The following is a 57,671-nucleotide window of genomic DNA, read 5'->3' as shown; positions in this document are numbered from 1 at the left end:
AACGCATCGGGATGCCGACGGTGTCGTCGCCAGAGCTGACCGAAACCACTTCCTGATCCAGCAGCGACGCCGGCGGACCGTGCGCGCTGGAGTGCTCCTTCGCCAGCGCGGTGCCGCGCTGCGCCAGTTCCAGCACCGCCCGCGCGGGCACGTCGTCGAGATGCACGAAGCCGGATTCGGGCGGCAGGACCCCTCGCCATGCGGAATCCATCGGGAATCCGGGGTCAACGTAGCCGCTGAGGTCCATCGCGGTCAGGCCCGTCGACAGCGCGTCGGCGCCTGCGCTGAGGTCGCCCGGCTTGACCCGCCCGTGCACGACCCGGCTGGCCAGCACATCGAAACCGGTTGCCACCCAAGCCACCACGAGGCCGCCCGCCCGCTCACGAAGGCGGATGACCGCCGCCTCATCCAGCCGCATCGCCCGCTCGATGAACGTCGTCAAGTCCTCCCGATGCGGGGCATCATCGAGCCAGATACCGCGTTCCGGTGCGGTCATCGAAGATAGCGCTGCAGGTATTCGCGCTGGGCAGGCGAGAGTCGTTCCAGCCGTTGCTCTTTGATGTGCACGGCGGCCAGCTGAGTCTCGGCGATCACCGCGGGCTTGGAATCGGGATCCTTGCGAACCGACCGGACCTCGTAGCCGATCGTGAAGTCGACGGCCCGCACCCGCTTGGAGAACATCGTCACCTGCAACGGCGAATCCCGCAGCCGCAGCTGGCCCTTGTAGAGGATCTTCACCTCGTGGATCAGCAGACCGATCTCCTCGATCACCGCCTCGAACGGCTCACGCAGAAACGGGATTCTGGCCTCTTCGAGGATGGTGACCATCGTGGCGTGGTTGATGTGCTGGTACATGTCGATGTCGGACCACCGCACGTGCACCGGCGCTACAAAACCATTTGTCACCCAGTCGTTCCTGTTCCGCTCGTCCTTGTCATGCTGCGCAACTGGCGCGCCGCCACCGACAGTGTCGCCAGGTCCAGGTCACCGCTTTCATAGATCTCGGCGAGTGTGCGCTGCGCCCGGCTCACCCGCGAACTGTTGGTGGCCTCCCACTCGGCGATCTTCTCCTCGCCACTTTCCTCCGGCTCACCGACCGCCAGCACGTCGAAGCACAGCGCCCTGATCGATCCGTAGATGTCGTCGCGAATCGCCAAGCGGGCCAACGAATGCCAGCGGTCGTCGCGTTCTAGGCGGGACACCGCCGTCAGCAGTCCGTCGGTGCCGAGACGGGCCATCAACGCGAAATAGGTATCGGCGACTTCGGCCGGGTCGCGGTCGATGATGTCGGCGATGTCGATCACGTCGAGCAGGCTGTACTGGTACAGCCCGGTCGCCACCATGTACGCCAAATCATCGGGCACACCTTGGGAGCTGAACTCGCCGGCTTCCTTCTCCACGATCACCTTGTCGTCGCCGCGCAGCCACTCCGACATCCGCGGCGTCAGCACCCGGACCTTCTCGGCGAACCGGTTGATCTCGGCACCGGTCGCCAGCGGTTGCGGCCGGTAGTTGAGCAGCCACCGTGCCGCCCGGTCGATGAGCCTGCGCAGATCCAGTGTCATGCGGTCGGATACGGCCACCGAGATGTCGGCCGCGCGGATCTGTCGCCACACCTCGCCGACCCTGAAGATCGCATTGGTGGCCACGTAGCTGCGCACCGCGTCGACAGGACGGACCCCGACGTCCTCGCAAACCCGGTAGGCGAAGGTGATCCCGCTGGTGTCGACGAGATCGTTGACCAGCATGGTGGTGACGATCTCGCGCCGCAGTTGGTGTTGCCGGATTTCGGCGGCGAACTGGTCGCGCAGGTTGTGCGGGAAGTACCACGGCAACCGCGAGGCGAAGACTTCCTGGTCGGGAAGCTCACTGGCGAGTATCTCGTCCTTGAGTACGAGCTTCACGTGTGCCATCAGGGTCGCCAGTTCGGGTGACGTCAAACCGAGTCCTGCTTCGGTCCGGCGGTGGATCTCCTTCTCCGACGGCAGCGCCTCGAGTTCGCGGTTGAGCCCGTGGTCTTTGACGAAGTCCTTGATCATCCGCGCATGCACCGGGAGCAGGCTGGCGGCGTTGGCGCGACTGGTGCCCATCAGATCGTTCTGATCCTCGTTGTCGGTCAACACCAGTCGGCCGACCTCGTCGGTCATCGACACCAGCAGTTGCGTGCGGTCCTCGGGACGCACCTTGCCCGCCGTCACCAGCGAGTCGACCAGGATCTTGATGTTGACCTCGTGGTCGGAGCAGTCGACGCCCGCGGAGTTGTCCAGCGCGTCGGTGTTGCAGCGCCCGCCCGCCAGGCAGAACTCGATGCGGCCCAGTGAGGTGACGCCGAGGTTGCCGCCCTCGCCGATCACCTTGGCGCGCACCTGGTTTCCGTTGATGCGCACCGGATCGTTGGCGCGGTCGCCGACGTCGGCGTCCGATTCGGTCTCGGCCTTGATGTAGGTGCCGATCCCGCCGTTGAACAACAAATCGGCGGGTGCCTTGAGGATCGCCTTGATCAGCGCAGGCGGGGTCAACTCCTCGATGTCGTCGGCGATGCCGAGCGCGGCGCGGGCCTGCGGGCTGATCGGGATCGACTTCTGCTCACGGCTGTAGACGCCGCCGCCCTCGCTGATCAGTGACCGGTCGTAGTCGTCCCACGACGACCGCGGCAGCTCGAACATTCGCTTGCGCTCGTCCCACGACGTCGCCGCATCGGGTGACGGATCGATGAAGACGTGCCGGTGGTCGAACGCGGCCAACAGCCGGATGTGTTTGGACAGCAGCATGCCGTTGCCGAACACGTCGCCGCTCATGTCGCCGATCCCGACGACGGTGAAGTCCTCGGTCTGGGTGTCGACGCCCATCTCGCGAAAGTGTCGCTTGACGGCCTCCCACGCGCCCTTGGCGGTGATGCCCATGGCCTTGTGGTCGTAGCCCACCGAACCGCCGGAGGCGAACGCGTCGCCGAGCCAGAAGCCGTAGGACGCGGCCACCTCGTTGGCGATGTCGGAGAACGTCGCCGTGCCCTTGTCGGCGGCCACCACCAGGTAGGCGTCGTCGCCGTCGCGGCGCACCACATCGGTTGGGGTGACGACGTTGCCGGTGGCCTTGTCGACGTTGTCGGTCACATCGAGCAGGCCAGCGATGAACAGCTTGTAGCAGGCGATGCCTTCGTTGCGGAATGCGTCGCGATCCTCTGCGGGCGGCGGATTCTTGACCACGAAGCCGCCCTTGGCGCCGACCGGCACGATCACGGCGTTCTTCACCGCCTGCGCCTTGACCAGGCCGAGGATCTCGGTGCGGAAGTCCTCCTTGCGGTCCGACCAGCGCAGCCCCCCGCGCGCCACGAACCCGAACCGCAGGTGCACGCCCTCCACCCGCGGGGAGTACACGAAGATCTCGAAGCGGGGCCGCGGCAGCGGCAGCTCGTCGATGAGCACGGGGTTGAGCTTGATCGACAGCACATTCTGCGCACGCGCCGAATCCGCCTTGGTGACAAAGTAATTGGTCCGCAATGTGGCCTGGATCATCGATGCGAACGCCCGCAGCACGCGGTCGGTATCCAGGCTGACCAGCGCGTCGATATCGGCGGCCACCGCCGCGGCGGCGGCCTGCGCGTCACGACGGCGGTTGTCGTCCGACGGCGTCGGGTCGAACAGCGCCTCGAACAACTCGACCAACGACCTGGCGGTGCCCGCGTTGCCGTTGATGACGCCCTCGATGTGGGACTGGCTGTACGGAAAACCAGCCTGCCGCAGGTATTTTGCGTACATCCGCAGCAACGCGACCTGTTGCCAGGTCAGCCCGGCGCGCAGCACCAACTCGTTGAAGCGGTCGATCTCGGCGCGACCGTGCCAGATCGCGGTGACGGCGTCGGCGAACCGCTCGGCCATGCTGGCGCGGTCGGGGCCTTCGGACGGCGTCGGGATGTCGGGGTGCGGCGACACCTTGAACTGGTAGATCCACACCTGCAGCCCGTCGGGTCGGGCCACGGTGAACGGCCGCTCCTCGAGCACCACCACGCCCATGGACTGCAGCATCGGCAGCAGATGGCTCAGCGACGCCGACCGTCCGCCGAGATACCAGGTGAGCTGCGCGACGCCGTCTGCACCGCGGTCGCCCAGCACCAGCCGGACCGAATTGTCTTGCAGCATCTCGATGATCGCGATGTCGTTGATGGCATCCCACGGCGCGACGGCCTGCTTGTACACCTCCTGGAAGGCGCCCGAATAGTGTTCGGCCATGGTTTGGGTGATCGAACCGGTTTTCACCGCGCCGATCAGCCGGTCACCCCACGTCCGCGCGGCCTCGGTGAGCAGGTCCTGGATCCTGGACTCGTTCTCGAGGGAGACGTCGATGTCCTGCTTACGCCGCCCTTCGGGCAGCCGGACGGTGAAATGCACCACCGCCCAAGGCGATTCGCTGACCCGAGCGGCGTAGTCAATGCTGACCCCGCCGAGTTCGCGGACCAGGATGTCCTGCATCTCCAGCCGCACCGCCGTGGTGTACCGGTCGCGGGGCAGATACACCAGGCACGACACGAAATGCGCGAGTTGGTCGGCGCGAAGGAACAGCAACGTGCGCCGTCGCGACCCTAGGTCGACCACCGCCATCGCCATGTCGAGGAGTTCCTTGGCCGACAACGCGAACAACTCCGACCGCGGGATGGTCTGGATGATGTCCAGCAGCAACTGGCCGGGATGGCTGGGATCGCGGTGCGCTATCGCGAGCGCGTCGTTGACCCGCCGCGAGATCAGCGGTATCTCCAGCACATTGGCGTTCATGGCGGCGACGGTGAACAGCCCGACGAACCGGTGCTCGATGACGGCGCCGGGCATGTTCTCGCGTACCACCACGATGTACGGATAGGCGCCGTAGCGCAGGAAGCTCGGCATCGTGGCCTGCGCGAGCACCAGCAGATCGTCGTTGCCGGTGAGTTGCGGGAGCACGTCGGTGCGCAGTCGCAGCACCCCGAGACGGCTGGACGGATCGACGGCGGACTGCCCGTTGCTGACCTGGCAGCGCTGATAGCCCAGCAGCACGAAATGCCCGTCGGCGAGCCAACGTAGCAGCGCGGCAACGTCTTTGCGGTCGGAGCTGGGGAACCTGCCCTGGGTGTCGGAATCGAGTTCGGCGGCGAGGCTGATCAGCATCGCGGTCATCGACGTGGAATCCAGCGCCACCTGGCGGGCGTCGGCGAGCACGCCGGGCAGCAGCCGTTTGACCTCGTCGATGATCTTCGGATCGCACGAGTCGGCCAGTTGCACGTGGATCCACGTCTCGTCGATGCCGTCGCCGAACGGCGCGTCGGATGCGGGTTCGATGGCCAGCAGATCGCCGCTGGGACCCCGGCGCGCCCGGAACACCGGGTTCATGATGGCCTTGTACGCCACCCCGAGCCGGTGCAGCAGCACGGTGACGGAGTCCATCAGCATCGACGCGTTGTCGGTGACGATCTGCAGGGCCGGCCCGAATCCCGCCGGGTCGTCCTCGCCGTACACCGCGACCCGAGTGTCGCCGAACGACCGGTGCGCGCCCAGCCGCAACTGCGCATCGATCATGGCGGGCGAGATCAGCGTGCTGACGGCCGCCCGCACCGGTGCGGTGACCGTCGAGTCGGCGCCCGGCGCGTCACCGTGCGGTCCGCGATACGTCGACATGTAGGCCCGCGCCAACCTGGCGATGGTGTCCTGGCTCAGCGGCGGCGGCGCGGTGGATCCGCCGACGCCTGTGCCAGTCCCCGGGTTGACCGTCATCGCCGCTCCTGCCTACGCACGCGTACCTGCTGTCAGTGCATGTCGCCGCCGAAGCGGCTCCGTGGCACGCAATGGCGACACTAGTCGCGCGTGAGGCGGCGGTGGGTCACCCTGTGCGGACGGGCCGCATCGATTCCAAGACGTTCCACTTTGTTCTCTTCGTAGGCCGCGAAGTTGCCTTCGAACCAGAACCATTTGGCCTCGTTGTCGTCGTCGCCCTCCCACGCGAGGATGTGCGTGCAGGTGCGGTCGAGGAACCACCGGTCGTGCGAGATCACCACCGCGCATCCGGGGAAGTTCTCGAGCGCGTTCTCCAGCGAACTCAGCGTCTCCACGTCGAGGTCGTTGGTGGGCTCGTCGAGCAGGATCAGGTTGCCGCCCTCTTTGAGGGTGAGCGCCAGGTTGAGCCGGTTGCGTTCACCGCCGGACAGCACTCCGGCAGGCTTCTGCTGGTCCGGGCCCTTGAACCCGAACGCCGAGACGTAGGCCCGCGACGGGATCTCGTTCTGGCCGACCTCGATGTAGTCGAGCTTGTCGGAGACGACCTCCCAGACCGTCTTGGTCGGGTCGATGCCCGCCCGGCTCTGGTCGACGTAGGACAGCTTCACGGTGTCGCCGACCCTGACCGTACCGCTGTCGGGCTCCTCCAGGCCGACGATGGTCTTGAACAGCGTCGTCTTACCGACGCCGTTGGGACCGATCACGCCGACGATGCCGTTGCGGGGCAGCGTGAAGGACAGGTCCTTGATCAGCGTGCGGCCACCGAAGCCCTTGTCGAGGTGCTCGACCTCGACCACCACATTGCCCAGCCGCGGCCCGGTCGGGATCTGGATCTCCTCGAAATCCAACTTCCGGGTCTTCTCGGCCTCGGCCGCCATCTCCTCGTAGCGCTGCAGACGGGCCTTGCTCTTGGCCTGGCGCGCCTTGACGCCGGAGCGGACCCAGGCCAGCTCGTCCTTGAGCCGCTTCTGCAGCTTGGCGTCCTTGCGGCCCTGCACCGCGATGCGCTCGGCCTTCTTCTCCAGATACGTCGAGTAGTTGCCCTCGTAGGGGTAGGCGCGGCCGCGGTCGAGTTCGAGGATCCACTCGGCGACGTTGTCCAGGAAGTACCGGTCGTGTGTGACGGCCAGGATGGCGCCCTTGTACTCGGCCAGGTGCTGCTCGAGCCACTGCACGCTCTCGGCGTCGAGGTGGTTGGTCGGCTCGTCGAGCAGCAGCAGATCGGGCTTGGACAGCAGCAGCTTGCACAGCGCGACGCGGCGCCGCTCACCGCCGGACAGGTTGGTGACCGGTTCGTCGGGCGGCGGGCAGCGCAGTGCGTCCATGGCCTGCTCCAGCTGGGAGTCGAGGTCCCACGCGTCGGCGTGGTCCAGCTCCTCCTGCAGCCTGCCCATTTCCTCCATGAGCTCGTCGGAGTAGTCGGTGGCCATCAGTTCGGCGACCTCGTTGAAGCGGTCGAGCTTGACCTTGATGTCGCCGAGGCCCTCCTCGACGTTGCCGCGCACGGTCTTCTCCTCGTTCAGCGGCGGCTCCTGCTGCAGGATGCCGACGCTGGCGCCGGGGGCCAGCAGCGCATCGCCGTTGTTGGCGGTGTCCAGCCCGGCCATGATCCGCAAGACGCTCGACTTGCCTGCCCCGTTCGGACCGACGACGCCGATTTTCGCGCCAGGAAGGAAGTTCAGGCTGACGTCGTCAAGGATCACCTTGTCGCCGTGCGCCTTGCGGACCTTCCGCATCGAATAGATGAATTCGGCCATTGCCGTTGATTTGCCTTTCGCGAGTCTTTGGTACTGCTCGCGGACCATCGTAGGCGTGGCCGAACATGGCTATGCGGACAGAGGCATCGGCTTCTCCTCTTCGGCGTCGACCACCGCTTCCTCGGCCGACTCGTCCGCCGTCGGGCCGCCGTCGCGCAGGGAAGGCGTCTTCTCGATGATGCGCACGATCGACCGCGCCAGATCAGGCCCGACGGAGGTGGCACGCATCTCGAGGTTGGACCGGCGGTTGCCGTCACGATCGTCGTATTCGCTGGTGTAGACGTGTCCGACCACGATCACCGGGTCACCCTTGCGCAGGGCCGCGCCGACGCCGGTGACCAGCTTGCCCCAGCAGTTGACGGTGACGAACAGCGAATTGCCAGGTTCCCAGTTGCCGTCGGCGGTCCGCCTGCGCGAGTTGCTGGCCACCCGGAACTTGATCACCTCCTGGTCGCCGACTCGGCGGCCCTGCGGGTCGTTGACGATGTTGCCGACGATGGTGATGGGCGTCTCGAACATTGCTGATTCCTCTCATTTCATCGAAACCGCGACGCGCGTCGCACCACCATTGACCGCCGCGGCCCCGACACCACGGCCCGAAGCGGCCAGCGCACCGCCTCCCCTGTGGATGAAGTGCGCGCTGTGGATCGATCGGCCTTAGGTTGATCGTCATGACGGTGTGGATCACTCGCAGACCCGAGGCCGAGGTGGCGGCCGAGCTGGACCGGAGCCAGGGCGCGCTGGCCGGGCTGCGGCTCGCGGTCAAAGACAATGTCGACGCCGCCGGGCTGCCGACCACGGCCGCCTGCCCGGAGTTCGGCTACCAACCCGAGCGGGACGCACCCGTCGTCGCGGCGCTGCGGGCGGCGGGCGCGGTGGTGGTCGGTAAGACCAATCTCGATCAGTTCGCGACCGGTCTGGTCGGCACCCGGTCCCCGCACGGTGCGGTGCCCGACAGTCGCAGGCCCGAATACATCAGTGGGGGGTCGAGCTCGGGATCGGCGGTGGCGGTCGCATCCGGTCAGGCCGACATCGCCATCGGCACCGACACCGCGGGTTCGGGCCGGGTGCCCGCCGGCCTGCAGGGCATCGTCGGAATCAAGCCGACGTTGGGGGTGATCTCGACCGAAGGCGTCGTGCCGGCCTGCGAGTCGTATGACTGCGTCACGATTTTCGCGGCCGACATCGAGCTGGCCGGCCGCGCGATGGGCGTGATGGCCGCAGGCGCCGGTGACCGGCCGTGGCCCGCCGACGTCCGGTTGGCGGCGCCGCCCAATCCCGTGGTCGCGATTCCCGGTGAGCTACCCGAATTGGACCGCGAATGGCGCGCGGCGTTCGACGCCGCCGTCGCCGTGCTGACAGAGGCCGGGGCGCGCATCGTCACCGTCGATATCGCGCCGTTCCTTGAGGCTGCCAAGCTGCTGTACGACGGCGCGTTGGTCAGCGAAAGATATGCGGCTGTAGGCGAATTCATCGACACCCACCCCGACGCCGCGCTGGATCCGACCGTGCGCCGCATCGTCACCGCGGCCCGCGACATCCCGGCGCACCGGCTGATCCGGGATCGGCGCGAGGTCGAGCGATTGCGCAAGGTGGCGATGGCCGAATTGGGCGGCGTCGACGCGCTGCTCGTGCCGACCGCGCCTACGCATCCGCGCATCGACGAAGTCGCCGCCGACCCGGTCGGCGTCAACTCACGGATGGGTACCTACACCAACTTCTGCAATCTGTTCGACCTGTGCGCGGTTTCTGTGCCTGCGGGCACCGCGGGGCAGGCGCAGTTCGGCGTGACGGTGCTGGCGCGCGCGTTCGAGGATGCGGTCGCGTTGGACATCGCCGCCCTGGTGACGGGACAGCAAGCACCAGAACAGGTTTGGCCGCTGGCGGCGGCGGACGCCGTCGAGCTGGTGGTGTTCGGCGCGCACCTGCGGGGCGGGCCGCTGGTGCATCAGCTCACCGACCTCGGCGCGCGCTGGGCGGGCGAGGTGACGACCGCGCCGCGCTATCGGATGTCGGTGTTGCCGACCGAGCCTGCCAAACCGGCGATCACGCGGGTGCCCGACGGTGCGCAGGGCGCGGCGTTGCTCGGGCACCGGTGGCTGCTGTCCCCCGCCGCTCTCGGCCGCTTCCTCGCGGCGTTGCCCGCGCCGATGCAACTGGGCAAGGTCGAATTCGACGACGGCACATGGCGAACCGCGTTCGGCTGCGACGGCGCCGCCGCCACCGGCCAGGACATCAGCTCGTACGGCAGCTGGCCGGCGGCGATCGCGGCAGGCGCGGTCTAGCCCCGTCGAGTGGCCAGTTATCGCACGCCGGAAGCGAAATCGCGTGTCATAACTGGCCAGTCACCGACGCTGCCAGATCGACACGTGTCGTGTGCTCTCGTGGGTGAACGGCCTTGTGTCCCAGTCTTCCCAGCGCTCGACCAGAGACATGCCTGCGATGCGCGCCATCAGGTCCAGTTCGGCGGGCCACACATAGCGAAACGGCATCGACCGCAGCCTGGCCACGTCGCCGTCCTCGTCGACGTAGTTGGACGTCATCGACTGTGTCGCACAGTCGTAGAGGTCGTAGGCCCAGTAGTCGTCGCCGACGTCGAACGGGACGGCCCGTTGCCCCGGCGGCAGCAGCCGTAGCGCGGGGACGCCGACCTCGACGACGAAGCTGCCGCCTGGCCGCAGGTGTTCGGCGGCGTTGACGAAACACGCCACCTGCGCGTCCTGGGTGGTGAGGTTGCCGATCGTGTTGAACACCAGGTAAGTCAGCGAAAACTCGCCAGGCACACGGGTTTCGGCGAAATCCCCGATCGTCACCTCGATCCCGGCTGCACCGGGCTTGTCCCGCAACCGGGCGACCATCGCCTTCGACAAGTCGATGCCGTGCACCTCGACACCCCGCCCCGCGAGCGGAAGGGCGATGCGACCAGTCCCGATGCCGAACTCCAGCGCTTTGCCGTCGCCTGCGAGTTCGGCCAACACGTCGACGATGCGATCGATGACGGCTTGGTCGTGCATGCCCGACGTCGCGGCGTCATAGGTAGCGGCGACCTCTTCGTCGAAGAACCCGTCGTCGGTGGTCACGTCGAACGGCTGTCCCGCTTGGCCAACTCCGACAGCATCGCGTTGTACGCGGTCAACTCCGCGTCGTCGTCGCGGTCGGCGGCCCGGTCCAGGCGTTTGGCGGTGCGCTGATCGCTGCGCCGCCACTGGATCAGCAGCGCGATCATCACCAGCACCAGCGGGATTTCGCCTGCCGCCCAAGCGATTCCGCCGCCCAGCCGCTGATCGCCGATCAGGTCGGTGTGCCAGCTCAACGCCAACGACCGGTAGAACGACGCGCCGAGCACGGTCTGCATCCCCATCAGCACCACACCGAAGAACGCGTGCAACGGCAGCGACGCGAACACCATCGCGACCTTGCCGAGTTGCGGTATCTGGCGCGGCGTCGGATCGACACCGATGACCACCCAGTAGAACAGGTATCCGCTGAGCAGGAAGTGCACATTCATCAGCACATGCGCGGCGTGGTTGCTCACGGCCGCATCGAAGATCCCGCCGAAGTAGAGGGCATAGAACCCGGCGACGAACACCACAGTGGCGACGACCGGATGGGTGAGAAACCGCGACACCCGCGAATGCAGCGCCGCCAGCAGCCATTCCCGCGGCCCCGGCGGCTGCCCGCGGCCTGCGGTCGGCAGGGCCCGCAGCGCCAGCGTCACCGGCGCGCCCAGCACCAGAAGCACCGGCACCAACATCGACAGCATCATGTGCGCCACCATGTGCATCGAGAACATCGCGGGCATGTAGCGGCCCAGCCCCGACGACGTGGTGAACAGCAGCGCCGCGCAACCGCACAGCCACGCCACTATGCGTCCGGTCGGCCAGGCGTCGCCGCGATACCGCAGTCGCCGCACCCAGAACAGATACAGGGCGGCCATCACGATCGCCGCGGTGCCGAAGATGAGGTCGAAACGCCAGTCGAACAGCACCCGCGCCACCGTCGGCGGCCCGTCGAAGCCGTACCCGATGGCCAGTTCAACGGGGCTCGGCTGGTACAGCGACGCCGGCGGCGGTGTGCGGCCCAGCCCGACCGCGATGCCGAACGTCGCACCGAACACGGCCGCTTCGATCAGAGCCAGCCGCAGCAGCGGCCCGCGCGCCTGCGGATCGGACTCGAGCGCCGCGAGCCCGCTGCGGCGCTGCCGCCATCCGATGAGACCAAGCACACACAGCGCGACGACCTTGCCCACCACCAGCCAGCCGTATCGGGTGTCGAACAGGTCCGCCGGCTGCATCCGCACCAGCGCGTTGATGACACCGCTGAACGCCATCGCCACGAAGCACCACAGCGCCAGCGCCGAGAACCGCCTGGCCGCCAGATCCGCATGCTGCCCGGATCGCAGCGCGTGGGCCAACAACGCCAGCAGGCCACCGGCCCACAGCGCGCCCGCGAACAGGTGGATCATCAGGCTGTTGGTGGCCAGATCATGCGCCCCGCCCGCCGACGAGTGACCCGTCAGGCCCAGCGGCACCAGCGACACCAGGGCGCCGGCCAACAGCACCGGTGTCCACCCCCACCGCAGTACCGGGAGGCTGGCCAGCGTGACGGCAGCCGCGATGAACGCGGTCCAGCGCCACGCGGTGGCGGTGTCGACGAGGCTCGCCGCCGACCAGATGGCCATCGGATTGAGGTTTTCGCTGACGGGGTGCCCGGAGACATCCGACACCGTCAACGGCACGAGTAACGCCGCGCACACGGCCCACACCGCCGAGGACGCCGCGCCGAGCCGCACCGCCCGATCCCCCGCGGCGCCGAGCACACCGTTGGGCTGCGGCGGCACCAAAAACGCCGCGAACAGGAACGACCCGACCGCCAGCACGGCGGCGATCTCCCCGGCCGCCCGCACGAACGGCAGGCCGTAGGTGGTCGCGGGGCCAGGGTCCGGCAGCCCGGTGGCGGTCAGCGCGTCGGCCAGCGACAGCGCTCCGATGCCCGCCGCGACGGCCCCGGCCAGTACCCCGACGCCGAGCAGCACAGGCCATACCGCGCTGCTGCGCACGCTGGAGGTCACGGTGGTCACCTGACCAGCGTATGGCGTCTCGCTGGGTGGCCTACGCGGGCTCGTTGCGCAGCGCCCGCCGCGCCTTCTCGCGCACATAGAACTGTTGGCGTGCGACCCGCTCGACCATGTCCATGTCGGCCAGGATGCCGCGCAGTTCGTCACGGAACGCCGCACGCCGCTGGTCGAGGTCGGCGGCGGGCTCGAGCAAATGCTGATCGGCAGCGACCTGACGAGCGGTGGCGAACAGCAGCGCCGACACCGATTCGTTGCTGCGCACTCGGTTCTGCGCGACGTACTGGTTGCCCAAGCCAAGCGCGCGCTTGGTCAGTTCCTTCTCGGCGATTTCGGCGGGCGCGTCGCGCAGCACGTCGGCGACGATCTTGTACGCCTCGAAGAACGGCCGCAGCATGGCGCCCGCCATCAGCGGGGATTTGGCCCGCAGCAGTTCCTCGACCTGCTGCTCACCCGCCGACACCTGCTCCTCCCAGCCGTCCTGCCAGGACAGCTCCTCGGCGACGTGTTCACGGAACGCCGCGGAATCGGCGAAGTAGAAGTCGAACTTGAGCAGATCACGCAACCGCATCACCTGCGACCAGAACGCCTCCAGCCGGTCGGATTCCGCACGGCCCGCGTGCACCAACGCCAACTCCACCAACGACGTCTCCAGGAATGCGTCGATCAGTGTGTTGCGGTAGAACGCCGCTTCGTGTTCGTCCTCGGGAGCGATCCGCCATACCGGCTCGCTGCCGCCTTCGACGCAGGTGACGGGATGCCGATTGGACAGCGCGTCGAGCGCGGCCCGGACACCGTCCTCCGTGCGTAACCGCAACGCGCTGTTGGTCATCGGGGTCTGCTTACGCTCGAGGTAGTCCAGCGACGGCTGCAGCGTGTGGTGGATCTGGCTCAGTGTCAACGCAATTCCGCGGGTGGTCAGCAGGAGCGCCGACACCAGCGCCGTCGCGTTGACCGGCGTCGCCCGCAGGATCCGCCACGACACCTCGAACGCCATCTTCTGCAGCGCAAGGCGTTTGGCCGCCTCGTCGGTGGTCATCGGGCCGTAGGGTTCGCCGAGGTACTCCCGCATCGACACGGCCTCGGGGAAGCGGACGTAGATCTTGCCGAAGTTGCGTTCCCCCTGCGCCTTGATGAAGTTGTACATCCAGGACAGGCTTTCGGGCGTCTTCTCACCGCCACGGGCATACGCCGCGTATTCCGCGGTCTCGTGCAACTGGTCGAAGCTGATCGACACCGGTTGCAGCAGGATGTCGTCGCTGCGGCCGTCCAGGTAGGCGTCGGCGACATAGGCGAGCAGACCGAGCTTGGGCGGCAACATCTTTCCGGTGCGGGACCGAGTTCCCTCGATCGACCAGCTCAGGTTGAAGCGCTTCTCGACGATGTAGCCGACGAACTGCCGCAGCACGTATTTGTACAGCGGATCGTCGAGTTTGCGGCGCAGGAAGATGACGCCGGAGTGGCGCATCAACGGGCCCATGAAACCGAACGACAGGTTGATACCGGCGAAGGTGTGCACCGGCGGCAGCCGGTTCTCCTGCATGGCCACCGGCACGATCACTCCGTCGAGGTAGGAGCGGTGCGAGAACAACAGCACGGCCGGATGATGTTCCAGCCCGCGTCGCATGGCTTCGACTTCGCTGCGGTCGTAGTCGATGTTCGGGTCGAAACCGCGGCTGAAGATGGCGCGGCCGAGGGACGGAATGAGGTCGACCGAGAAGCGGCTCCAGCCGGTGGACAGCTCGTCGAGCATCTCGCCGGCCTTCTCCACCGTCGCGCCCGGGATCTTCTCGAGGCCGTCGCGGAATCGGGCCGATGCCAACAGTTCCGGTTTGATCAGCCGGGGCGACTTGTATTCGGGGCCGAGCAGGCGCAGCTCCACGCGTTCGATCGCGAGGATCGCGCGCCGAATCACGAACCGCGCGAATTCCCTGGGGTTTTCGGCGACGGTTGTCTCGTTCCACTGCTGACGCAGTTCGGACACCTTGGCCGGTTCACCGGCGACCACCCTGGCGCGCGACGGGTCCTTCTTCAGGATCCGCTTCTGCAGCACCTCGGGCGGGCGGTAGGTGTCGCGACCGGACAGGAACGCCACCACTTTCGAGCGGGTCGGCAGCCCTGCGGGCACCCAGAACACCCGCACCGGGACGACCGACCGATCCTCGTCGGCCTCGAGTTCCTCGACGAGCCGGGCCAACGTGCCCGCCGACGGTTCCCCATCGGCGGGGAGCCGCAACACGTCGACCTTGGAATCGGGATGCTCACGTCGCTGCCGGGTCAGCCAATCCTTGAGCAGCTCCTCTTCAGCGGGTGAGGACACCGACGCGAGCACCAACGAGTCGTCGGTGGCGGTGAACGGTGCGAACTGGTCAGCGGAAACTTTCACGGGCGACCTTTCGCGGCAGCGTTTTTGGTCGCCTTCTTGGCCGGTTGCTTGGCGGCGGCCTTGGTCGCCGTCTTCTTCGCCGCAGCCTTCTTCGCCGGGGCCTTCCTGGCCGGAGCTTTCTTGGCCGCCTTCTTCGCAGGCGTCTTCGTGCGCTTGTACAGATCCGGCCCCGGCAGTTCGCCGTGCGGCCAGTCCTTCAGCGTGTCCAGATACAGCTGACGGACTTCGGCGATGCGCTCGGGGAGGTTCTCGTGGGTCCAATCGTCGACCGGGATCGGCGGGTACACCACGACGTCGACGGTGCCCGGGTTGAAGGTGCTCGAGTCGCGGGCGGCGATCACCTCGGCGTTGCGAATCACGATGGGCACGATGGGAATTCCTGCCGACATCGCGATTCGGAACGGACCCTTCTTGAACTCGCCCACCTCGGTGGTGTCCAACCGGGTGCCCTCGGGTGCGATCAGGATCGACAGCCCCTTGCGGGCCAGTTCCTCGACCTTCTTCAACCCTTCGACGGCCTTCTTGGGGTCGTCGCGGTCGATGAACGCGGCGTCCATGATCTTGCCCATGGTGCCGACGATCGGGTCGTTCTCGAGTTCCTTCTTGCCCACCGACGTGAAGTTGTCGTTCACCAGGCGTCCCGCGATCAGCGGATCGGCCTGATTGCGGTGGTTGAAGATGAACACCGCGGGTCGTTGGGCGGTCAGGTTCTCCTTGCCAAGCACGTTGAGGTTGACCCCGATGATGTCGAGCAGCGTCCGGCCGAACGTCGACGTGAAGAAGTTCACGCCGGTGCGCTTGTTGCGGGTCAGCAGTCCCAGGCCGAGCGCGCCCGCCGCGATAGGCACCATCGACGCAATGCCCGCAGCCGTCCGCAGCTGCGAAACCGGGCTGCTGCCACTGCGACTCGTGAAGCGCAGCACCGGCCAGCCGCGTTTGGCTGCGACGGCGGCGAGCTTGCCCGCGGGGTTGGTCGGCCGCGGATTGCCGACCAGATACATCAGCGCGACGTCCTCGTCGCCGTCGGCGTAGAAGTAGCTCTTCGACAGGTCCACGCCGTTCTTGGCGGCGAAAGCCTGGACCGCCCTTGCCTTTCCGGGCCCCCAGATGATCGGCGTGAGCACTTCACCGGTGAGCCGGCCGTTTTCGTCGGTCTCGAACTTGTTGCTCAGCACGTTCTTGATGCCGAGGAACCGCGCCACCGGCTCCACCTGAACGGTCAGCGCCGACGAGCTGAGCACCACGGTGTGGCCCCGCGCCATGTGAGCACGGACCAGCTCACGCATCTCGGGATAGATGCGGCTGACGATCTTCTGCACGAACAGCCGCTCGGCCAATTCGTCGATGTCGTCGAGGGAACTGCCGCGCAGCATGCGGGCGCCCTTGCCGATCAGGTCCTCGAACTCGGAGCGGCCCAGCTGATGGTTGAGCCCGGCCTGCACCATGCCGATGAACTCGCCGACCGACATTTGCCGCCTGCGCAGCCGGTCCTGGGTCATGATCACGCCGGTGAACCCGGCCACCAGCGTGCCGTCCAGATCGAAGAAGGCGCCGACCTCGGGCCCCTCGGGGCTGGCCTGGATCTCGGCGACCGATCCGGGCAGCCGCAGGGTTCGTGAGTTGGGCTGACCGTTGGCCGAAGTCATTGCGCCGCACTTCCATTCGGGGACACTGGGCTGGGCTCTGGGGCGTCGACGGTGAACGTCGCAGGTACGGCGCGGCCGTCGCCACCGAGCGCGAGCACCTCGTCGAAACCCGCGAGCAGGCACCGTGCCCACAGGTCGGGGTCGACGATCGACGCCCGGTCGTAGCGGGTGCTCACGGTGCAGTAGCCGGCCCGGGAGATCAGCACGACCATCATCGCCACGCCCGGCAACGGGCCGATACCGTACTGGCGCAACACCTTCGCGCCAGCGATGAACGTGTCGCCTGCGTAGACGGGCACGTTGCTGGCCTGCACGTCGGAGTTGACGATCGAACCGGCCATCGACTCGAGCACCGAATCCGGCATGAGCGTGAGCACGGGCGCGATGGCACCGACCATGTCGATCGCGCGTTCCTCGCGCTTACGGGTCATTTGGGACCGAATGTTTTTCATCCGCGCCTCGGGATCCTGCAGGCCGATGGGCGCGGCGAGGTTGACACCGGCAAATCGGTTGCCACCGGCGGGGTCCGCCTCGGAGCGCAGGTTGACCGGCACCGCCATCGGCAACGCGTCGATCGGCACACCCTTGGCCTCGTGATAGAGACGCAGGGCGCCACAGAGCCCGGCCAGATAGGCGTCGTTGATGGAGCCGCCGCCGGTCTTGGCGGCTTTGTGCAACGCCCCGAACTCGATGTCGATGGCGTCGCTGCGCGACGAGAGGCTGCGGCGTCGCAGCACCGGCGACGGCGGGGCGACCGGGCCGACGACGCGCGCACCGGACATCGCGTACTCGACGACGTCGCCCATCCGCGATATCGGGTCGCGGACCATCTCGCCGACCACGTGCGCCGCGCCGAACAGCACGCCGCGGACCCGGCCCGCGATGGTGCCTGGCAGCCGGTTAAGCCCTTGCCGCATCAGGTCATTGGGTGACAGGTCCTGAGGCACCGGCAGTGGTGGCGGCGGCTGTTTCGGCGGGTCACGTTCGAGGTCGTAGAGGTTGGCGAACATCTCGACACCGCCGACGCCGTCGGTGACGGCATGGCTGAGGTGCACCAGTTGCGCGGCGCGGCCTCCCTCGAGGCCTTCGACCAGCGTCGCCGTCCACAGCGGCCGCGAGATGTCCAGCGGCGACTGCGCAGCAATCTCGGCCAGGTCGAACACCTCGCGCATGGTGCCCGGTTGAGGCACCCGCATCCGTCGCACGTGGAAGTCGAGGTTGAAATCGGGGTCGACGACCCACCGCGGCGCCACGGTCGGCAGCGTCGGCATCACGACCTTCTGCCGCAGCCGCAACACCTTGCGTGACGCGCGCTCGAACCGGGCCCGGTAGGTGTCCCAGTCCGGGGTGGTGTCGAGCAACTCGATGGTCATGATGCCGGACCGGGTGCGAGGATGAGCCTCTCCGCGATGCAGTATCTGATCGAACGGGCTGAGTTCCTCCGGAAGACCGTCCGCGTCAAGATCCGGCACGTCACTCATGCTCGGTGCTCCCCTCCTTCACGCCGATGTGCTGCCACCACGCTAGTCCGCCGCCCGTCGGCACGCTGTGCGTTTATACCTGTTGCGGACGCGGGGTTCTGAGCGGCCGGGCGATACACTCACCGCGCTGCCCCCGTAGCTCAGCGGACAGAGCAGCCGCCTTCTAAGCGGTAGGTCGCAGGTTCAAGTCCTGCCGGGGGTGCGTTATCACCGCTGGTACGAGCGCATCGGGGCCGGTGCCAATCACCGTCGGCGCGGCCATCTCGCCATGCGGCGGTGAAGCGATGCCTTACGCTGACGTCGAATCGCAGCGACAGAAGGACACGTTGATGCCGTGGTTTCTCGCCCTCCAGAGCACTGCAAGCATGACCAATCAGCCGTCGGTCTACGAGCTCCAGGACGGGGTCGACGTCGACAAGATCTCCGAGGAACTCGTCAGCTCGGCCACACTGGACCGGGCCGTTCGCATCCCCGCGGTGCTTCAGCAGAGCACCGGCGCGAAGCAGAGCGTGAACGTCTACATCCGGCCCGCTGCGTGGGGCATGTGGATGTTCTATCAACTGTCCGAAGAGGAGCGGCGTCAGGCCATGGCGCAGAACCCGTTGCTCAACGCGCTCTCGCAGGCGGCCCAGCAACAGCGCGGCGGGTCATAGCTTCGAGGTCAGCATCTCGAGACGACGATCGTGCAGCGCCTCCAGCGTGCTGTGGTGACTGACGCTCACCACCACCGTCTCCGGTAGCTCCGCACGCAGCAGTTCGTAGAGCGCCACCGCCAGCCCCTCGTCCAGCGCGGACGTCGCTTCGTCGAGGAACACCGCCTCGGGCCGAGCCAACAGCACCCTGGCGAACGCCAGCCGCTGCTGCTCCCCCGGCGAGAGCACCTTCGCCCAGTCCCGCTCGTCGTCCAGACATGCGCGCAGGTGCGGCAGGGAGACCTGGCCGAGCACTTCGCGCAGCCGGTCGTCGGCGACCTCGCGGCCCTCGGCCGGGTACGACACCGCCGTGCGCAGATCGCCGAGCGGCAGGTACGGCAGCTGCGAGACGAACATCGTGGCGTGCGCGCGTGCGGGCCTGCGCCACACCCCGGTCGCGGCGGGCCACAGCTCGGCGAGGCTGCGCAGCAGTGTGGTCTTCCCGCTGCCTGAGGGTCCGATGATGACCAGGGATTCACCGCGCTCGAGGCGAAGATCGACCGGGCCGATCAGGTACTCACCCGCCGGGGTGCGGACCGCAACGCCGAGCAGTTCTACGGAGCCGTCCGGACTGGGCTCGCTCGGCAGCACCGGCAGCGCACGCGCCCTCTCGTTGGCCCGTACCAGCCCGTCCAGCCGGATGACGGCCGCGTTGTAGCTGGCGAACTGGCTGTACGCGTTGCGGAAGAACGACATTCCCGACTCGATCTTGCCGAACGCACCGGCGGACTGCATCACGTCGCCCAGCTTGATCGTGCCCGCGAACAGCCGCGGCGCCTGTAGAACGAACGGCAGCGGCAGGATCGTCTCGGTCACGGTGTAGTTCCAGCCGATCAGCCCGAGAGTCTTTCGGACGTAACGCCGGTAGTTGGAGATCACAGCGTCGAACCTCTTGTCCAGCAGGCCACGTTCGGCCTTCTCGCCGCGGTAGAAGCCGACGGCCTCGGCCGAATCCCGCAGTCGCATCAATGCGTACCGAAACGCCGCGTTCGTCTGCTCGTTGCGGAAACTCAACCGGATCAGCGGGCGTCCGATCCGGAAAGCGACGAACGACGCGGTGAGCACGTAGCCAATCACGATCCAGAACAACGCTTTTGGAATCTCGACGCCGAGAAACGTCAAGGAGCCCGACAGTCGCCAGAGGATCACGGTGAACGACGCCACCGAGGCCACCGAATTGATCGCCCCGAACAGCAGGATGCTCTGCGAGTAGTACGACGGCACGTTGGGGCCGGTGCCCACCCCGGTGGTGAGGACGTCGATGTCCTGCTGGATACGTTGATCCGGGTTGTCGACGGCGGATTCGGTGAAGCGGGCACGGTAGTAGGCGCGGCCTGCCAACCAGTCCCCCATCAGTCGGTCGGTCAACCACACTCGCCATCCGACGATGAACCGCTGGGTCAGGTACGTGTCGAACACGATGCGGCCGACGTGGATCGCGGCCAGGACGCAGAACATGACGATCGCGGTCCAGAACCCGTGTATTCCGGAGTTGCGTTGCGCCGCGTTGTGCGCGCCCACACCTTGAAACGCCACCTGCAACGCCGAGTAGACGTCGTTGTTGTAGTAGCTGAGCAGGACGGCGATGCGCACCTCCACCATCACCGATCCCAGCAGCACTGCAAGGGTGATCCAGACGGGCAGGCTCGCGGCGCCGGTGAAGTAGCCGCCGGTGACCCGCCAGAACCGTTTGGCCCACGCGGTGTATCGGATCAGCAGCGCGCCGATCGTCAATACGCACAGCGCGCTGAGCGCCCACGCCTGCAGCACCCATGACGCGGACAGCACGATCTGGTCGCCCCAGTCGATCGACGGCTTGAACCTTTCCAACCGACCTCCTCCAACGACGCCACGAAGAATTCGCGCAGTATCGACCAGCCATCTGAACAACGTTCAAACAAGCGCGACGCCGACAGCACCCACTGCTACGGTTCGGCTGAAGATTGTCTGCGAACCAGGAGACGCCTACTGTGCCGCCACTGCTTCGAGACCTGCTGCGCCCCTACCGATCCAGCTTCGCAGTGATCGTCGCGGCAACCTTGGTGTCGATGGCCATGACGCTGGCGGCGCCGTGGCCGCTGAAGGTGATTCTCGACAACGTCGTCGGCAACCACCGCCCGCCGTCGTGGATCGTCTGGCTGTTTCCGATGGTCGGGGGTAGCACGAAGACCCACATCGCCGCCGCGGCCGGGATCGCCACGGTGGCAATCGCTGTCGTGAGCGGCGCTGCCTTCTACATCGCCAGCTATTCGACCGAGAAGCTCGGGCAAGACATCGGCAACGACCTACGGATTCGGATCTATCACCACTTACAGGAGCTGTCGCTCGCGTATTACGACCACAACCGGATCGGCACCATTCTCAGCACACTCACAACAGATGTGCAGACGATCCAGAGCTTTGCGTCGACGTCGACCCTCAACCTCCTGACCGACGCGCTGACGCTGGTCGTGATGATCGTGGTGATGTTGGTGCTGCGTTGGGATTTCGCGCTGATCGCGCTCGCCGTGGCCCCGCTGCTGATCGTGTTCCTGATCCGCGTCAACAAGGCCATCAAGGCGGCCGTGACCGAAGTGCGCAGCCGCCAGTCCGATCTGCTCTCCACCCTGCAGGAGGGCCTGCAGGCGATCGAAGTGGTGCAGGCGTATTCGCGGGAGGAATACGAGGATCGCCAGGTGCAGAAAGTCAGCAAGGCCACCGTGGCCGCCTGGCTGAGGACCCGACGGTTGTCGGCAATGCTTTCGCCTGTAGTGAGTTTGGTGATCGCGGTGTGCACAGGAGTGGTGCTCTGGCGCGGCGCATTGCTGATCCTCGCCGGAACGATGACCGCAGGCGCTTTGACCGTTTTCCTGGCCTACCTCGCGCGGTTCTTCCAACCCGTGCGCGCGCTGTCGCAGATGACCAACACGCTGGCCCAGGTGTCGGTTGGATTCCAGCGTGTCGCCGCCGTGTGCGACGCCGACACGGTGATCCCGGAGCGTGCGGCCCCGATCGAACCGCCACCGTTCAAGGGCGAAATCACGTTCGAGAACGTCTCGTTCGGCTACGACGCCCACATACCGGTGTTGCGGGACATCTCGTTCACGATCGGCCCGGGGCAGATGGTGGGGATCGTCGGGCCCACCGGCAGCGGCAAATCGACTCTGGTGAGCCTCATCCCGCGGTTCCGCGATCCGTCAGGCGGCCGGATCACGATCGACGGAGTCGACATCACCGACTACACCCTGCACGGTCTGCGCACCCAGATCGGTTTCGTGCTCCAGAACACCGTGCTGTTGCGGGGCACGATCCGCGACAACATCGCGTTCGGCAGGCCGGATGCCAGCGATGACGAAATCGTCCTGGCGGCAAAGCTGGCCAACGCCGACGAGTTCATCATGCGCATGCCCGACGGCTACCACAGCCTGGTCGGCGACCGCGGTTCGACGCTGTCCGGTGGCCAGCGTCAACGGATCGGGATCGCCAGAGCCCTGATCCGCAACAACCCCATCCTGATTCTCGACGAACCAACTGCCGCACTCGACGCCGAATCCGAGCACCTGGTCATCGAGGCGCTGGAACGACTGATGGAAGGCCGCACGGTGGTCACCATCGCCCACCGCCTCAGCACGCTGCGCGACGCGCACAAGATCATCGTCGTCAAGGACGGCCTGGTGGCGGAGGACGGCACACAGGCCGAACTGTTGGGAAGGGGCGGTGTCTACGCCGAGTTGCACCGCCTGCAGTACGACCAGTCGCCCTGAATGACGTCCGAGCGGTATTGGTGCCCAACGTTTTCCAAACTCTGGGTTAACGGTTGGTGGACCGCATCTAGACGGTGCGAGCGTTCGCCGCAAAGAGAAGAGCCGCAGTTGTTCCCTTGCTAGCATCCCGCTAATCCACCGCTTGGGTTGGAGACCTCTTCAGCAAGAACACAGTTAAGGAGACCACTGGATGCTTACGTTGCGCGATCACGGCGTGCAGGACTATGAGGCGCTGCGCCACATGGACACCACCGACGTCGGCGACCTGAGCGATGACGACCGCGCCTGCCTCGCGGAGTTGGGCGAGTACCTCAGCGGTACCGAAGCGTGGCAGCGTTTCGGTATCTGGTTGCTGCACAAGCACTTCGAGCCCCAGCCCGGCGAAGTCTTCGTCGAGCACTCGATGCAATCACCACGACGCACCGAAACCGCTCCCGCAATGCGGGCGGGCTTCGCCGCCACGGGACTGAGCACCACGGCATTTCGGTTCGACGATTCGCCCTCCGACGGCGTTGCCGTGGTCGGCATGGAGTTCGCCGAACCGGACGACTTCGGAGACACGGAGCCACTTTGCGATGACGATGAAGCGATCCTGACCGGCATCTGCGAGCGACTGAAGGCACACGACAAGATCGAGCGGTTCGGCGTTCGGTTGATCCGCAACCCTCTCAGCCTCACGGAGAACGAACTGCTCCATGAGACCTGCGACAGCACGACCAGGACGCTGCACTGCACCGTCGGCGAGCGCGACGTGATGCTCGCCAACCGAGACACCATCCAGACCGCGTGGAAGTGGCGGGTGGTTTCGAACGGCGTTCACGCGGTGGTGATGCAAGACTGCACCGCCGGCTGCGTGCGCGTCGGCGAGGGCCACGACGTCGCCCACACCGCGTCGGGTACCGACGATTTCGACAACCCCACCGAGGGTGGACCGAACCAGCCCTTCTGATATTCGACAAAAGCAGTCCCTCCGCCGTTGCAATGGCGGAGGGACTGCTTTTGTTTGACAGCGAATTAGCGGCGAATTCCCAGCAATAGGATTGTCATACCTGTTGTGCGACAAAGTAACTCGTGCCCGTATATGAACGGAAGGCAAAATTCAGTTTGCGAGTTCGCATCGGTTACCGGTCGAATTCCGTACGTCGGTAAAATGACCAGGAAAAGCCCTGAATCATTACTAGTGAAAACGTCGACTCTCGGCTAGTTTCTGCGTGTCCAATTCTTTGCCTCTTCTTACCCACAGGGGTCGACGTGAAAGTTAGTAAGTCCACTGCGCTGATGGCTGGAGCCAGCACGATCTGCATCGCTGCTGCTTCGGGCACGGTCGAGCCGCAAGTTCAGCTCGCCGCGCATGAGGAAAGCCCACCCGTTCGTGTGGTCACTTCGGATTACACGCTGGCCGCATCGGTGAATCCGCTGGCGCTGGCCGAACTTCCGTTCAAGTACTACTTCACCATCGCGTCGACGCTGGGCAACCTGGCCGCCTTCGTGCCCCCGGTCAACTCGGCCACCGGCGCGTTCTTCCAGGGCCAGTTCGAGAAGATCCCGCCGCTGCTGCAGCAGGCCGTCGCCGCCGAGGCCAAGGCGATCCAAGCCGTTATCGCGTTGCCCACCACGCTGGTCAGCGGGCTCAGCGCCGTCACGACCTCCAATGCGTTGGCCAAAGATGTCGCGTCGCCTGCCGCGGCCACGCCCACAGCCTCGGCCGGCGGCCTGGTGCCGATCGCCGAGCTGCCGTTCCAGCTCTACTTCACCGTCGCGTCGACGCTGGGCAACCTGGCCGCCTTCGTGGCTCCGATCAACTCGGCCACCGGCGCGTTCTTCCAGGGCCAGTTCGAGAGGATCCCGCCGCTGCTGCAGACGGCGTTCACCAATGAACTCGCCGCCATCAACAAGGTGCTCGCCCTGCCTGCGACGGTGGCTTCGATGGTTGGCAACGCCCTCAGCGGCGGCGTGACCGCGAGCGCACTGACGACCGGTCGGAGCAACATCGAACTGCAGGCGCTCTCAGCGGCATTGAGCACGCCCACCAAGACCGAGAAGAGCACGACCGACAAGGCGGAGTCCAGCGTCACCGACAGTGACGCCACAAAGGTCAAGGGGTCCGGTGCCACGACGCCGAAGACCACCTCCGGTAGCGAGGCACACGAAACCGGCACGGGCACAACGGGGACGGCCACGGACGGGACGACCGGGACGGACACCAAGGACGCCTCGGACACCAAGGACGCCAAGGACGCCTCGGACGCCAAGGACGCCTCGGACACCAAGGACGCGAAGGGCTCGGGGTCAACCGGCACCAAGCATGCCGGCCACACGGAGCACAAGAAGGGCACCGGCGACGGCCACGCGAGCAGCACCAAGAAGGCGCAGCACAGGGCCGGCAAGAAGTAGGACCATCGAAGGTCGGCGTCACGGATGCTTCCTCCGTGGCGCCGACCTTTTTCGTCCGGACCGCGACTCGCCCGAGGCCTGGGCGGCGCGGTAGGTTGCTACCGAGGACGTTCAGGGGGAGACGGAAGTGAGCAACACCGCATCGAAGCGCGTGAGCAGAGTCGCCGTCGGGATCGCCGCCGTCGGCGTCGCAACGACCGTAGCAACGGTTGCTGCCACACAACCGGCGTCTATCTCGACTCCGTTGGTCGACCTGACGGCACTGATCGTCGTCGGCAGCTCGACCCACCCCGACGGTAGCGGCAACGAGAACTTCTTCAACGGGATGTTCAACGCCCCGCCCTACAACTCCGGTGACGACCTCGAGCACGTCAACTTCTTCACCGGCCCGTTCGGCATCAACCAGGCGCTGCAGGCCCATTCAGGCGAGGACAACGCGGTGCTCTCGTCGGGCTGGGGCGCGGCCAACGCCAGCCTGCTGCTGATGGCTCTGCAGGCCACGAAGGATCCCGTGCTCGCCAAGACGGTGTTCATCCTCGACAACAACGTCGCCCGGCCAGACGGCGGCTTCGGGACCCGTTATCCATGGTTCGCCCTCATCGGCGTGAACCCGATCCCGTCGCCCACCAACACCGACGCCCTCGGCGTGGTCGACGTTGGCTACCAGTACGACTACAACTCCAACGCGCCGGCCGACGTGCTGAATCCCGTCGCCGCAGTCAACTCCCTTGTCGCGTACCTGTACCGCCGCCTCAACCAGAATGACCTTGATCTACCGGTCAATCCCGACGGATCACCCGCCGTCACCTGCGGTAGTGCCAACACCTGCGGCGTCACGGACAAGGGCGACGTCCTGCCATGCCCGGACGCGCGGTGCGCCGATGTCCCGGAAGGTGACCGGGTCGCCGCGTACGTCACGCAGCGCGGGACGACGACGTACGTCACCTACACGACCAACGGGCTGCCGCTGACGAATCTGATTCGCGACGTGGTGCCGTTCGGCAACACGATCGCCGACCTGACCGAACCGGTGTTGACCGCGATCGTCAACTCCGCCTACCCCCGCGGCAACCCCATTCCTGCCGACCCGAGCAAGTACCAGCCCGCGACTCCGTTCTCGTCGCTGCCTCAGCTGGTCTCGACGGCACTCGACCACCCGACCTCCGCGAGCCATGCTGCGGCCTCGACGATCTCGGAGACCTCGGCGACCGATTCCACGCCGAAGATCGCCGCCGACGAGCCGACCGTCGAGAAGAAGCGACCGAAGCGTCACGTGGTGCGCGACAGCAAGAAGGCCGTGCCCGCGGCCACCGCCGAGAGCGAACCGCCGTCAAGATCGGATTCCGATGTGGCCGTTGACAACCCGACCAAGACCGAGCCAGATGACCGTGGCGCGTCGACTCACAACCAGGACGAGCCGAAACACGGCAAGGACGAAAAGCCCGACAAGTCCTAGCGGCAACCTCGGCTCAGCGAGGCAGTTTCGACGTGATCTTGCCTGCGACAGTTACAGCGTCGCCGTCCGCGGACTGCTGTTGCGGCCTACACGCCTGCACGTCGAGGATCAAGTTCGCCACCAGCGACAGTGAATGCTGGCACGACCTGGTTTGATCGCCGGTGCCGCGCACGAATGGCATCGCGAGTTGGGTATCGCTCTTCGCGAGGTCGCCACTGACCCACTTCGGCAAGGTCTGTCCGTTGAGTTGGATGTTGAGCGTGTGATTGGTGCACTTCGACCATCGGTCAGCCGACTCGGTCAAGAACTTGTGCGCCGCGTCGGCGGTGCGGTAGGACACGATGGACTGCACCACGAGATAGTTCCACTGCTCGTTGTCCGGTGCGCGAACGAGCTGCTGGCGCACCGACTTCCAGTTGCTCGACTCGTAGATCGACGATTGATTGACCTGCCACACGCCCAGACAGTTCAGGTTAGGCAGCAGATTGCGGTTGTCGCTCATCTGCGATACTGGCGTGTGCGGTGTCATGCCGGTCGTGCCCAGCACCGTGTTCAATTCGTCCGCGGTCAGCATCGACTCCGTCAACACCGAATCCGGCACCGACTTCGTCGGCACGGCTGCGCCCGACACGGCGCCACCGCCACAGCCGGTCAGCACCACACTGAGCGCACAAAACGCCCCAAAACCGTTGCGTTTCACGTTGTTACGCGTGCGTCCCAGCCGCAGCGCACGCTTCCTGGACCTGCTCGGCCTGATTGTTCATCTCGGTTGCGGTGCTGTTCAGACTGTCCCCGGGAATCCGCAGTCCCATCTTCACGAGCAGCTTGCTCGCCCCCAACGACCAGATCCGCATCGGATTCGCGATCGACGGATCCAGGCCAGGAGTGCCCGCCGCCTGCATCGCCACTCCCGCCGCCTGCCGAAGGGCGGTCCTGCCCGTCACGTTGCTGCTGTCGACGGCCGGATCCGAGTAGTCGGAACCCTCGATCGAGTCGGCGAAGTCCCCGTAGTAGTTCGACGAATCGTCGAGCACCTGAGCGAACGCTCCGCACGCCGACACCGCGGGCTGGCTTGCATCATCCGATGGGTCCACCGCGGTCACCACCACTGGCGGCGACGACTGATCCCCTGCGCCGTCGGTGTCGTCGGCCATCGCGGTCGGCGCAACCGCCAGCCCGATCCCGACGGCGACCACGGACACGGCAATGGTTCTCCCGCACACGTGTGGTGACTTCAAGGTTTCCTCCGGTCAGTTCAGTCTCGCAGGTCTGATTGTTTGCGCTGACCCGCTGCGACGCGCTGTAGCGATCGGCCCAGCCACGTCGACGAGCCCCACGGTGTCTCGAGGGCGATACGGAACGCAAACCACGGTCTGCGGGCCAGGTGTCCGGATGGTGAATTGACGACAAATGGACGTTATCTACTTGCCGTCCATCGGCTTTCGTTCGCCTGTGAGAGGCTTTTCAGCTGCATGTGATAAGGCAGGAATCGCAGGCTGCGGACGCTTGTTAGACGGAAACGCGGCGCGAACTGTTTGGGGTCCGTTCACCGTTTGGAAACCCCACCATTAGAGGCTCCCTCGCGACACACCCGTTATGAATCCGTTGTGTCCAGACCACGAGAGGCGCTATCCCAAACATGTTGAATCGCTTTGCCATGTTGGCATCCGTCTGCGTTGCGATACCGGTCGCGACCGTCGCGCCCCTCGCGCACGCCGATCCTCCTCCCCCACCCGATCCGGCGGTACCTGTGAATGCCACCAACCCGTTGCCGCCGGAAGGCGCCGTCCCGTCAGGCCCTCCTGGAGTGCTCGACACCCCGGACGGATGGCACCTCGAGGTGGTCGGCAGCAATGAGACCCAGTTGCCGGTCGCCCCGCTGACCACAGCGATCACGTCGCGCGAATACCTGATCGCGGGCACCTTCACCGGCAGGATCAGCGGCAGCGGCAAGACCAAGCTGAACGGCGGATCGATGGAGGCAGGCGAGCAGATCGGCTGCGGCATCATCTCCGACGAAACGGAGGTCAACCCCGGCGCCAACTTCACCCCGGGCATCTCGATTCCGTTCACAGGCAACGCGACCGGCGGCTTCGGCGTCAGCCTACAGGCCAAGGTGTACCTCAAGCCCGGCACCGTGACGACCGTGGCCATCGACAAGAAGTCGTTCAAGGGCACCACGACTCGCATCACGATCACAGGCGTGCGGATCAAAACCGACCAGTGCGCCGGCCAATCCTTCATCCGCTCGTACGCCACGCTGACGAGCTCGACCGACAACACCGACGACGTCATCACCTACCTCGGCGTCACCAAGGCCGTTTAATCCACGTCGATCTCGAAGGAAAGAAAACAATCGTGAATCGCTTTGTCGCACTGGCATTCTGCTCGCTGATCCCGCTCGGCCTCGCGCCGATCGCGTCGGCCGACCCCGACGATGACGGCCCACCGCCAGACACCGGCGTTGTCGAATCCTCTCTCCCGACCGTGGTGACCTCCCCGGACGGTTGGGTGCTGACCGTGGTTGCCAAGGACGAGACCCAGTTGCCGGTGGCGCCGTTGACGACGGCCGTCTCCTCGCGCGAGTACCTGGTGGGCGGCACCTTCACCGGCACGGTCACCGGCAGCGGCAAGACGACGCTGAGCGGCGGCACACTGGAGGCCGGCTACCAGATCGGTTGCGGCATCGAACTCGGCCAGGTCCGTCTCATCGGCCAGGCCGGTATCAGCACCTCGGGTTCGTCGATCACCGGCGGCTTGATCCCGACCGGCATCAGCTTCCCGCTGTCCGGCACCATCGAGATCCACCCGAAGCCGGGCACGGTGTCGACGGTCACCGTCGACAAGAAGACGTTCAAGGCCGCGCCGGTCCGCGTCACGCTGAAGGACACCCACGTCAAGGTCGACGGCTGCGTCGGTCAGTCCTTCATCCGGTCGTACGCCACGCTGACGAGTTCGACCACCGATACCGACGACGTGGCGGCGTACTACGGCGTCACCAAAGCGGTCTGACGTCAGGTATGCCTTTGAACCGAAAAGCGTTGGCTGTCGCGAACATCGCGACCGCCGGGTTCATCACGGTCGGTGCGGTCGCCTTCGCGGCGACCGCCGCCGCCGACCCACCGCCGGATCCCGCGCCCGCACCGGGTGACCCCGCGCCGCCACCGCCGCCAGGTCAGACGGTGCCGATGATGGGCGGCGCCCCGCTGGGGCCGGAGGGCCTCGGGGTCCTCACGCAGACCGGGCAGAACGCCAACTCCGATGCGCTCGGTGCGCCCCCGGTCACAGGCATGGATGCAAGCACCGTGCTTGGCCAGAACCCGATTCCCGCGCCCCCCGGCGGTAGCCCGGGCGCCGTGCCCAATCTCAACGTGTTCAACAACGCCTACGGCGTCCAGCAGTGCCTGAAGCCGTCGGCGCCAGGCAAGTGCGAGGAGTTCGGCGTCGATCCGGGCCAGGAGAACGCCGACGTCACCCGTCGGCAGTGGTTGGGCCGCTACATCGACATGTACCGCGCCGGGATGCTCAAGGGTGGACTGCTCGGCCAGGTGCCACAGGAGCAACTGGGTGAACCACTGCCGGGTACCGCGCCGCCGCCCGGCACCAACATTCCGCCAGGTCTGGATCAGTTCCAGCCCGATCCACCGCCCCCGCCGGACGCACCGCCGCCACCGGTGCCTCCACCGCCGGGCTGAGTCGTTCTGCGCCAACGGATTCGAACGCCGACGGGGCCACATCCGCGAGGGTGTGGCCCCGTTTGCCGATTTCGATCAAGAAGCCTGCGGGTTTTCCAGCACCATGGCCACGCCTTGGCCGGATCCGATGCAGACACCGATGGCACCGTAACGCAGATGTCGCTCGCGTAGTTCGATGGCAAGGGTCAGCGCATAACGCACACCAGTGGCGCCGAATGGATGCCCGATGGCCACGGCGCCCCCGTTGGGCGTGAGTTTGTCGTCGGGAACTCGGAACCCGTCGAGTTGGTTGGGCAACTCCCGCAGTACACCGAGGGCCTGCGCACTGAAGGCCTCGTGGATTTCCCAAACATCGATTTGTTCGGGCGTCAAGCCCGCGCGTCGTAGTGCCAGCGGCAGCGCCCAGGCCGGAGCGATCCCCATGAACAATGGATCGTTACCGTAGACCGCCGAGGACACCACCCGGGCCAGTGGGACGACGCCGAGGTCGGCGGCCCGTGCGGCCGATGCCAGGATCAGTGCCGCGGCCCCGTCGGACAGCGGTGTGGAGTTACCCGCCGTCATCTGGGTGGTGCCGGGCTGGGCGGGTAAGGCCGCCAACTGCTCGAGTGTGGTGTCGTCACGGATGAATTCGTCATGACTTATGGTGCGCTGCACGGCTTTTCGGGTCGCAGGGATGGTCACGGGCATGATTTCTTTGGCGAGCCTGCCCGAATCGCGGGCGGCACGGGCGTGCTGTTGGGAGCGCAGCGCGAACGTATCGATCTCTTCTCTAGTGAGTTGGTAACGATCGGCGACGTTCTGCGCGGTTTCGATCATGCCGATGTAGGCGTTGCGGCCCAGCAAGACCGGGTTCGGTGGGCCGCCTGCACCGGACCACATGGTGTCGAGCAGCAATTGGGGTCCCCGCGGGCTGAACGGGGCTTCGCCTTTCATGTACGCGAACCCGGAGCGCGACATCGACTCGGCGCCGCAGGCGATCCCGATCCCGAGGTCGCCGGCTTTGATCGCATGCGCGGTCATGGCCATGGCGCTCAGTGAGGATCCGCAGAACCGGTTGATGGTGGCCCCCGCCGCACTGTCTGGGAACCCGGCGGCCAGCGCGGCCCAGCGGGCGAGATCTCCCATGCCTTCATGCGCGGGATTCACGCATCCGGCGATGATGTCTTCGATCTGATCGCGATCGACACCGACGCGTTCGCATGCCCCGACCAGGGCCAGGCCCAGCAGGTCGTCGAGGCGTAGATGCGACAGAGACCCGCCGTACCGGGCGAACGGTGTGCGTACACCGCCAAGGAGATAGGCCTCGGTCATCGTGTTCCCCTGTTCGGCACTGGATTCTCCCGGGCGCTATGCAGATTCAGCGGTGTTCGTCACATCGGGGCAGCCATCGTTGATCCATTGTTCAATCGCCCGTATGGAGTCGTCCGGCACCGGGTCGAAACCGACTGGCATGCGGGGAAATTCCGCACCGGGTCCCGAGCCGAACGGCGGCTCGCCTTTCAGAGACAAGATCAAATTCGAGTGCGCCCCGTCACCGGGCACCAGGATCGGATGCCCGAGCAGCTTCGTAGCGACGAACTCGTCCCGAGTGACACCGCGCCAGAAGGCATGATGCGGGGGGCCTACCACGGTTTCTGGACCGTTCACGGCCGCGTCGAGGATGTCGACAACCTCACGAAAGGTGTTGATGCCCATTTGTTTCTCCTTATCGGGTGTGACTGATACCGCGGGGGTTGTTCAGAGATGATCGCTGAGTTCGGTTAGGAGGGCGGACTTTCCGCGTGCGCCGACGAGACGGGCGACCGGGTCGCCTCCCTTGAAGACGATCATGGTAGGAATCGACACCACCTGGTATTGCCGAGCGGTCATGGGATTAGCGTCAACGTCGAGCTTGGCGACGGTGAGGCGACCGCCGTTCTCGGCGGCGATTTCTTCGAGCACTGGCGCCACGGCACGGCAAGGGCCGCACCACTGCGCCCAGAAGTCCACCAGTACCGGCGTGACGCTGTCGAGGACGTCGGCCGCGAATGAGGCGTCGGTGACTGTGATCGGTGCGGGTTGAGTCATACTTGGACGTTGTCCTTTCTGGCGGTGACATTGGTTGGGGCAGACCGTGACTGAGCGAGCCAGCTCTGCACGTCGAGGGCGGCCCGGCAGCCGCTGGCGGCGGCGGTGACGCCTTGGCGGTACCGACGGTCGATCAGGTCGCCTGCGGCGAAAACACCATCGACATGGGTGTGGGTGCACTGGTCTCGGGTTCGCACATAGCCGCGGGCGTCGAGGTCGACCAGTCCGGACAGTGCAGCGGAGTTGGGAGTTTGACCGACGGCCACGAAAACCGCATCGACGTCGAGGTCGCAGACCGTTCGGGCACTGCGCACACGCATCCCGGTGACATGTCCTCGCCCCTTTATTTCGAGCACTTCGGTGCGTTGGAGGACAACGACGTTGGGCTGGGCGCGCAGCCGGGACAGGATGCCGGCCGTTGCGCGCAACCGAGGCCGATGGTGGATGACGGTCACGCGCCGGGCCAGCATCGAGAGAAACAGGGCTTCTTCCATGGCTGCCTCGCCGCCTCCGACTACGGCGACGTCGCGGCCCGCGAACTGGTCACCGTCTCGCTTCGCGCTGGTGCTGACTCCACGGCCACGCAGGTCACGCTCCCCCGGCACATCGAGTGACCGATTCACTGACCCCATCGCGAGGATGAGCGCCGCGGCGTGGAACAGGTCATCGTTGACCGCGACCGACTTGACCTCGCCTTCGAGATCGAAACCGTCGACGTCACCGGCGTGGAATTCGGCACCGAATCGGTGGGCTTGTGCGCGCATGGCGCGGGCGAGGTCAGGACCACCTACCGGGGTGGAAAAACCGGGATAATTGTCCACCCGCCCTGCGGCCATCAGGGCACCACCGGGCCGATGTCCCTCGACGACGAAGGTGTCAAGTCCTGCCCGTGCGGCGTAGATCGCCGCGGCGCAGGCGGCGGTACCTGACCCGACGATGATGACGTCACGAAACCGGTGTGCGTCGTGCATCGAATGAATGCATCGTTTTAGTCCTCTTCGATCCGATCGCCTCGTCGTCCGAAGGCCTGGCCTCCATCAGATTTGCGCCGACTGGGGTGACTGGTCATCACCCTGCGCCCCGTTCACCCGGGTGATTACTGATGGATCGGCTTGATCGATGTGGGCTGACGACTTAGAGCAGGCCAAGGCCGCGTGCGCGCTCGACCGCCGCAGCGCGGTTGTCCACGCCCAGTTTGCGATACAGGGCGCGCTGGTGGCTCTTCACCGTGTTCAGTGAGACGTACAACCGCTCGCCGATCTCGCGGCGCGACAGCCGGGTGGCCATCAGCCGAAGGATCTGCTGTTCCTTGACGGTGAGCTCTTCGACGACCGGGCCACCCTGGCTGCGGGGGCCTACCGCGACGCACTTGCTGCGCCGACGCGACGCGAGCACCGTTTGCGCGATAGCGGCGTCCGCACAATTTCGAAGCAGTGTGCTGGCCTCGCGTCGGCTTGCGGTCGCGGTCCGGTGATCGCCAAGGTCCGCGGCGATGTCGGCTCTGACCGCCAGTGCCTTTGCGAGTTCCAGGATTCCCGCCCCCTTGCGGGCCAACCCGACAGCCAGCTCAGCCGCGTCCGCGGCAGCGGCGCTGTGGCCACGACCATCGAGGAGGATGGCGGCCGCTAACGACACGATCGCGTTGACGAAGTGCTCGCCGCCCGCCAGATATGTACCGACGCCACTTGTTCGGCGAATCTGGTGCTCGGCGTCTGCAAGCTGACCAGATTCGGCAGCGATGAGCGCCAGATACGCCATCGAATAGATGCGGCGGCGCCGATCGCCGATCTTCTCGGCCAACTGCGCGGCATCGCGGAAGGTGGCTTCGGCCTGGTCGATGCTGCCAGAGAAGTACAGCGCCGATCCGTAGATGGTGCACGCCGCCGACCGGGCTTGCTGTGCGTCGGCGAAGTCGAGCGCAATGGCCCGACGCGCCGCCTGCAGTGCGGCGGATACGTCGCCTGTCTTGAACGCGTATACCTCGCGCAAGGCGACCAGTTGCGCGCCGATGCTGCCGTCGTCGACGGTGTCGGCCGCGCACCCGGCTGCCACGACCTGGATCCAGCAGCGGGCGTCATCGAACCTGCCCACGTTCAACGCGATCCAGGCCCGGGCTGCGCTGAGCCGCGCGTCCTTTCGGACGGTCTCCTCGGGAATCGAGTCAAGCCAGCCGGAGACGGTGGACAGCCCCCCGGAGTTGAATTCGTTGGCCCAGTCCGCGGCGATCAGATCAGCGCTCCCCGCGACGTCACCGGCAGCGACCAGGTGACGCACCGCCTCATCGATGAGGCCCTCAGCTTCGAACCAGGCAGCGGCGCGCTGGTGCAGATCGGCGATGAGATCGGATTCGCTGCGCCGCAACTCGGCGCGCAGCAATTCCCCGAACAGATGGTGATACCGATACCAGCGACGCGACATATCCAGTGGCACCACGAACAGGTTCTCGCGCTCAATTGTCGCCAGCACCGACGCCGAACCGGAGGTTTGCAGCACCGCGTCGCAGAGCGGACCGCTGAGTCGACCCAACACCGAAGTGCGTAGCAAGAATCGACGCAGATGCGGTGGCTGACCCTCGAGCACTTCGGCCATCAGGTAGTCGACGATATGGCGGTTGTCACCTGCGAATGTCCTGATGAACGCGGCGGCATCGGTGCGCCCGGCAAGCGAAAAGCCGGCGAGGTACAGGCCTGCGGCCCACCCCTCGGTGCGTCGGTGCAACAACTGAACATCGTCATCGACCAACCCCAGCCCGAGAACATCGTTCAGCAGCTGGCCTGCCTCCTCAACCCCGAAACGCAAATCCTGGCTTCGCATCTCGACGAGATCACCACACGCCCTCAACCGAGCCAACGACAGCATCGGATCCGACCGGGTGGCCAACACGAGATGGAGATTCACCGGCATCCGACTGATGACAAAAGCCAGCTGCTCATGAATCGCCCGATTCACCACCAGGTGGTAGTCATCGAGAATCAGCACCGTCGGGCTGGCGATGGTGTCCAGATCATTCAGCAGCGTAGGCAACACCACCTGCACCGGATCGGCACCCATCGCCAAGAGTTGGACTGCGTGCGCGCCCACCCCGACACCGGCTTTCTGCAAAGCCGCAACCACATACATCCAAAACCACACCGGGTCGTTATCGGAGGCATCAAGCGACAACCAGCCGAATGGTCGGCCGTCGCCCGCACCGAGGGCCCACTGCGCCAACAACGTCGTCTTGCCCCAGCCCGCGGGCGCGCTCAGCAACGTCAACTTGCGGCCGCGCGCGGCCGACAAGGCCTCCAGTAGGGCGGCCCGGCGAACCAGTCGAGCCTCGGTGGCCGGGACGTGCAGCTTGGTGCCTAGCTGAACCGCACGTGCAGCGCCGAGCTCGTCAGGGCCTCGTGCCGTCCTGCCAGACTCGTGTGGGTCGGATCCGTTCGCCAGGATCACCGTGGCCGCGGGCCCGCGCTCAGACCTTCGGCATGGCCTGACGATTTTCTCGTAATCCGCGCTGACACTGTGGCCGCTCATCGCGGTTCTCCTTTTCTGCTGTCGAAGGCGTTGGCTACCTACGACTGATCACAGCGCCGCGCGCGAGCCTCGAGCGTCTCAACATGAAGTGAGTGCGCGTCTCAAAGTGAGACGCCGGCAGGGCCTTCGTCGGTTTGTCTGCATAGAGTCGCCGGCTCGGCGAATTGTCGCTTGCGTCAACCGCCGCGGCCCCCAAAAGGGTTTCAGCAGGCCAGTGCCGCGCGCGTACAGTGAGTGTGGCTCTGGAGATGTCGATGCCTGTCTCGGCTAACCGATAGCGAGCCGGGCCGAGGTAGATGGAGGATGAAGGCGCAGGCGGGCCGAATCAGCGAAGTCGAGCGGGCCAGGGAAAGGTTCCTGACCGTCGGGTCAGTCGACGCGGTGCGCTCCATCGATCACGACATTCTGCAGCCCAGCGTCCTGGACTCCTGGCGTCGGTCCCAGGTCCTGCGCGTTCACCCCGACCGGGTCGAGTTGCCCTATGTCCGCGAACCGGATAGCGGTTCCCGGTTGGTTCGCGCGGCCGCGCCCGTACTGGGGCGCGTCACCGATGATTTGGCCGCGCACGCTGTCAGTGTCGTCCTCACCTCGACCAATGGTGTGGTGCTGCAGCGGAGCGCCGCCCAAGTGTCCATTCTCAACGCGTTGGACGCGATCAGCCTCGCACCGGGCTACAGCCTGGCCGAAGAGGTGGCAGGCACCAACGGGATAGGTACCACACTCGAGACTGGCCGCCCCGCATTCATCCGTGGCGGCGAGCACTACGTAGGGATGTTCACGAGGTTCGCATGCGCAGGGTCGCCGATTCGTGATCCGATAACGCGCAACGTAATCGGCGCCGTCAACCTGAGTTGCCTGGCCGACGAGTCCGACCCACTGTTGTTCGCGCTGGCTACCAGTGTCAGTCGCCACATCGAGGATCGCATGCGGGCGGTGGCCCATGAGGGCGAGACGGCGCTCCTAGCGGCATATTCGCGTCTGGCACAACGGTCTTCCAGCGGCGTCCTTGCCATCGGCGGCGACGCGGTGTTGATGAACCCGTATCTGCGTGGGGCCCTCGGGGGCGATGACCAGACCGCGCTACTCGGACACGCCTCGGATCTGCTCACCTCCACGCTTTCGGGCACTGCGCTGGCGGTGCTCCCGAGCGGACGCATCGCCAAAATCACTGCCGCCGAACGGTCGACGCTGCGCCGCAACCGCACCAACGTCGTATACCGGGTTGACCTTTCCGAGGCGACCAGCTCACGACCTGACCACATCGATCACTCGGCGCACAGCTCCATCCCTGGGCTGGCAGGTCGCAACAGCGCCTGGCTGCGCTGCTGCCAGCAGGTGCAGCAATGCTGCCGCGACCGAAACTGGGTGATGGTCGTGGGCGAGAAAGGTTCTGGCCGAGCACGGTTGGCGCAGGCGGTGGGTCAACATGCGCAACCCGGCCGCTCCGTTCGCGTGATACGCGCCGAAACCGTCCCGAGCAGTGCACATCTTGTCGCCGAGATCGCGGCCGAGTCCGGCGACGACGATTTCGCGCTCGTGCTGGCCAATGTAGACGACATCGAAAAGGACACACTCGAAGCGATCACCTCGATGCTGGCCGCTCGCACCGGAAGGGGATGGATCGCCGCGACCAGCAGTGGCGCCTCTTCCTCGGCACCGATGAAGAAACTGCTGCCGCTGTTTTCCCATACCGTGACGCTGCCGGCGCTGCGACACAGGATTGACGACCTCCCACAACTCGTGCCACCGCTGCTGGCGGATATCACCGGCGGTGCGGATGTGCGACTGGCGCCCGATGCGATGCGCCAACTCAGCAGGCTTCCGTGGCCGGGCAACATCTCGCAGCTGCGACAGGTTCTGACCGAAACCGTTGCCCGCCAACGTTCGGGCATCATCAGCGCCGACAAATTGCCGCCGGAGTGCCGCTCCGTTACCCGGCGCAAGCTGACACCGATGGAAGCCCTGGAGCGAGACGCGATTGTCCGCAGCCTGCAGGACAACGGCGGCAACAAGCTGCAGGCGGCACACGCCCTCGGAATGTCGCGGGCCACCATCTACCGCAAGATGAACGACTACGGCATCACGTAACAGACATCGTTGCCGAGTTCGGTTACCACACAACCGGATTGACCATCTGACAGCCCAGACGTCATGCTGATTCCTGAATCTCCACCGAGAGATAGTCGGCTATGCCGTGTATTGCGGGCCAGTCGCGATCGCGGACCGCTCGGCTGAGCACCTCTACTAGTGGACTGCAGGCGTCCAACTCGGCCAGCCATGCGGCCACCGTGGTCGCGACGTGATCTGCCGGGACGCTCACGGTACGGCCGTGTAAGCGATCGGTCAGCTGATAGATGGTCACTGTCCCATGCCTTCCGCTGAATCCGATGTATTAGCTGACGTGATCAATGACACCGCCGCGGGCGTATGCTGAACGTCTCAATCCGAGGAGGGTTAGCGGTCTCAAACTGAGACACCACGATTAGGTAGCGGCTGCACCGCTCGATCGGAAACGAGGTGCATGGGTCGATGAGCTTGCAGGCTGACATCGACACCGACGTCCGCCGGATTCGGGAACTTTTCTTGTCCGAGGGGGCCCTGGCGGCGACGGCACTGCCCGCAAACGTGCTGGACTCCTGGCGTCGATCCCAGGCCATGCGGGTTCATCCCGACCGGCTCGATTTGCCCTATGTTCGGCAACCGAATACCGACTCACGATTAGCTCATGCCGCGGCGCCTGTGCTGCTGGAGGCCACGCAGGACGTGACGACCGAGGAGATGACGGTCATCCTCACGTCGGCCGACGGTGTGGTGATCGAACGCTCGGCCTCGGAACCGGGCTTGATGAACACGCTGGATTCGGTGAGCCTCGCCCCCGGCTACAGCTACTCCGAGGAGTTTGCCGGCACCAACGGCATCGGCACGGCGCTCGAGACCGGGCGGGCCGTGTTCATTCGCGGCGGTGAGCATTTCGTCGAACCGCTGGGTGAGCTCGCCTGCGCGGGAGCACCGATCCGTGACCCGATAACTCAGCGACTCATCGGCGTCGTAGATCTCACCTGTTGGGCCAGCCAGTCGAATCCGGTGTTGTTGCCGTTGGCCAAGAGCCTGGGCAGCCAGATCGAAGACCGGATGCGAGAGTTGGGCCACGCAAGCGAGATCGCGCTGCTGGAGGTCTATCAGCACCACGCACGCCGCTTCCCGCTCGGTGTGCTGGCAATCGGCGGTGATGTGTTGCTGATGAACCGCTATCTGCGTCAAAAACTCGACACCAATGATCAAATCGCTCTGCTCGAACATGCCTCGGATCTTCTTCACACCACCGCCACGCGGCATCCGCCGACGGTGTTGCCGAGCGGAACGACCGCCGACATCTCGGTCGTCGATCATGCCGAACTCCGCGGCGGCAGGACGAATGTCGTTTTCCACGTGCGACTGTCGCCGGAAGTCACCGCCCGTCATGTCATGACTCGGCAATCGGTCACCCCGCACATTCCGGGCCTGGTCGGGCGGAGCAGTTCATGGCGGCGCAGTTGTGCACAGGTCGAGCGATGTTGCCGAGACCACGAATGGATACTGGTCGAAGGTGAGAAGGGATCCGGAAGAGCCAAGCTGGCACAGGCGGTCGCCCAGTACGTACACCCGGGGAAGACGGTGCGGGTGGTGCGGGCTGAAAACCTCTCGACCCCAGCACTTTTCGTCGCAGAGATGGTGACCCAAACCGACGGTGACGACTTTGCCCTGGTGATCGCCGACGTGGACTGTATCGACCAGGGAACGCTGGCAGCAGTCGTTCCGGTGCTGCAATCGCGGGCAAGTCACGGCTGGATCGCCGCGACGATGAGCCCGTCGACGCCAGCGCCGACGATCGAAGTGCTGCTGCCATCGTTCACCCAGACCGTGACAGTGCCTGCGCTGCGGCACCGGATCGAAGACATCGAGGTACTGGTGCCGTTCCTGTTGCGCGACCTGACCTCCGGCGCTGCTGTGCGCCTCGACGCGGCTGCGATGCGTCAGCTCAGTAAGCTGCCGTGGCCGGGTAACGTCGCGCAACTGCGGAGGGTTCTCGCGGAAACCGTTGCGCTACAACGTACGGGCGTTATCGGTGCCGACAAGCTACCGCCCGAGTGCCGATCGCTCACCAAGCGGATACTCACCCAGATGGAGGCGCTCGAACGAGACGCCATCGTCCGCAGCCTGGCGGAGAACGCCAATAACAAGCTGCAGGCGGCGATAGCCTTGGGGATGTCTCGGGCGACGATCTATCGCAAGATGCGCGATTACGGCATCGCTTGATCCGTCTCGTGCCTCCTCAGAGGAGGCCGAGTTCCCGCGCGCGTTTGACCGCACCAGCGCGGTTCTCCACGGCGAGTTTGCGGTACAGGCCGCGCTGGTGGCTTTTGACCGTGTTTATCGAGACGTACAACCGCTGGCCGATCTCGCGGCGTGACAGCCGGGTAGCCAGCAGCCGAAGTACCTCGTGTTCCTTGGCGGTGAGCTCTTCGACGACGGCGTCGCTCCGGTTTCCAGGACGCACCGCAACGCACGTGCTGCGCGGGGAGGAATTGAGCATCGTTCGCACGATATCGGCGCCGGCGCAACGTCGAATCAGCGTACCGGCCTCGCGTCGGCTCGCCGTCGCGGTTTGGTGATCGCCCAGGTCGTCGGCGATCGCGGCCCTGACTACGAGCGCCTTTGCGAGTTCCAGGATTCCTGCCCCGTTGCGAGCCAGACTGACGGCCTGTTCGGCCGCGTCTGCAGCAGCAGCCCGATGGCCACGCTCATCGAGGATGATGGCCGCGGCAAGTGACACGATCGCGTCGACGAAGTGCTCACCACTCGCCAGATTCGTACCGATGCCGGTTGTTCGGCGAATCTGGTGCTCGGCCTCTGCGAGCTGGCCGGATTCCGCCGCGATGAGCGCCAGATAACCCAACGAATAGATGCCGCGCCGCCGATCCCCAAGCTTCTCCGCCAACTGCGCAGCATGGCGGAAGGCGGCTTGGGCCTCGTCGATGCTGCCGGAGAAGTACAGCGCGGAGCCATAGACGGCGCATGCCGCCGACTGTGCCTGCTGCGCATCCTCGAAATCGAGTGTTTTCGCGCGACAGGCCGCCTCGAGCGCCCCGGTGATGTCGCCTGTTTTGAACGCGTACACCTCGCGCAGGGCGACCAGCTGAGCACCGATGCCGGGATCGGCTGCGGACTCGTTTTCGACCAGCTGGATCCAATCACGCGCGTCGTCGAACCGCCCTACGTTCAACGCGATCCACGCCCGCGCCACGCACAGCCGCGGATCCTGTCGGACAGCCCGCTCCGGGAGCAGGTCAAGCCAGCCCGAGACGGTGGACAGCCCGCCGCTGTTGAGTTCGTTGACCCAGTCCGCAGCGATCAGATCGGCGCTTCTGGCGACGTCACCCGCCACGACCATGTGGCGCACCGCCTCATCGATCAAGCCCTCGCTCTGAAACCATGCCGCAGCGCGCCGATGCAAGGTGTTGGCCAGGTCGGGCTCGCTGCGCTTCAATTCCGCGCGCAGCAACTCGCCGAACAGGTGGTGATACCGATACCAGCGACGCGACGCGTCCAGGGGCACCACGAACAAGTTCTCGCGCTCCACTCTTTCCAGCACCGCCGCCGAACCACAGGTCTGCAATACCTCGTCGCACAACGGACCGCTGAGCCGATCCAACACCGAAGTGCGAAGCAGAAAGTTGCGCAAGTGCGGCGGCTGGCCGTCGAGGACTTCGGTCATCAAATAATCGACGATATGACGGTTGTCACCGGCGAACGTCCTGAGAAACACCACTGCATCGGCACAACCGGCGAGGGAAAGAGCAGCGAGATACAGGCCCGCAGACCACCCTTCAGTGCGCTGGTGCAGAAGTTCGATGTCCGCCTGGGCCAACGCGAGTCCGAGGACATCGTTCAGCAATCGACCGGCCTCGTCGGCACTGAAACGCAAATCATCGCTGCGCATTTCGATCAAATCACCGCAAGCCCTCAACCGCGCCAACGGCAACATCGGATCCGACCGGGTCGCCACCACCACATGAATATTCGCCGGCATCCGGTCGATGACAAAAGCCAACTGCTCGTGAACCGTCGGATTCACCACCAAGTGGTAGTCATCAAGAACCAGCACCGTCGGCTCAGCGAAAGAATCCAAATCGTTCAGCAGGGTAGGCAACACCACCTGCCTTGGGTCAGCACCCATCGCCAACAACTCCACCGCACGAACTCCGATGGCGGGGCTGATCTTCTGCAGCGCAGCCACCACATACATCCAAAACCACACCGGGTCGTTGTCGGAACGATCAAGCGACAACCACGAAAACTGTTGGCGCTCAATGGCGCCGCACGCCCACTGCGCCAACAACGTCGTCTTGCCCCACCCCACAGGCGCACTCACCAACGTCAGCCTTCGGGTCTGCCCCGCCGACAACGCCTCCAACAGCGCCGGCCGCTGAACCAGGTGGGCCCCGACAGCCGGAACATGCAGCTTAGTCCCGAGCAGAACTGCCTGTGCGGCCGCTTCTTCGGCCGCGTCGTTGCTATGCAATGGCGCGGTCCGAAGAATCACGGGCGCTCTACGGCACTGACCATCCGAGCCGTTGCCGAACTCAGATTCCGCCGACAGCTCGACGATGTCGTGTTGACCCGTGTTAACACCATGCCCGCTCACCGTGGTTCTCCTCTTCCTCCATCGATGCGTTAACAGCTGTCTTTGATCACAGCGCCGCGTGCAAACCCTGAGCGTCTCGAGATGAAGTGAGATTCGCGTCTTCGCCGGGCTCAATAGTGTCGGGACACCAACGCGTACCCGCTTACGCCGAACACGACCGGCAACATCAGCAGTATTCCCAACAATGTGCTCATGATCGATTCCTCTGTGACCGTTGCTCTCCGGGGGCCGCCCGAGCTGAGCGGTTACGGCGATCAAAGGCTCAGTAACGACGTTGACAGGCGGACACGGCCTTCGCCATCGACCAGCGGGCGATCTTTAGCAGCGGATCGGTGTAGGACTAGCGGCTTCAACTATTGACCGGCTGGTCAATCGGATGGGGGCCGGACGAACTGCACGAGTTCGGCGCGAGACGCGATGCCGAGCTTGGCGAAGGCATTATGCAGATGCGTTTTCACCGTGTGAGGCGATAACTTCAGTCGCTCGGCCACGGAGCGGTTGGTTGCGCCTTCTGCGATCAACTGGACGACCGTCAGTTCCGAATCGGTGAGGCTGTCCCAGCCCGTTTTGGGCCGCCGTTGGACGACGCGCCGTTCCACACCCAACTGCCGCAACTCACGTGCCACCCGGCGCGCATCGGCGACCGCACCGCACTCGAGGTAGGTGTCGAAAGCTGCGTTGAGCCGATCAACCGCCTCGTCAGCGCGATCGATGCGCGCGAGTTCAACGCCAGCATCCTCGGCGGCACCGGCGTAGAGAAGCGGACGCGCCGTCGATTCCAGTAACCCCGCGGCGGCTACCAACGACTGCGCGTCTCGTTCGAGTATCGCGCGGGCGCAGGTGGCAACCCCAGAGAACAGCTGCGCCCGTGGCTGCTCGCGCTCAAGCGCCTCGGTGGCCTGCAGCACCCGTGCCCGCAGGCCGGCATCACCGGCGGCCGAGGCCACCCGCGCACCTAGGATCACAAGATTCAGAACCTCCGGCGTCAGTGGTGTCGCGAGCAGGGAGATATCGCCAAGCCAACGCATCGCGTCGTCCAGATCGTGGCGGTGCCACGCCGTCAGCGCGAGAACGTGCGCGGCTGCCCGACGTACTGTAGATCCGCCGGTCGGGTAGGCGTTGCGCGCGTCATTGACCATTCGTTGCAACAAGTTTCGGTCGCCCGTGTGCACGGCCACTTCGGCCAGAAGCGCCATGCGAATCATGTCGAGGTCGGTCCCGCCCGTCCGCGCTTCGCCCTGCGGCGATTCCACGACGGCGCGCGCCGATGACAACCGGCCTGCCGCCAGATGGACCCATGCGTCGATGTCGCCCCAGATATCGAGTGCCATCGCGTTGTGTTCCCTGCGTGCTTGCTCTTTTCCGTAGGCGATCTGAGCCGCTGCCTCGTCGAGTCGCCCCACTACCGCCAGCAAGTTCGCATAATGCGCCGCCAGCAAGTCATGAGCAGCCGTCGGATCGCTTGCGCGATCGAGCGCGCGGGCCTTCTCGAGACGACGTAGGGCGCGGTCCGCATACCCGTCCGCGCAGTCCAGACAAGCGAGTGTCACATCGGCCACGATCGTCGACTCGAGATCACCGGTTGATGCTGCTGCCGCAGCGGCCTCGTTTGCCGCCCTATGGTGCAATCGACTTTGGTCGTACAGCAGGTTGTAGGCCAGCAACGCGAGATGTCGTGCTCGAGTGACCTCGCTGATGCCGCCCAACTGCAGTGCACGACGGTTCTCCTCTACCCGCCGCTGAACACTGTGCATGTTGATCGTTGGGACCCGGAGACGGATCTCCGCCTCCTCTTCGGGCGTCGCCGCCTCTGAAAGGGCCGCAACGGCTATGTCCTCGGACTCGCGATAGCGGCTGGCGCGGTTGAGCAATTCCACGGTTTCTGCAACCAGTGACCCGTGCTCAGCGTCATCTGCGGACAGCAGTTCCAGTGCGCGCTTGCTCAAGTCCGCCGCCGCACTGGCGTCGCTGTGGCCAACCGATTGTGCGGCCTGGCGAAGCGCGTCGATCGCCTGCCTGTCCCCTGGCTCGGCGCTGCGCGCGAGTTGGGCGGCGACCTCGGCCGGAGCTACGCCCATTCGCAGCATGACCGAGGCCGACTGGCGCTCCATCGCCCGCCGCAGTGACTGGGGCAGGGACTGGCGGGTGGCCTCGCGCAGCAAGTCATGACGAAACTTCAGCCGCTGACCGTCTTCGACAAGAAGATCCGCGCGCACCGCCTCCTCCACCGCTGACAGCAAGGACGCCGGCGACCGATCGAGCATCGCGGCCAGCAACCCGGCCGAAAACCGGTCGGGGAGCACAGCCGCTACCCGCACTATCGACGACGCTTCGCCGGAAAGCAGATCTAGTCGCTGGTGCATTGTTGCGCCCAGACGCCGTGGCAACTCGTGCCCGGTGACCGTCGCACGGCCCTCGGACAAGGTGAGCCGCCCTTCCTCCTCCAGCCCGCCTATCAGTTCGCTGATCAAAAAAGGATTTCCGTACGCCTTCGCGGTCAGTTCCAAGAGCCGGGTATCCGCCCGCGCACGCACCGCGTCGCAGACCATGTCGGCGACTGCATCGGATGCCATAGCCGCCAATCGCAAGAACGTCGCATTCGCGCGCTGCAGCGCCGACAACGTCTCCTGCACCGCAGGCCCACCAGCCCCGGTGCGGGCGGTCAACACCCACAACACCTGCGCGTCCGAGCGCACCCTTGCGAGCGACCGCAGCGCCATCAGGGTCCCGTTATCCGCCCAGTGAATGTCCTCCAACACAATCACCATCGGCGTGTGCGCGGCGGCTGCACGGATTGCGTCGGCCAGATCGTGCACCACCCAATAACGCAGATCCTCCGAGCCGCCCAACCCGCGCAACGCCTCGGCGTCACCTACAGGGGGATCGGCGTTGAGCGTCGCCATGAACAACGCGAAAAACGGCACCGTCTGCTGATACTCGAACGCCTCACCGAACAGCGCCCGCACACCGGCCTTCCCAGCGAGCGCCAGGACCTCGGTCAACAACCGGCTCTTCCCAATACCCGGCGGCCCCTCGATCACCAATACGCCCCCGCGCCCCTGAGCCACCGCAGCAACCAGCGCACCGACCACCTCGAGCTCGTGCGCTCGTCCACGAATCGGCGGAGTGACCAGACGCTGGCCGCCGATGTCGTAGAGACCGGTTGGAGGCCCCATCGGGTGTCCCGTCTACCGTTGATCGAACTGCCGTTCTAGCGCACGCCATTCTAGGCCTGCACGAGTCACCCGCTGGATTTGCTGAGGTTTAGTCAGCGCCGCGCATGAGCTGTCTCAACTGGCCGCGGGAAGTGACGCCGAGCTTGGCGAACGCATTGTGCAGGTGGGTTTTCACCGTATGGGCGGAGAGGTGCAGCCGCTGTGCGACCTCACGGTTGGTCGCCCCTTCTGCGATGAGATTGACGACCGTCAGTTCAGAATCGGTGAGGCTGTCCCAGCCTGTTTTCGCTCGCGGTTGTGCGACGATGCGCCGGCCCACGCCCAATCTGCGCAGCCTCCGGCCCACCCTGCGGGCATCGGCGACCGCCCCGCACTCGATGTAGGTGTCGAACGCCGCATTGAGCTGGTCAAGCCCCTCAGCGTCGCGCTCCGCGCGATTCAACTCCTCGCCGGCATCCTCGGCTGCACTGGCGTAAAGAAGCGGTCGCGAGGACGTGCGAAGCATGTCCGCAACGGCCACCAAAGCCTCGGCATCACGCTCGAGAATCGCGCGGGCGTATCCGGCCACCGCCGCCAACAGCGGCGCCGGTGGCTGCTCGCGCTCAAGCACCTCGGTGGCCTGTAAGACCCGTGCACGCAAACCGGCATCGCCGGCGGCCGAGGCCACCCGGGCGCCCAAGATCAGCCGAACCAGTGCATGGGGAAAAAGGGGTGTTCCCAACAGGTTGATGTCGCCGAGCCAACGCGCTGCTTCATGAATGTCGTTGCGATACCACGCCGCTCGCGTCAGCACATACGCGCATGCTCGACGTTGGCCGGGTGAACCGATGGAGTGGGCATCGCGTGCGTCATTCGCCGTCTGCTGCAACAAGTTTCGGTCATCGGTGTGCGCCGCGACCTCGGCGAGGGTCAGCATTCGATGCACATCCTGCTCGGTCGCGCCTGTCGGCTGTGGGGGCGGCAGCGATTCAGCGGCTTCGCGAGCAGCCGCCAGCCGGCCTGCAGCGAGGTGGACCCACCCGCTGTAGACAGCCCAGGTAGCGAGGGCCAACGAGTTGCGTTCCCGGCGGGCCTGCCCAATGCCTTCGGCGACCCTCGCGGTCGCGTCGTCCAATCGGCCGACGACAGCCAGCAGGCCTGCGTGGAACATCCCGACGTAGGCATGCGCCAACGCCGTCTCATTGGTGTAGGCGAGTTGGCGAAGCTGTTCGAAACGGCCTATTGCGCGGAGCGCGTATCCCTCACCGGAATCGAGCAAAGCGTGGGTGGCCCCGGCCACGATAGTGGCTTCGAGATCACCGGTGGCTGCCGCAGCGGCGGTAGCTTCGTCGGCCGCGGTGCGCCATTGCCCACTCCTGTCTTCCAACACCAGGTTGTAGGCCAACCACGCCAGATGCCGCGCCCGAGTGACTTCGCTGATGCCGCTCAACTGCAGCGCTCGGCGGCTCTCCGCTACCCGCCACTGGGTGGTGTGCTTGGTATGCGTCTGAAGGCGGAGGCGGATCTCGGCCTCGGCTTCAGGTAGGGCCGCCTGCCCGAGCGCCACGGCACCAAGCTCTTGCGCCTCGCCATAGCGACTGGCCCGATTGAGCCACTCCACTGTTTCAGCGACGAGTGACCCGTAATCACCATGGTCGGCAGGCATCAATTGCAGTGCTCGCTTGGTCAGGTCCGCTGCTCCACCGGCATCACTGTGGCCCAACGATTGGGCGGCTTGGCGCAACGCATCCACCGCTTCCATATCTCCTGGCTCTGCGCTACGAGCCAGCTGGGTAGCCACCTCGGCGGGGGCCGCGCCCATCCCCAACATCACCGAGGCCGACTGCCGTTCCATCGCACGGCGCAGCGATTGCGGCAACGACTGCCGGGTGGCCTCACGCAACAGGTCATGCCGAAACCTCAAATGGTCCCCGTCTTCGATGAGCAGATCCGCACGCACCGCCTCCTCCAGCGCCGACAGCAACGACACCGGCTGACGGTCGAGCATCGCCGCCAACAGCCCAGCCGAGAACCGGTCCGGCAGCACCGCAGCTACCCGCACGACCTCTGACGCCGCACCGGAAAGCAGGTCCAGTCGCTGATGCATCGTGGCACCCAAACGCCGCGGTAACTGGTCTCCCGTGACCATCGCCCGGCCGTCAGACAGATTGAGCCGGCCCTCCTCGCCGAGCCCCCCGACGAGTTCGCTGACCAGAAACGGGTTTCCGTGCGCCTTGGCGGCCAGGTTCAACAGCGACGCATCCGCTTTCGCGCGCACCACGTCGCTCACCATGTCGGCGACCGCGTCCGGCGTCATGGCCTCCAATCGCAAGAATGTGGCATTCGCGCGTTGCAGCACCGACAACGTCTCCTGCACCGCAGGCCCACCTGCCCCGGTGCGGGCGGTCAACACCCACAACACCTGCGCGTCCGAGCGCACGCTGGCGAGCGACCGCAGAGCCATCAGGGTTCCGTTGTCTGCCCAGTGAATGTCCTCCAACACAATCACCAAGGGGGTTTGCGCAGCCGCCTCACGAATCGCATCCGCCAGATCGTGCACCACCCAATAACGCAGATCCTCCGAGCCGCCCAACCTGCGCAACGCCTCGGCGTCACCTACAGGGGGATCGGCGTTGAGCGTCGCCATGAACAACGCGAAAAACGGCACCGTCTGCTGATACTCGAACGCCTCACCGAACAGCGCCCGCACACCGGCCTTCCCAGCGAGCGCCAGGACCTCGGTCAACAACCGGCTCTTCCCAATACCCGGCGGGCCGTCGATGACCAGTACACCACCGCGGCCCTGAGCCACCGCAGCAACCAGTTCTCCGATCGCCTCGAGCTCGTGCACCCGCCCACGAATCGGCGGAATGTGAACCTGTCCTGATGCCTTGGCTACGCCCACACCGACCGCCGCCCACCAGGGTGTATCCAGCGGGCGGACGGCTTCCAAGTGGTGTTGTCCACGATTTTTTTGGCCTCCGCTGAGGCTGGCAATCAGTCTAGGCGCGCTTCCATTCCCGCGTCCTGCTGTTATTGCTGCTCATCTGATGCGCGGCACGAATCCAGCCCTCGAGGTTTCCAAGCCACGCCCTTGTCGCGGGGAGGCTCGCCGTGGGCGAATTCCCTGCCGATGGCACCGCCGCCGATGTTCACGATCGATTCGGGCAGATCAGGTTGAGCACTGCCCTTGGTTCATCCGGTCGCTTGCCGGATGTAGCGACCGATCTGGCGCATTGAGCGGGTTGCTTCCGGGATCATCGGCGCGGCGAGCTGGAATACGTGCACCTGGCCTGGCCATATCTGCACTTCGACAGGCACGCCGACGGCGGCAAGTCGTTGGGCGGCGAGCTGCGCATCATGCAGCAGTACCTCGGAGCCGGAGACATGAATCAACGTAGGCGGCAATCCGGGGCCGATGTTTTCGAGTGGTTCGTACAGCGGGGCGGAACCACTCGCACGTGTGATCAGACGTTGGAAGGCGTCGAATGCTCGGGGCGGAAACATCGCATCCGAGGCGGTGTTCGGATGGGCGGTCTTGGCTCGTCCGGCCAGGTGCAGCAGCGGTGACATGGCCACCAGCGCTGCGGGCCGCTCGCCGCACTCAAGGAGGCGTTGCGCTAGCGCGAATCCCAGGTAGCCGCCTGCAGAATCGCCGGCCAGCACGATCTGGTCGGGTTCATAGCCCGTCTCGCGCAGCCGCCGGTAGCCGTCGTGGCAGTCGTCGACGGCGTCGCGGACAGAATGTTTTGGGACCTTGCGATAGTCGGGTACCAGTACCGGGCTGTCGGCAAAGCTGGACAACGTGCTTACCAGTCGACCGTGCGAGTAGGGGCCGCCGGTGAGGAACGCCCCGCCGTGGAGATAGAGCACGACTCGGCGGAGGCCGTCGGCTGGGAGCACTCCGTTGGCGCGGACGAGTTGCGCGGTGCAATGCGCGAGCTGGATGCGCTCGCGCACCGTGCCCGGTGTCGGCGAGATGGTTCGTGCGGCGAACTCGACGACGCCCCACGGCCAGGGTGCCGAGGGCAGATAGCTGCCCGCGCTCAAAGTGGGTCGAATCATCAGGCGGGCGCTCAGCCACGCGATACGCCCCGCCGTGCTGGGGTTGTCGTGGACGACCTCGACGATCCTGCCTGCGCCAACCGCATGTCGTCGAGGCTTTCGCGCACTGGCTCCCCTCAGGTTTGGGCGCGGCGATCGTGACTGTGCTGCGGGCATGCTCATGTCAGGCTGTGAACGGCGCGCATGCCTGGCAGCAGCGTGCGTCCTGTCGATCGCCGAATTTCGTTGAGCCACACCGTTTCTGACGTGTACCTCCGCACAATTGGCACTGTGATTCTGCTGCGGTCGCAGCCTGCTGTTGGCTGCGTTTCCGAATGGCCGCTTGTCCCCGTCTCATCGCGGCGCGGTAGCGCCTGGGCAACTGGTGCTGTCGCCTGGCGTCGTCGTAGTCCACGTACGCGATCAGGGCGGCCAGGAGCGAGGACCCCGCACAGATGCCGGCGGCGACGCCGAAGTGGATCAGTTGACCGCCGATCAACATCAGGCCCGCGTAAGCTCCGGCCATCACAGCCACGACGAGGAAGACGATGCGTAGGCGGGTCATGGCGTCAGTCCGTTGGACCCGATCGGGCGCACAGTGAACACGCTGGGCAGGTATTGGGTGAGACGTCCGCAGGTGCTGCACGACGGCCGGGTCCCGGATCGGGACGCCGTCTCACGTTTGTCCCCCACGTAAGTCGCCATCGCCCCTTGCAAAGCCGTCAGGCAGGATTGGCACAGGATCTCAATGAGGTCACCGCTCGGGCTCAACCCTTGCTGCTCGCATCCGTCGATCGGGTGAATTTCCGCGACGGCCACCGCCGGTGCGCCACATGCAATTCCAGTCGACACCCGCTGGGCGCTGCAGACGGGCTTCAGCGTTTTGAGTTGATCCTCAATCGCCGGGACATTGCCCATGGCTGCATCTGCGTTCGGTTGCGTCGAGCGCCAGGCGAGGGCGGCAGCCTTCCGCATCCGATGCAGAATCGCGGGCGATCGTCGACATTGACGGTGCTTCATCTGGTTTCTCCACTTGCGGTGATGGCGTTCCACGGCGGTCAGCGCAGCCGGCGCTTACCGATCTGGCCATCTGCTGAGCAGCCTCTACCGACGCGGGATGAATGGTCATCACCCGATGACCCGATTCACCCGGGTGACCGACCTGACCCGCTTGGTGTCAACCGCCGTGTCCGTTTTCCGCCAGCACTGTGGTGTGCGCGTTCCTAGCGTCGACGCCATGCACGTCACTCACACGCCGGTTTTGTCGTCCCCTGTCGTATGGTTCATGTCGGTTGCGGCCGCCCTGGGCACGGCCAGTAGCTACCCGCTGCAACCCGCGATCGCGGACGTCGCCGCATCGACACACGCCTCGCTTGCGACGATCGGAGTCGCGTTGGCGTGCGGCCCGCTCGGCTACCTCGTCGGGCTCGGCTTGCTGGTTCCGCTGGTCGACCGGTTCTCGCCAAGGCGCGTGCTGTCAACGCAATTCGGTGCGCTCGGTGTGGCGTTGGGCGTCAACGCGGCCGTCGGCACACCGTGGCTGCTCGGCCTGGTCGTCGCCGTGATCGGCGCCGGATCGTCGGTGGGTGCGCAGTTGAGTTCGGTCGCTGGGCGCTTCGCCCTGCCGGCGCGACGCGCCACCATTCTGGGGATCGTCACCGCGGGCATTTCCGCCGGGATCCTCGCCGGCCGGATGGTCGGTGGCTGGCTGAACGACGAAATCGGCTGGCGTGGAACAGTTCTTGTGCTCGCGGTCGCGTGCGCGGTCGTCGCGCTTGCCGCCCACTCCCTGTTGCCAACGGCACCGGGAGTGGTTCATTCCGGTTATCTGGCCACGCTGCGCGGGCTGCCTGCGCTGTACATGCGCGCACCGCTTCTACTGGCGGCCGGCCGTGGAACATTGTGGTTCTTCGCGTTTTGCGCGGTGTGGTCAGGGCTGGCGGTGGCGCTGTCGCAGCCCCCGTACTCGTACTCGTCGCAGCGCATCGGCGGGTACGCGCTGGCGGGACTGCTTGGCATCGTCGCCACCAGGGTGGCCGGGGCGTGGACGGACAGAGTGGGGGCACGAAGGGTGTTGATGGTCGGGCTCGCGCTCGCGCTGGCCGCGACGGCGGCGCTGGGAACTTACCTGTCCAACACCGCCATCACGTTGGTGTGCCTCGGCCTGTTCGACGCGGGCCTGTTCGCGGCGCAGGTCGCCAACCAGAGCACCGTGCTCGCGATCGACCCGGCCGCACCGGCCCGGTACAACAGCGCCTACATGCTCGTCTACTTCGTTGGCGGCACGCTCGGCACTGCGTTCGGGGCGGCCGCGGTCGACTGGTTGGGTTGGCAGGCAACCACCGGCGTTGCCGCAGGCGCCATCGTTGTCGCGATGATGATCACCGCCGCGAACCGGCACTAGGCTGACCCCGTGTCCGATCCAGTTCTGGTCCAAGTCGACGACCACGTCGCCCTCGTCACCGTCAACGACCCCGAGCGCCGCAACGCCGTCACCGCGGAGATCTCGGCCGCCCTGCGTGCAGCGGTTGACGCCGCCGAGGCCAACCCCGACGTGCACGCCCTGATCGTCACGGGTGCGGGCAAGGCGTTCTGCGCCGGCGCGGACCTGACCGCACTCGGCGCCGCCACCGAGGACGGCCTGCGAACCATCTACGACGGTTTTCTCGCGGTGGCCAACTGCGCATTGCCGACCATCGCAGCAGTCAACGGCGCGGCGGTCGGCGCCGGACTGAACCTGGCCCTGGCCGCTGATGTCCGAATCGCCGGTCCCGCAGCACTTTTCGATCCACGCTTTCAGAAGCTGGGCATCCATCCCGGCGGCGGTGCCACCTGGATGCTGCAGCGCGCGGTCGGCCCGCAGGTAGCGCGCGCCTCCCTGCTGTTCGGGATGCGGTTCGATGCCGAGGCGGCGGTGCGCTACGGGCTTGCATTGCAGATCGCCGATGATCCGGTGGCGGCCGCGCGTGAACTCGCCGCCGGACCGGCCGCCGCGCCCCGCGACGTGGTCCTGGCCACCAAGGCGTCGATGCGCGCGACCGCCAACCCGGGCGTCGTCGACACCGATCAACATCGCATCGCGGTGGACACCGAACTGGGACCGCAAGCCACTTCGATCACGTCGCCCGAATTCGCCGAGAGGTTGGCCGCCGCGCGGCGAAAATGACCCCACCGTCAATCCAGGCGCATACGCTGCAATGGTCGGGGTCAGCAAAGGAGCGCGAGATGAAAAGGCTGGCAGCAGCGGTGTGCGCCGCCATGGGGATTGCCGTGGTGCCGGTGGTGATGGCGCCGGTCGCGGACGCGGACGTGTGCGCGGCCGGGGGCGGACGCCATTTCTCGGTCGGAGGTTGCACCAATATCGCCGGTGACGCGGCAGCGGTGGCCATCGCCTCGCAGCACGTCCCCTACGTGCCCGGCGAGATTCCGTGCTACACCGCAGAAGGCGTGCCGTATTACACACCTCCTGGCCAACCCTGCTAGAGGTCGAGCAGCGCCAGTTCCGGCGTCTCGATGAGGTCGCGCAGGTCGGTGAGGAACGCGGCGACCTGGGCACCGTCGGCGATGCGATGGTCGAACGCACATGTCAGTGACATCGTCGGCCGCGCAACCACCTCGCCGTCGACCACCACCGGGCGCGGCCTCAGCGACCCCATTCCCAGGATCGCGGCCTCCGGGTAGTTGATCACCGGCACGCCGTCGTCCAACCCCAGTGCGCCGAAGTTCGACACGGTGAACGTCGAGCCCTGCAACTGCGACGGTTTCAGCGTGCCCGCCCGTGCGTCGCGGATGAGTTGAGCCACCACGGCCGCCAGCTCGCGCGTCGTCTTCGCATGTGCGTCGGTGACGACGGGTACCAGCAGCCCGCGCGGCGCGGCCACCCCGAACCCCAGATGCACCGCCGAGTGCAGGTGGATCTGCGGGCCGTCGGTGGTCTCCAGCCATGTTGCGTTCAGGTGGGGGTGACGGCGCAGCGCGATGGTCAGCAGCCGCAGAATCAGCACGAACGGGGTGACCGGTGACTCCTCGTCCACCGCGTCGCGGAACCGGTCACGCATTTCAAGCAGCTTGGTGCAGTCCACCTGGACCCCGGCATGCGCATCGGGGATCTGCCTGCGGGACAGTGTCATCCGATGCGCCATCTCGGCCTGCACTCCGCGCACCGCGAGCATCTCCGGGGTCGGCGCCGACCGTCCCGCCGCGGCCAGCACGTCCTCGCGGGTGATCACGCCGTCGGGCCCGGTGCCCGCGACTGCGGACAGGTCGACGTTCAGTTCGGCGGCCAACTTGCGCACCGACGGCTTGGCCCGCGGCCGCTCACCGACCGATCTCCTTCTGCTGGAGTCCATCTCGTCGTCGGCGCCATAGCCGACCAGGACCGGTTTGCGCGCAGTGCCGTTCGTCGACTCGGCCTCCGATGTCGCGATGCGCACCAGAACGGACCCGACAGTCAGCGTGTCTCCTTCGGCGCCACCGAGTTCGGTGATCCGGCCCGCGAACGGGCTGGGGATCTCGACCTCGGCCTTGTTCGTCTCGACCGTGCACAACGTCTGGTTCAGTTCGACCTCGTCGCCCACCGCGACACTCCACCCGGTGATCGTCGCGTCTTCGAGGCCCTCGCCCAAGTCGGGTACGAGAAAGTCCTTGACCGCGTTCGTGCCTTCGGGGCTCACGGCTGCCCCATCGCACGTTCGACGCAGTCCAGTAGCCGGTCGGGGCCCGGCAGCCACAGCTTCTCGAGCCGCGCAGGCGGGTACGGCGTGTCGAATCCGGTGGCACGCAACACCGGCGCCTCGAGGTCGTAGAACAACTCCTCCTGGATGCGGGCGGCCAACTCGGCGCCGAAGCCCAGTGTGCGCGGACCCTCGTGCATCACCACCGCGCGACCGGTCTTACGGACCGAGGCGGCCACGGTGTCGAAGTCCAACGGGTTCAACGTCCGCAGGTCGACCACCTCCAGGCTCCAGCCCCGTTGGTCGGCGAGGCCGGCCGCGCTGAGCGCGGTGGCGACCAGCGACCCGTACGTCACCACGGTGACATCCGCGCCGTCCCGCCGCACCGCGGCCTTACCGGACGGCAGCGCCGGCGCGTCGGTATCGACGGCCTCGCGGGTCCAGTAGCGCCGCTTGGGCTCCAGATAGATGACCGGATCCCGGCTGGCAATCGATTGCCGCAGTAGCCAATACGCGTCCGACGGCGTCGAAGGCACCACGACCTTGAGGCCGGCGGTGTGCAGCCAGTAGCTCTCGGTGGACTCCGAGTGATGCTCCACCGCGCCGATGCCGCCGAACGACGGGATGCGGATGGTCACGGGCATGTCGACGTCACCGTGTGTACGCATACGGTACTTCGCCAGGTGGCTGACCATCTGGTCGAACGCGGGCGCAGCGAAGCCGTCGAACTGGATTTCCGGAACCGGCACCAGGCCGCGGATCGCCAACCCGATGGCGATGCCGACGATGCCGGACTCGGCCAGCGGGGTGTCGAAACACCGCTGCTCGCCGAAGGTTTCGGTCAACCCCTCGGTGACCCGGAAGACGCCACCCAACGTGGCGACGTCCTCGCCGAACACCAGCACCCGGTCGTCGGCCGCCATCGCGTCGTGCAGGGCGCGGTTGATCGCCTGCGCCATGGTCAGCGTCGGCGCGGACGGCACAGTCGTCAGCAGCGGTCCCCGCGGCTCCGGTACGTCGTCGCCGCGCATCGGGGGTCGTTCGATGATCTGAGTCACGTCAGGCCTCCTTCGCCAACTCGGTCAGCAGTTGTTGCCGCTGGCGTACCAGGTCGGGGGTGATGTCGTGATACACCGTGTCGAACATCTCGCCGACGTCGAAATCCTCAGCACCGACGATGGATTCGCGTAGTTCGGTCCGCAGTCGCTTCGACTTGGCGTCGACGCGTGCCGCCAACCGGTCGGTCCACACGCCGACGGTCTGTAAGTAGGCGCGGTAGCGCGCGATCGGGTCGAGCGCCGCCCAGTGGTCGACCTCCTCCTGCGACCGGTATCGCGTCGGATCGTCAGAGGTGGTGTGCGGGCCCATGCGGTAGGTGACGGCTTCTATCAGGGTCGGCCCGCCGCCGTCGCGGGCGCGCTGGGCCGCCTCGGCGACCACGGCGTAGCACGCCAACACGTCGTTGCCGTCGACGCGGATGCCGGGCATGCCATAGCCGATCGCTCTGTGCGCGATCGACGGCCCCGCCATCTGATGGGTCACCGGCACCGAGATGGCCCACTGGTTGTTCTGGATGAAGAAGACACACGGCGCACCGAACACGGCGGCGAAGTTCAGCGCCTCGTGCGCGTCGCCCTCGCTGGTGGCACCGTCGCCGAGGAATGCCAGCGTGACCGAATCCTCGCCCAACCGCTGGGCGCCCATCGCCGCGCCAACCGCGTGCAGGCCGTGGGTGCCGATCGGGATGGCGATCGGGGCGACGCACTTGTCGGTGAAGCCGAGTCCGCCATGCCATTTGCCCCGCCAGACGGCGCCCATCTGAGCCGGCGTGATGCCGCGCAGCAGGAATGCGCCGATCTCGCGGTACTGCGGGAACAGCCAGTCGGTCTTGCGCAGACAGGCCGCCGCGCCGATTTGCGCGGCTTCCTGACCGCGACACGACGCGAACAGCGCCAGTTCCCCCTGGCGTTGCAGGTTGACGAATTCGCTGTCGAGGTCGCGCGTGACGACCATCAGCTCGTAGAGCCAACTCAGCGTTTCGGGTGGAAGTTCGCGGCTGTAGCGATTCTCGGCTGTCGGCGTCCCGTCGGGGTCCACCAGCCGGATCGGCGCGAGATCGACCTGCGCCGCCGCAGAAACATCGGCCATACCGCCTCCTTGTCGGGTGACGGCATGTTCCGCCGTCGTACCGTGAGGTGCTCAGCGAAGCGGCGGTAGAGCAAATCCCCTGGTGAGGGGCTGTCGGTCAGCTACCGGGGTGTGGAGCCGACCAGACGATGCGCTCTGCCCGCCCCAACACTGGGGCAATGTCCATTATGCCCTGGGTCACACGTCCGCGCCGTCCGCCGCGGGACGTGTCGAGCGTCAGCCGTTTGCCGACGCGACGATCCGCTCCGCCCGGCGCAGGACCGGAGCATCGACCATCAAGCCGTCGAACTGGAACACACCGCGTTCGCTGGCGGCGGCAGTGAGCACCGCCTGCGCCCACTCGACCTGCTCCGGTGTCGGCGCATAACCGGTGCGGATGACCGCCACTTGCGACGGATGAATGGCGACCTTGGCGTCGAAGCCGACCGCCACCGCGTCGTCGACCTCCTTGCCGAGGCCGTCGAGGTCCTTGATGTCCAAGTACACCGAATCCAGCGCCATCCGCCCGTATGCCTTGGCGGCAAGCAGGGTCTGCGACCGGACATGCCGCGCCACCTCGCGGTAGCTGCCGTCCGGGTACCGGTTGGCGGTGCCGCCCAGCACCGCGAACAGGTCCTCGGCGCCCCACATCAACGCCAACGAGTTGTCCATCCGCGCCAGTTCGTTGACCGCCAGCGCACCCAACGGCGTCTCGATCAACACCACCACGTCAAGCGGCGCCAGATCCCGAACCTGCTGCGGCTCTTCGGTCTTCGCCAACATCACCGTGGTGTAGGCCGTACCGGACAGCGCCTCCAGGTCCAGTTGATGGTCGGGGGTCCCGCTCGGATTGACACGCACGACGGTGCGGTTCGGATCGAGAGGCGTTTCGATCAGCGCTCTACGGGCCGCCTCGCGGTCCTTGGCCGCAACGCCGTCCTCGAGGTCGAGGATCACCACATCGGCTGCCGCTGCGGCCTTTTCGAACCGTTCGGGTCGGTCGGCCGGGCAGAACAACCACGCCGGGCCGGTCTGGCTGAGTGCCACGATTACTCCCCCTCGGGTCGCTTGCGCACCATGGTCTTGCGCGATGCCGTGGCGACGATGTCGCCGTGCTGGTTGCGGCCGGTGTGGGCGAACGTCACGATTCCCTCGCCGGGTCGGCTCTTGGATTCCCGTTTGTCGGTCACCTCGGTCTCGGCGTACAGCGTGTCGCCGTGGAACAGCGGCTTGGGAAACGCCACCTCACCGAACCCGAGGTTGCCGACGATGGTGCCCTGCGTCAGTTGCGCCACCGAAAGCCCGACCAGCGTCGAGAGCGTGAACATCGAATTCA

The 57,671-nt window shown here is 66.0% G+C and carries 43 protein-coding genes and 1 tRNA gene (2 of these 44 only partly in view); 15 read left to right on the top strand and 29 right to left on the bottom strand.

Features of this window, described 5'->3' with window-relative positions:
* The 5 genes from C1A30_RS01760 to C1A30_RS01740 all read right to left on the bottom strand — a co-directional run.
* Positions 1–496, bottom strand: partial view of a hypothetical protein gene (locus C1A30_RS01760; protein ID WP_101946544.1) — the 5' portion only. Its footprint begins 179 nt before the window's first position; only the first 496 of its 675 coding nucleotides appear in the window; it begins with the start codon at positions 494–496; its stop codon lies off the left edge, out of view.
* A complete protein-coding gene (locus C1A30_RS01755; RefSeq protein WP_160112669.1) occupies positions 493–906 on the bottom strand; it encodes a thioesterase family protein in 414 nt (137 codons plus the stop codon). Before C1A30_RS01755 ends, C1A30_RS01760 begins: the two co-directional genes overlap by 4 nt.
* Positions 903–5,741, bottom strand: a complete 4,839-nt coding sequence (locus tag C1A30_RS01750) for an NAD-glutamate dehydrogenase (RefSeq protein ID WP_200828128.1) — start codon at positions 5,739–5,741, stop codon at positions 903–905. The genes C1A30_RS01755 and C1A30_RS01750 overlap by 4 nt, the downstream gene beginning before the upstream one ends.
* A gap of 80 nt (positions 5,742–5,821) precedes the next feature.
* Positions 5,822–7,498 (bottom strand): energy-dependent translational throttle protein EttA, encoded by a 1,677-nt coding sequence (gene ettA / locus C1A30_RS01745; protein WP_101946543.1) that lies wholly within the window; start codon positions 7,496–7,498, stop codon positions 5,822–5,824.
* A 69-nt stretch (positions 7,499–7,567) separates the two neighbouring features.
* Positions 7,568–8,017, bottom strand: a complete 450-nt coding sequence (locus tag C1A30_RS01740; RefSeq protein WP_101946542.1) for a single-stranded DNA-binding protein — start codon at positions 8,015–8,017, stop codon at positions 7,568–7,570.
* A gap of 152 nt (positions 8,018–8,169) precedes the next feature.
* Here C1A30_RS01740 and atzF point away from each other — a divergent pair, with 152 nt between their 5' ends.
* Entirely contained in the window at positions 8,170–9,783 is a 1,614-nt protein-coding gene (gene atzF, locus C1A30_RS01735) for an allophanate hydrolase (RefSeq protein ID WP_101946541.1), read from the top strand.
* A 60-nt stretch (positions 9,784–9,843) separates the two neighbouring features.
* On the opposite strand, the gene C1A30_RS01730 is transcribed toward atzF, so the two are convergent.
* The 5 genes from C1A30_RS01730 to C1A30_RS01710 are packed head-to-tail and all read right to left on the bottom strand — an operon-like array spanning position 9,844 to position 18,085.
* Positions 9,844–10,578, bottom strand: a complete 735-nt coding sequence (locus C1A30_RS01730) for a class I SAM-dependent methyltransferase (protein ID WP_235009605.1) — start codon at positions 10,576–10,578, stop codon at positions 9,844–9,846.
* Positions 10,575–12,578 (bottom strand): cytochrome c oxidase assembly protein, encoded by a 2,004-nt coding sequence (locus tag C1A30_RS01725; protein ID WP_235009604.1) that lies wholly within the window; start codon positions 12,576–12,578, stop codon positions 10,575–10,577. Before C1A30_RS01725 ends, C1A30_RS01730 begins: the two co-directional genes overlap by 4 nt.
* A gap of 31 nt (positions 12,579–12,609) precedes the next feature.
* Positions 12,610–14,958: a glycerol-3-phosphate 1-O-acyltransferase gene (locus tag C1A30_RS01720; RefSeq protein ID WP_101946540.1), complete on the bottom strand. Its 2,349-nt coding sequence runs from the start codon at positions 14,956–14,958 to the stop codon at positions 12,610–12,612.
* Positions 14,955–16,604: an HAD-IB family hydrolase/lysophospholipid acyltransferase family protein gene (locus C1A30_RS01715; protein ID WP_101946539.1), complete on the bottom strand. Its 1,650-nt coding sequence runs from the start codon at positions 16,602–16,604 to the stop codon at positions 14,955–14,957. Before C1A30_RS01715 ends, C1A30_RS01720 begins: the two co-directional genes overlap by 4 nt.
* The gene (locus C1A30_RS01710; RefSeq protein ID WP_101946538.1) at positions 16,601–18,085 is read right to left on the bottom strand and encodes a wax ester/triacylglycerol synthase family O-acyltransferase; all 1,485 of its coding nucleotides are present in this window, start codon (positions 18,083–18,085) and stop codon (positions 16,601–16,603) included. The genes C1A30_RS01715 and C1A30_RS01710 overlap by 4 nt, the downstream gene beginning before the upstream one ends.
* 129 nt (positions 18,086–18,214) lie before the next feature.
* Here C1A30_RS01710 and C1A30_RS01705 point away from each other — a divergent pair.
* Both C1A30_RS01705 and C1A30_RS01700 read left to right on the top strand, forming a co-directional pair.
* Positions 18,215–18,287, top strand: a tRNA-Arg gene (locus tag C1A30_RS01705).
* A gap of 127 nt (positions 18,288–18,414) precedes the next feature.
* Positions 18,415–18,738, top strand: a complete 324-nt coding sequence (locus tag C1A30_RS01700) for a hypothetical protein (RefSeq protein WP_101946633.1) — start codon at positions 18,415–18,417, stop codon at positions 18,736–18,738.
* Here the strand turns inward: C1A30_RS01700 and C1A30_RS01695 are convergent.
* On the bottom strand, positions 18,733–20,607 hold the full coding sequence (locus C1A30_RS01695; RefSeq protein WP_101946537.1) for an ABC transporter ATP-binding protein/permease: 1,875 nt from the start codon (positions 20,605–20,607) through the stop codon (positions 18,733–18,735). The two genes, C1A30_RS01700 and C1A30_RS01695, sit on opposite strands and share 6 nt — an antisense overlap.
* 140 nt (positions 20,608–20,747) lie before the next feature.
* Here C1A30_RS01695 and C1A30_RS01690 point away from each other — a divergent pair, with 140 nt between their 5' ends.
* The 4 genes from C1A30_RS01690 to C1A30_RS01675 all read left to right on the top strand — a co-directional run bounded on the left by C1A30_RS01690 (position 20,748) and on the right by C1A30_RS01675 (position 26,370).
* Positions 20,748–22,520: an ABC transporter ATP-binding protein gene (locus C1A30_RS01690; protein ID WP_101946536.1), complete on the top strand. Its 1,773-nt coding sequence runs from the start codon at positions 20,748–20,750 to the stop codon at positions 22,518–22,520.
* A 190-nt stretch (positions 22,521–22,710) separates the two neighbouring features.
* On the top strand, positions 22,711–23,469 hold the full coding sequence (locus C1A30_RS01685; protein WP_101946535.1) for a hypothetical protein: 759 nt from the start codon (positions 22,711–22,713) through the stop codon (positions 23,467–23,469).
* Positions 23,470–23,798: 329 nt separating this feature from the next.
* Positions 23,799–24,914: a hypothetical protein gene (locus C1A30_RS01680; protein ID WP_101946534.1), complete on the top strand. Its 1,116-nt coding sequence runs from the start codon at positions 23,799–23,801 to the stop codon at positions 24,912–24,914.
* Between the two features lie 127 nt (positions 24,915–25,041).
* Positions 25,042–26,370 carry a PE-PPE domain-containing protein gene (locus C1A30_RS01675; protein WP_101946533.1) on the top strand — a complete coding sequence of 443 codons (1,329 nt, stop codon included), beginning with the start codon at positions 25,042–25,044 and terminating at the stop codon, positions 26,368–26,370.
* A 13-nt stretch (positions 26,371–26,383) separates the two neighbouring features.
* Here C1A30_RS01675 and C1A30_RS01670 read toward each other — a convergent pair whose 3' ends face one another.
* The gene (locus tag C1A30_RS01670) at positions 26,384–27,001 is read right to left on the bottom strand and encodes a sensor domain-containing protein (RefSeq protein ID WP_235009602.1); all 618 of its coding nucleotides are present in this window, start codon (positions 26,999–27,001) and stop codon (positions 26,384–26,386) included.
* Between the two features lie 73 nt (positions 27,002–27,074).
* On the bottom strand, positions 27,075–27,572 hold the full coding sequence (locus tag C1A30_RS01665; RefSeq protein WP_101946531.1) for a hypothetical protein: 498 nt from the start codon (positions 27,570–27,572) through the stop codon (positions 27,075–27,077).
* Positions 27,573–28,009: 437 nt separating this feature from the next.
* On the opposite strand from C1A30_RS01665, the gene C1A30_RS01660 reads away from it, so the two are divergent.
* The 3 genes from C1A30_RS01660 to C1A30_RS01650 are packed head-to-tail and all read left to right on the top strand — an operon-like array spanning position 28,010 to position 30,065.
* Entirely contained in the window at positions 28,010–28,696 is a 687-nt protein-coding gene (locus C1A30_RS01660; protein ID WP_101946530.1) for an MspA family porin, read from the top strand.
* A 29-nt stretch (positions 28,697–28,725) separates the two neighbouring features.
* The gene (locus C1A30_RS01655; RefSeq protein ID WP_101946632.1) at positions 28,726–29,382 is read left to right on the top strand and encodes an MspA family porin; all 657 of its coding nucleotides are present in this window, start codon (positions 28,726–28,728) and stop codon (positions 29,380–29,382) included.
* 8 nt (positions 29,383–29,390) lie between these two features.
* On the top strand, positions 29,391–30,065 hold the full coding sequence (locus C1A30_RS01650; protein ID WP_369974086.1) for a hypothetical protein: 675 nt from the start codon (positions 29,391–29,393) through the stop codon (positions 30,063–30,065).
* Between the two features lie 75 nt (positions 30,066–30,140).
* Here C1A30_RS01650 and C1A30_RS01645 read toward each other — a convergent pair whose 3' ends face one another.
* The 5 genes from C1A30_RS01645 to C1A30_RS01625 form a co-directional block, all read right to left on the bottom strand.
* Complete coding sequence (locus tag C1A30_RS01645; protein WP_101946529.1) at positions 30,141–31,379, bottom strand: thiolase family protein; 1,239 nt, start codon at positions 31,377–31,379, stop codon at positions 30,141–30,143.
* A gap of 36 nt (positions 31,380–31,415) precedes the next feature.
* The gene (locus tag C1A30_RS01640; protein ID WP_101946528.1) at positions 31,416–31,763 is read right to left on the bottom strand and encodes a hypothetical protein; all 348 of its coding nucleotides are present in this window, start codon (positions 31,761–31,763) and stop codon (positions 31,416–31,418) included.
* A gap of 42 nt (positions 31,764–31,805) precedes the next feature.
* On the bottom strand, positions 31,806–32,135 hold the full coding sequence (trxA, locus tag C1A30_RS01635; RefSeq protein ID WP_101946527.1) for a thioredoxin: 330 nt from the start codon (positions 32,133–32,135) through the stop codon (positions 31,806–31,808).
* Positions 32,132–33,106: an NAD(P)/FAD-dependent oxidoreductase gene (locus tag C1A30_RS01630; protein ID WP_101946526.1), complete on the bottom strand. Its 975-nt coding sequence runs from the start codon at positions 33,104–33,106 to the stop codon at positions 32,132–32,134. The genes trxA and C1A30_RS01630 overlap by 4 nt, the downstream gene beginning before the upstream one ends.
* 163 nt (positions 33,107–33,269) lie before the next feature.
* Positions 33,270–35,651, bottom strand: a complete 2,382-nt coding sequence (locus C1A30_RS01625) for a LuxR C-terminal-related transcriptional regulator (protein WP_101946525.1) — start codon at positions 35,649–35,651, stop codon at positions 33,270–33,272.
* A 303-nt stretch (positions 35,652–35,954) separates the two neighbouring features.
* Between C1A30_RS01625 and C1A30_RS01620 the strand changes: the two genes are divergently transcribed.
* On the top strand, positions 35,955–37,739 hold the full coding sequence (locus C1A30_RS01620; RefSeq protein ID WP_101946524.1) for a sigma-54-dependent Fis family transcriptional regulator: 1,785 nt from the start codon (positions 35,955–35,957) through the stop codon (positions 37,737–37,739).
* Positions 37,740–37,800: 61 nt separating this feature from the next.
* Here the strand turns inward: C1A30_RS01620 and C1A30_RS01615 are convergent, their stop codons facing one another.
* On the bottom strand, positions 37,801–38,013 hold the full coding sequence (locus tag C1A30_RS01615) for a hypothetical protein (RefSeq protein WP_235009600.1): 213 nt from the start codon (positions 38,011–38,013) through the stop codon (positions 37,801–37,803).
* A 167-nt stretch (positions 38,014–38,180) separates the two neighbouring features.
* Between C1A30_RS01615 and C1A30_RS01610 the strand changes: the two genes are divergently transcribed.
* Positions 38,181–39,947: a sigma-54-dependent Fis family transcriptional regulator gene (locus C1A30_RS01610; protein WP_101946522.1), complete on the top strand. Its 1,767-nt coding sequence runs from the start codon at positions 38,181–38,183 to the stop codon at positions 39,945–39,947.
* Positions 39,948–39,963: 16 nt separating this feature from the next.
* Here the strand turns inward: C1A30_RS01610 and C1A30_RS01605 are convergent, their stop codons facing one another.
* From C1A30_RS01605 to C1A30_RS01580, 5 genes are all read right to left on the bottom strand, one after another.
* A complete protein-coding gene (locus C1A30_RS01605; RefSeq protein WP_235009599.1) occupies positions 39,964–42,450 on the bottom strand; it encodes a LuxR C-terminal-related transcriptional regulator in 2,487 nt (828 codons plus the stop codon).
* A gap of 254 nt (positions 42,451–42,704) precedes the next feature.
* A complete protein-coding gene (locus tag C1A30_RS01600) occupies positions 42,705–45,512 on the bottom strand; it encodes an AAA family ATPase (RefSeq protein WP_101946521.1) in 2,808 nt (935 codons plus the stop codon).
* 88 nt (positions 45,513–45,600) lie between these two features.
* Positions 45,601–48,342, bottom strand: a complete 2,742-nt coding sequence (locus C1A30_RS01595) for a LuxR family transcriptional regulator (RefSeq protein ID WP_235009598.1) — start codon at positions 48,340–48,342, stop codon at positions 45,601–45,603.
* 344 nt (positions 48,343–48,686) lie between these two features.
* Positions 48,687–49,718: an alpha/beta hydrolase gene (locus tag C1A30_RS01590; RefSeq protein WP_101946520.1), complete on the bottom strand. Its 1,032-nt coding sequence runs from the start codon at positions 49,716–49,718 to the stop codon at positions 48,687–48,689.
* 378 nt (positions 49,719–50,096) lie between these two features.
* Complete coding sequence (locus tag C1A30_RS01580) at positions 50,097–50,510, bottom strand: phosphoenolpyruvate carboxylase (protein WP_235009597.1); 414 nt, start codon at positions 50,508–50,510, stop codon at positions 50,097–50,099.
* 310 nt (positions 50,511–50,820) lie between these two features.
* On the opposite strand from C1A30_RS01580, the gene C1A30_RS01575 reads away from it, so the two are divergent.
* Genes C1A30_RS01575 through C1A30_RS01565 form a run of 3 tightly spaced genes read left to right on the top strand, consistent with a single transcriptional unit; the run spans position 50,821 to position 53,018 of the window.
* Positions 50,821–51,939, top strand: a complete 1,119-nt coding sequence (locus C1A30_RS01575; protein ID WP_101946627.1) for an MFS transporter — start codon at positions 50,821–50,823, stop codon at positions 51,937–51,939.
* 9 nt (positions 51,940–51,948) lie between these two features.
* Complete coding sequence (locus C1A30_RS01570; RefSeq protein WP_101946518.1) at positions 51,949–52,701, top strand: enoyl-CoA hydratase; 753 nt, start codon at positions 51,949–51,951, stop codon at positions 52,699–52,701.
* Positions 52,702–52,760: 59 nt separating this feature from the next.
* A complete protein-coding gene (locus tag C1A30_RS01565) occupies positions 52,761–53,018 on the top strand; it encodes a hypothetical protein (protein ID WP_101946517.1) in 258 nt (85 codons plus the stop codon).
* Here C1A30_RS01565 and C1A30_RS01560 read toward each other — a convergent pair.
* The 5 genes from C1A30_RS01560 to C1A30_RS01540 all read right to left on the bottom strand — a co-directional run.
* Positions 53,015–54,208: a dihydrolipoamide acetyltransferase family protein gene (locus C1A30_RS01560; protein WP_101946516.1), complete on the bottom strand. Its 1,194-nt coding sequence runs from the start codon at positions 54,206–54,208 to the stop codon at positions 53,015–53,017. The genes C1A30_RS01565 and C1A30_RS01560 overlap by 4 nt on opposite strands.
* Positions 54,205–55,266 carry an alpha-ketoacid dehydrogenase subunit beta gene (locus C1A30_RS01555; protein WP_101946515.1) on the bottom strand — a complete coding sequence of 354 codons (1,062 nt, stop codon included), beginning with the start codon at positions 55,264–55,266 and terminating at the stop codon, positions 54,205–54,207. The genes C1A30_RS01560 and C1A30_RS01555 overlap by 4 nt, the downstream gene beginning before the upstream one ends.
* Position 55,267: 1 nt before the next feature.
* Positions 55,268–56,356, bottom strand: coding sequence for a pyruvate dehydrogenase (acetyl-transferring) E1 component subunit alpha (pdhA, locus tag C1A30_RS01550; RefSeq protein ID WP_101946514.1), 1,089 nt, complete (start codon positions 56,354–56,356; stop codon positions 55,268–55,270).
* 216 nt (positions 56,357–56,572) lie between these two features.
* Positions 56,573–57,382, bottom strand: a complete 810-nt coding sequence (locus C1A30_RS01545; RefSeq protein WP_101946513.1) for a CoA ester lyase — start codon at positions 57,380–57,382, stop codon at positions 56,573–56,575.
* A gap of 2 nt (positions 57,383–57,384) precedes the next feature.
* Positions 57,385–57,671: the 3' portion of a MaoC family dehydratase gene (locus C1A30_RS01540; protein ID WP_101946512.1), read on the bottom strand. The gene runs 199 nt beyond the window's last position; 287 of the gene's 486 nt are visible here — the last part of the coding sequence; the start codon falls outside the window, past its right edge — the gene reads right to left on this strand; the stop codon is at positions 57,385–57,387.

Origin of the sequence: Mycobacterium sp. 3519A, assembly GCF_900240945.1 — a bacterium.
Lineage (GTDB): Bacteria > Actinomycetota > Actinomycetes > Mycobacteriales > Mycobacteriaceae > Mycobacterium.
Note: the sequence above shows the minus strand (reverse complement) of the source record. Positions and strands in the feature narration are given on the sequence as shown.

Coding starts and splice junctions, on each gene's coding strand:
- C1A30_RS01750 (WP_200828128.1), bottom strand. CDS start 5,741: ATGACGGTCAACCCGGGGACTGGCACAGGCGTCGGCGGATCCACCGCG.
- ettA (WP_101946543.1), bottom strand. CDS start 7,498: ATGGCCGAATTCATCTATTCGATGCGGAAGGTCCGCAAGGCGCACGGC.
- C1A30_RS01740 (WP_101946542.1), bottom strand. CDS start 8,017: ATGTTCGAGACGCCCATCACCATCGTCGGCAACATCGTCAACGACCCG.
- atzF (WP_101946541.1), top strand. CDS start 8,170: ATGACGGTGTGGATCACTCGCAGACCCGAGGCCGAGGTGGCGGCCGAG.
- C1A30_RS01715 (WP_101946539.1), bottom strand. CDS start 16,604: ATGACTTCGGCCAACGGTCAGCCCAACTCACGAACCCTGCGGCTGCCC.
- C1A30_RS01710 (WP_101946538.1), bottom strand. CDS start 18,085: ATGAGTGACGTGCCGGATCTTGACGCGGACGGTCTTCCGGAGGAACTC.
- C1A30_RS01700 (WP_101946633.1), top strand. CDS start 18,415: ATGCCGTGGTTTCTCGCCCTCCAGAGCACTGCAAGCATGACCAATCAG.
- C1A30_RS01685 (WP_101946535.1), top strand. CDS start 22,711: ATGCTTACGTTGCGCGATCACGGCGTGCAGGACTATGAGGCGCTGCGC.
- C1A30_RS01680 (WP_101946534.1), top strand. CDS start 23,799: ATGGCTGGAGCCAGCACGATCTGCATCGCTGCTGCTTCGGGCACGGTC.
- C1A30_RS01660 (WP_101946530.1), top strand. CDS start 28,010: ATGTTGAATCGCTTTGCCATGTTGGCATCCGTCTGCGTTGCGATACCG.
- C1A30_RS01650 (WP_369974086.1), top strand. CDS start 29,391: ATGCCTTTGAACCGAAAAGCGTTGGCTGTCGCGAACATCGCGACCGCC.
- C1A30_RS01645 (WP_101946529.1), bottom strand. CDS start 31,379: ATGACCGAGGCCTATCTCCTTGGCGGTGTACGCACACCGTTCGCCCGG.
- C1A30_RS01640 (WP_101946528.1), bottom strand. CDS start 31,763: ATGGGCATCAACACCTTTCGTGAGGTTGTCGACATCCTCGACGCGGCC.
- trxA (WP_101946527.1), bottom strand. CDS start 32,135: ATGACTCAACCCGCACCGATCACAGTCACCGACGCCTCATTCGCGGCC.
- C1A30_RS01630 (WP_101946526.1), bottom strand. CDS start 33,106: ATGCACGACGCACACCGGTTTCGTGACGTCATCATCGTCGGGTCAGGT.
- C1A30_RS01625 (WP_101946525.1), bottom strand. CDS start 35,651: ATGAGCGGCCACAGTGTCAGCGCGGATTACGAGAAAATCGTCAGGCCA.
- C1A30_RS01620 (WP_101946524.1), top strand. CDS start 35,955: ATGAAGGCGCAGGCGGGCCGAATCAGCGAAGTCGAGCGGGCCAGGGAA.
- C1A30_RS01610 (WP_101946522.1), top strand. CDS start 38,181: ATGAGCTTGCAGGCTGACATCGACACCGACGTCCGCCGGATTCGGGAA.
- C1A30_RS01600 (WP_101946521.1), bottom strand. CDS start 45,512: ATGGGGCCTCCAACCGGTCTCTACGACATCGGCGGCCAGCGTCTGGTC.
- C1A30_RS01590 (WP_101946520.1), bottom strand. CDS start 49,718: ATGAGCATGCCCGCAGCACAGTCACGATCGCCGCGCCCAAACCTGAGG.
- C1A30_RS01580 (WP_235009597.1), bottom strand. CDS start 50,510: ATGCGGAAGGCTGCCGCCCTCGCCTGGCGCTCGACGCAACCGAACGCA.
- C1A30_RS01575 (WP_101946627.1), top strand. CDS start 50,821: ATGTCGGTTGCGGCCGCCCTGGGCACGGCCAGTAGCTACCCGCTGCAA.
- C1A30_RS01565 (WP_101946517.1), top strand. CDS start 52,761: ATGAAAAGGCTGGCAGCAGCGGTGTGCGCCGCCATGGGGATTGCCGTG.
- pdhA (WP_101946514.1), bottom strand. CDS start 56,356: ATGGCCGATGTTTCTGCGGCGGCGCAGGTCGATCTCGCGCCGATCCGG.